This is a genomic window from Desulfobulbaceae bacterium DB1, from assembly GCA_001914235.1.
GTDB lineage: Bacteria > Desulfobacterota > Desulfobulbia > Desulfobulbales > SURF-16 > DB1.
In genome coordinates, this window is record MQUF01000003.1 from 286944 (window position 1) to 344614 (window position 57671).

52 protein-coding genes and 1 riboswitch (2 of these 53 cut by a window edge) are annotated in these 57671 nt (G+C 57.7%); of the genes, 46 read left to right on the forward strand and 6 right to left on the reverse strand.

Features of this window, described 5'->3' with window-relative positions:
• The 20 genes from BM485_03715 to BM485_03810 all read left to right on the forward strand — a co-directional run.
• Positions 1-46: the 3' portion of a type VI secretion system-associated protein gene (locus BM485_03715; protein ID OKY76356.1), read on the forward strand. Its footprint begins 1343 nt before the window's first position; only the last 46 of its 1389 coding nucleotides appear in the window; its start codon lies off the left edge, out of view; the stop codon is at positions 44-46.
• Positions 46-714 (forward strand): hypothetical protein, encoded by a 669-nt coding sequence (locus tag BM485_03720; GenBank protein ID OKY76357.1) that lies wholly within the window; start codon positions 46-48, stop codon positions 712-714. Before BM485_03715 ends, BM485_03720 begins: the two co-directional genes overlap by 1 nt.
• A 55-nt stretch (positions 715-769) precedes the next feature.
• Complete coding sequence (locus BM485_03725; GenBank protein ID OKY76358.1) at positions 770-5047, forward strand: hypothetical protein; 4278 nt, start codon at positions 770-772, stop codon at positions 5045-5047.
• Between the two features lie 31 nt (positions 5048-5078).
• The gene (locus BM485_03730) at positions 5079-5693 is read left to right on the forward strand and encodes a hypothetical protein (GenBank protein OKY76359.1); all 615 of its coding nucleotides are present in this window, start codon (positions 5079-5081) and stop codon (positions 5691-5693) included.
• A 166-nt stretch (positions 5694-5859) separates the two neighbouring features.
• A complete protein-coding gene (locus tag BM485_03735; GenBank protein ID OKY76360.1) occupies positions 5860-6669 on the forward strand; it encodes a hypothetical protein in 810 nt (269 codons plus the stop codon).
• Positions 6666-8036, forward strand: a complete 1371-nt coding sequence (locus BM485_03740) for a hypothetical protein (protein ID OKY76361.1) — start codon at positions 6666-6668, stop codon at positions 8034-8036. The genes BM485_03735 and BM485_03740 overlap by 4 nt, the downstream gene beginning before the upstream one ends.
• A gap of 118 nt (positions 8037-8154) precedes the next feature.
• Complete coding sequence (locus BM485_03745; protein ID OKY76362.1) at positions 8155-8679, forward strand: type VI secretion system-associated protein; 525 nt, start codon at positions 8155-8157, stop codon at positions 8677-8679.
• 15 nt (positions 8680-8694) lie between these two features.
• Positions 8695-10182 carry an EvpB family type VI secretion protein gene (locus tag BM485_03750; protein ID OKY76363.1) on the forward strand — a complete coding sequence of 496 codons (1488 nt, stop codon included), beginning with the start codon at positions 8695-8697 and terminating at the stop codon, positions 10180-10182.
• 68 nt (positions 10183-10250) lie between these two features.
• Complete coding sequence (locus BM485_03755; GenBank protein ID OKY76364.1) at positions 10251-10781, forward strand: hypothetical protein; 531 nt, start codon at positions 10251-10253, stop codon at positions 10779-10781.
• 54 nt (positions 10782-10835) lie between these two features.
• On the forward strand, positions 10836-11315 hold the full coding sequence (locus BM485_03760; protein ID OKY76365.1) for a hypothetical protein: 480 nt from the start codon (positions 10836-10838) through the stop codon (positions 11313-11315).
• Positions 11316-11341: 26 nt separating this feature from the next.
• Complete coding sequence (locus tag BM485_03765; protein ID OKY76366.1) at positions 11342-13147, forward strand: type VI secretion system protein ImpG; 1806 nt, start codon at positions 11342-11344, stop codon at positions 13145-13147.
• 8 nt (positions 13148-13155) lie between these two features.
• Complete coding sequence (locus BM485_03770) at positions 13156-14148, forward strand: hypothetical protein (GenBank protein ID OKY76616.1); 993 nt, start codon at positions 13156-13158, stop codon at positions 14146-14148.
• Between the two features lie 11 nt (positions 14149-14159).
• On the forward strand, positions 14160-16805 hold the full coding sequence (locus BM485_03775) for a ClpV1 family T6SS ATPase (GenBank protein OKY76367.1): 2646 nt from the start codon (positions 14160-14162) through the stop codon (positions 16803-16805).
• A gap of 111 nt (positions 16806-16916) precedes the next feature.
• A complete protein-coding gene (locus BM485_03780; protein OKY76368.1) occupies positions 16917-17333 on the forward strand; it encodes a hypothetical protein in 417 nt (138 codons plus the stop codon).
• A 26-nt stretch (positions 17334-17359) separates the two neighbouring features.
• Positions 17360-18151: a hypothetical protein gene (locus tag BM485_03785; GenBank protein OKY76369.1), complete on the forward strand. Its 792-nt coding sequence runs from the start codon at positions 17360-17362 to the stop codon at positions 18149-18151.
• A 164-nt stretch (positions 18152-18315) separates the two neighbouring features.
• Positions 18316-19854 carry a hypothetical protein gene (locus BM485_03790; GenBank protein OKY76370.1) on the forward strand — a complete coding sequence of 513 codons (1539 nt, stop codon included), beginning with the start codon at positions 18316-18318 and terminating at the stop codon, positions 19852-19854.
• Between the two features lie 127 nt (positions 19855-19981).
• Positions 19982-22060, forward strand: a complete 2079-nt coding sequence (locus tag BM485_03795; GenBank protein OKY76371.1) for a hypothetical protein — start codon at positions 19982-19984, stop codon at positions 22058-22060.
• Between the two features lie 49 nt (positions 22061-22109).
• Entirely contained in the window at positions 22110-22499 is a 390-nt protein-coding gene (locus BM485_03800) for a hypothetical protein (protein OKY76372.1), read from the forward strand.
• A gap of 167 nt (positions 22500-22666) precedes the next feature.
• Positions 22667-25225 (forward strand): hypothetical protein, encoded by a 2559-nt coding sequence (locus BM485_03805; GenBank protein ID OKY76373.1) that lies wholly within the window; start codon positions 22667-22669, stop codon positions 25223-25225.
• A gap of 4 nt (positions 25226-25229) precedes the next feature.
• Positions 25230-27839: a hypothetical protein gene (locus BM485_03810; GenBank protein OKY76374.1), complete on the forward strand. Its 2610-nt coding sequence runs from the start codon at positions 25230-25232 to the stop codon at positions 27837-27839.
• On the opposite strand, the gene BM485_03815 is transcribed toward BM485_03810, so the two are convergent.
• The gene (locus BM485_03815; protein OKY76375.1) at positions 27830-28492 is read right to left on the reverse strand and encodes a hypothetical protein; all 663 of its coding nucleotides are present in this window, start codon (positions 28490-28492) and stop codon (positions 27830-27832) included. The two genes, BM485_03810 and BM485_03815, sit on opposite strands and share 10 nt — an antisense overlap.
• 578 nt (positions 28493-29070) lie before the next feature.
• Between BM485_03815 and BM485_03820 the strand changes: the two genes are divergently transcribed.
• The 8 genes from BM485_03820 (at position 29071) to BM485_03855 (ending at position 35021) form a co-directional block, all read left to right on the forward strand.
• Positions 29071-29331: an AbrB family transcriptional regulator gene (locus tag BM485_03820; GenBank protein OKY76376.1), complete on the forward strand. Its 261-nt coding sequence runs from the start codon at positions 29071-29073 to the stop codon at positions 29329-29331.
• On the forward strand, positions 29331-29678 hold the full coding sequence (locus tag BM485_03825) for an mRNA-degrading endonuclease (GenBank protein ID OKY76377.1): 348 nt from the start codon (positions 29331-29333) through the stop codon (positions 29676-29678). Before BM485_03820 ends, BM485_03825 begins: the two co-directional genes overlap by 1 nt.
• Before the next feature lie 354 nt (positions 29679-30032).
• Complete coding sequence (locus BM485_03830) at positions 30033-31136, forward strand: cell filamentation protein Fic (protein OKY76378.1); 1104 nt, start codon at positions 30033-30035, stop codon at positions 31134-31136.
• Between the two features lie 315 nt (positions 31137-31451).
• The gene (locus tag BM485_03835) at positions 31452-31730 is read left to right on the forward strand and encodes a hypothetical protein (GenBank protein OKY76379.1); all 279 of its coding nucleotides are present in this window, start codon (positions 31452-31454) and stop codon (positions 31728-31730) included.
• A complete protein-coding gene (locus tag BM485_03840) occupies positions 31718-32236 on the forward strand; it encodes a GNAT family N-acetyltransferase (GenBank protein ID OKY76380.1) in 519 nt (172 codons plus the stop codon). The genes BM485_03835 and BM485_03840 overlap by 13 nt, the downstream gene beginning before the upstream one ends.
• Positions 32237-32743: 507 nt before the next feature.
• Positions 32744-33169, forward strand: coding sequence for a very short patch repair endonuclease (locus tag BM485_03845; GenBank protein ID OKY76381.1), 426 nt, complete (start codon positions 32744-32746; stop codon positions 33167-33169).
• Positions 33166-34380, forward strand: coding sequence for a DNA (cytosine-5-)-methyltransferase (locus BM485_03850; GenBank protein ID OKY76382.1), 1215 nt, complete (start codon positions 33166-33168; stop codon positions 34378-34380). Before BM485_03845 ends, BM485_03850 begins: the two co-directional genes overlap by 4 nt.
• Positions 34377-35021: a restriction endonuclease gene (locus BM485_03855; GenBank protein OKY76383.1), complete on the forward strand. Its 645-nt coding sequence runs from the start codon at positions 34377-34379 to the stop codon at positions 35019-35021. The genes BM485_03850 and BM485_03855 overlap by 4 nt, the downstream gene beginning before the upstream one ends.
• A gap of 161 nt (positions 35022-35182) precedes the next feature.
• Here BM485_03855 and BM485_03860 read toward each other — a convergent pair whose 3' ends face one another.
• Positions 35183-35479 (reverse strand): hypothetical protein, encoded by a 297-nt coding sequence (locus tag BM485_03860; protein ID OKY76384.1) that lies wholly within the window; start codon positions 35477-35479, stop codon positions 35183-35185.
• Positions 35480-35489: 10 nt separating this feature from the next.
• Positions 35490-35846, reverse strand: coding sequence for a hypothetical protein (locus BM485_03865; GenBank protein OKY76385.1), 357 nt, complete (start codon positions 35844-35846; stop codon positions 35490-35492).
• Positions 35847-36112: 266 nt separating this feature from the next.
• Between BM485_03865 and BM485_03870 the strand changes: the two genes are divergently transcribed.
• The gene (locus tag BM485_03870) at positions 36113-37336 is read left to right on the forward strand and encodes a hypothetical protein (GenBank protein OKY76386.1); all 1224 of its coding nucleotides are present in this window, start codon (positions 36113-36115) and stop codon (positions 37334-37336) included.
• A 274-nt stretch (positions 37337-37610) separates the two neighbouring features.
• Positions 37611-38837: a hypothetical protein gene (locus BM485_03875; GenBank protein ID OKY76387.1), complete on the forward strand. Its 1227-nt coding sequence runs from the start codon at positions 37611-37613 to the stop codon at positions 38835-38837.
• Positions 38838-38920: 83 nt separating this feature from the next.
• On the opposite strand, the gene BM485_03880 is transcribed toward BM485_03875, so the two are convergent.
• On the reverse strand, positions 38921-40369 hold the full coding sequence (locus BM485_03880; protein ID OKY76617.1) for a hypothetical protein: 1449 nt from the start codon (positions 40367-40369) through the stop codon (positions 38921-38923).
• Positions 40370-40659: 290 nt separating this feature from the next.
• Positions 40660-40846: riboswitch (cobalamin riboswitch) on the forward strand.
• A gap of 120 nt (positions 40847-40966) precedes the next feature.
• On the opposite strand from BM485_03880, the gene BM485_03885 reads away from it, so the two are divergent.
• The 15 genes from BM485_03885 to BM485_03955 all read left to right on the forward strand — a co-directional run bounded on the left by BM485_03885 (position 40967) and on the right by BM485_03955 (position 55614).
• On the forward strand, positions 40967-41932 hold the full coding sequence (locus tag BM485_03885) for a hypothetical protein (protein OKY76618.1): 966 nt from the start codon (positions 40967-40969) through the stop codon (positions 41930-41932).
• Positions 41933-41970: 38 nt separating this feature from the next.
• On the forward strand, positions 41971-42957 hold the full coding sequence (locus BM485_03890) for a hypothetical protein (GenBank protein ID OKY76619.1): 987 nt from the start codon (positions 41971-41973) through the stop codon (positions 42955-42957).
• 84 nt (positions 42958-43041) lie between these two features.
• Positions 43042-44082: an iron ABC transporter permease gene (locus tag BM485_03895; protein OKY76388.1), complete on the forward strand. Its 1041-nt coding sequence runs from the start codon at positions 43042-43044 to the stop codon at positions 44080-44082.
• Positions 44075-44872, forward strand: coding sequence for an iron ABC transporter (locus BM485_03900; protein ID OKY76389.1), 798 nt, complete (start codon positions 44075-44077; stop codon positions 44870-44872). Before BM485_03895 ends, BM485_03900 begins: the two co-directional genes overlap by 8 nt.
• A gap of 186 nt (positions 44873-45058) precedes the next feature.
• Positions 45059-45991 (forward strand): peptide ABC transporter substrate-binding protein, encoded by a 933-nt coding sequence (locus tag BM485_03905; GenBank protein OKY76620.1) that lies wholly within the window; start codon positions 45059-45061, stop codon positions 45989-45991.
• Positions 45981-47363: a cobyrinic acid a,c-diamide synthase gene (locus BM485_03910; protein ID OKY76390.1), complete on the forward strand. Its 1383-nt coding sequence runs from the start codon at positions 45981-45983 to the stop codon at positions 47361-47363. The genes BM485_03905 and BM485_03910 overlap by 11 nt, the downstream gene beginning before the upstream one ends.
• 10 nt (positions 47364-47373) lie before the next feature.
• The gene (locus BM485_03915; protein OKY76391.1) at positions 47374-48015 is read left to right on the forward strand and encodes a precorrin-8X methylmutase; all 642 of its coding nucleotides are present in this window, start codon (positions 47374-47376) and stop codon (positions 48013-48015) included.
• Between the two features lies 1 nt (position 48016).
• A complete protein-coding gene (locus tag BM485_03920) occupies positions 48017-49114 on the forward strand; it encodes a cobalamin biosynthesis protein CbiD (GenBank protein ID OKY76392.1) in 1098 nt (365 codons plus the stop codon).
• Positions 49107-50327 (forward strand): hypothetical protein, encoded by a 1221-nt coding sequence (locus BM485_03925; GenBank protein OKY76393.1) that lies wholly within the window; start codon positions 49107-49109, stop codon positions 50325-50327. The genes BM485_03920 and BM485_03925 overlap by 8 nt, the downstream gene beginning before the upstream one ends.
• Positions 50324-51055 carry a precorrin-2 C(20)-methyltransferase gene (locus tag BM485_03930; GenBank protein ID OKY76394.1) on the forward strand — a complete coding sequence of 244 codons (732 nt, stop codon included), beginning with the start codon at positions 50324-50326 and terminating at the stop codon, positions 51053-51055. Before BM485_03925 ends, BM485_03930 begins: the two co-directional genes overlap by 4 nt.
• Entirely contained in the window at positions 51045-51815 is a 771-nt protein-coding gene (locus tag BM485_03935; GenBank protein ID OKY76395.1) for a precorrin-4 C(11)-methyltransferase, read from the forward strand. Before BM485_03930 ends, BM485_03935 begins: the two co-directional genes overlap by 11 nt.
• The gene (locus BM485_03940) at positions 51802-52797 is read left to right on the forward strand and encodes a hypothetical protein (GenBank protein OKY76396.1); all 996 of its coding nucleotides are present in this window, start codon (positions 51802-51804) and stop codon (positions 52795-52797) included. Before BM485_03935 ends, BM485_03940 begins: the two co-directional genes overlap by 14 nt.
• The gene (locus BM485_03945; protein ID OKY76397.1) at positions 52788-53543 is read left to right on the forward strand and encodes a precorrin-3B C(17)-methyltransferase; all 756 of its coding nucleotides are present in this window, start codon (positions 52788-52790) and stop codon (positions 53541-53543) included. Before BM485_03940 ends, BM485_03945 begins: the two co-directional genes overlap by 10 nt.
• 12 nt (positions 53544-53555) lie before the next feature.
• A complete protein-coding gene (locus tag BM485_03950) occupies positions 53556-54860 on the forward strand; it encodes a hypothetical protein (GenBank protein OKY76398.1) in 1305 nt (434 codons plus the stop codon).
• Positions 54861-54918: 58 nt separating this feature from the next.
• Entirely contained in the window at positions 54919-55614 is a 696-nt protein-coding gene (locus tag BM485_03955; protein OKY76399.1) for a cytochrome B, read from the forward strand.
• A gap of 12 nt (positions 55615-55626) precedes the next feature.
• Here the strand turns inward: BM485_03955 and BM485_03960 are convergent, their stop codons facing one another.
• Together BM485_03960 and BM485_03965 are read right to left on the reverse strand one after the other, a co-directional pair.
• On the reverse strand, positions 55627-56283 hold the full coding sequence (locus tag BM485_03960) for a protein-L-isoaspartate O-methyltransferase (protein ID OKY76400.1): 657 nt from the start codon (positions 56281-56283) through the stop codon (positions 55627-55629).
• Positions 56264-56653, reverse strand: a complete 390-nt coding sequence (locus BM485_03965) for a hypothetical protein (protein OKY76401.1) — start codon at positions 56651-56653, stop codon at positions 56264-56266. Before BM485_03965 ends, BM485_03960 begins: the two co-directional genes overlap by 20 nt.
• A 350-nt stretch (positions 56654-57003) precedes the next feature.
• On the opposite strand from BM485_03965, the gene BM485_03970 reads away from it, so the two are divergent.
• Positions 57004-57671 carry the 5' portion of a hypothetical protein gene (locus BM485_03970; GenBank protein OKY76402.1) on the forward strand. It continues 328 nt past the right edge of the window, so only the first 668 of its 996 coding nucleotides appear in the window; it begins with the start codon at positions 57004-57006; its stop codon lies beyond the right edge, outside the window.

Consider the following 57671-nt stretch of genomic DNA (forward strand, 5'->3'; position numbering starts at 1 on the left):
CTCGGACATCAGTCTTTACGTGCACATCGAGCAGGGAGAAAAATAATGGACAACAGAATAATGAACGCCGCCCGACCGGTGATTGATTATCTCCTCGGTTTCCGCTACCGGCTTGAAGCCGGTGAACAAGTCGATTCCCATTCCCTGCGCGCCGACATCGTCACCCGCCTGGCCGGCATGGAGGCCTCCCTGCAGACCGTCGCCGCGCTGCAGCCGAAGCTTCCGACCATCAAATACATCATGACCGGCTTTGCCGACGAGGTCATTCTCTCCTCCGCATGGAACCGGGCCAAGGAATGGCATGAACGGCTGCTTGAAATGGAATTCTTCCGAACCAGCGTGGTGGGCGAACGATTTTACGATCTGCTGGAAAACGAAGGCTACCGGGACCCGGAACTGGCCGAGCTGTTCTACACCATTCTGGCCTTGGGTTTCCGGGGCAGATACCGCAACCAGCCGGAAAAGGTGACCGGGCTGAAACTGCGAACCTATGCGCTGCTGCCGAACCGCTTGCCCGACGACGAGCGCCGCCTTACTCCGGGCGCCGAACACGTCATTGCCGGAGACACCAGATATTTGCCGAAACTGTTCGGTTTGTCGGCCATCATTGCCGTGCTGCTGGTTTCCTTTCTCATTTACTTTATCACCAGCCAATGGATGTGGAACGATATTGCCGGGGTGATCAACGATGTCAGTCGGTCGCTCATCGAGTAACCTGCATGGCTGGACCGGAATGGTCAGCCACAACGAAACATGAAAATCAACCACGGTGCACAGCGAACACGCAGAGAAAAAAACAAAATCCTCCGTGTTCTCCGTGGTGAAAAAAAAGTTTTCGGATAAAAAAGCCATGTCAAAACTACTTTCCCTGTTGCGTTCGCCCCTTTCCGCCCTTGCCGGCATCATGGTCATCATCGGCATCCTCGGCTACTACCTCACCCGGCTCGGCCTGAAACTGGGATCAAAATATCTGCTGCTGGGGCTGGGCGGCATCCTGCTCACCGTCCTGCTCATTGTCGGCATCTATTTCCTTTGGCGCCTGTTTGAAAAACGACGCGGGAAAAAAATGGGAGACGAACTTGACCGGCAGCAGCAGGCCGAGGACCAGCAGCGTCAGCAGTCGAAACTCGCGGTCCAGGATATCAAGGGCCGCTGGGCCGACGCCATGGCGACGCTCAAGGCAAGCAAGGTCAAGATTTACGACCTGCCGTGGTTTCTGCTCATCGGCGAGCCCCAATCGGGAAAAACCACCACCCTGCGCGAATCAGGCCTTGACTTCCCGCTGGGCAAGGATGCGCTGACCGGCGCGGGCGGCACCGTCAACTGCGACTGGTGGTTCACCAACGACGCGGTCATCATCGACACCGCCGGCCGTTTCACCATGCCCGTTGACACCGCCCCTGACCGCCGGGAGTGGCGTGCCTTTCTCAAACTGCTCGGCCGCTACCGCAGCCGCTGTCCGATAAACGGGGTCATCGTCACCATTCCGGCCACCTCCCTGCTGCAGGATTCGCCGGACACCATCAGGAACAAGTCCCGAAACATCCAGGAAAAACTGCACGAGCTGGTCGCGGTGCTGGGTATCGAGTTTCCCGTGTACATCATGGTGTCGAAACTTGACCTGGTTTACGGTTTCGCCGAATTCTGCGCCTCGCTTTCCGCCCAGGAACGTACCCAGGCAGTGGGCTGGAATCGACGCGACATCGCCTCCAAGGGGTTCAACCCGGAGGAATTCAACCACTTCTTTGAACTCCTGCACGGCAGACTGCACGGCTGGTCCATGCGCCGGCTGCGGGACATCACCCCCGGCCCGGAGGCGGACCGGGTCTATGCCTTTCCCGGTGAATTCAGCCGGGTGAAGGATACCCTGCGGGAATACCTTGGCTTCATCTTCAGCGGCGACCGCTTTCACTCACCTCTGCTGCTGCGCGGCTGCTATTTCAGCAGCGGCCTCCAGGAAGGCCGCTCCATCGCCAGGGCACTGCTGTCCGGGGCAAAGGCGGAGGATAAGGGAATCATGGCGGAATTCGCCAAATCCTTTGTCCAGTCCCGGGCCTATTTCATCAACATATTCTACCGGAAAGTCTTCCGGGAACAGGGACTGGTCAACCGCGCCGGCAGAATGGCCAAGCAGGAGATCACCTTCCGTATCGCGGCAGGCGTCACGGCGACAGTCATCCTGGTGGTCACCGCCTGGCTGCTGATCAGCGGCTACAACCGATTGCTCAATCTGGTGCAGCCCCTCGAGCTTCATGCCCGCAAGGCACAGACCATGCTGCTCGGCAAAGGACAGCCCGCGCAGCCCGTTGATTTCAATGAAGTCGTCACAGTGATTGACACACTTGACCGTGGCCGCTTGCAGCTCATGGAACAGGGCGTCCGCCGCTTTTTCAAATCAAAGGAACACGGCATCGTCCGAAAGATCGGCCGCATTGAAGACGCGCTGCTGGAACAGATGGTGCTCCACCCGATGCTGCTTGCCGCCGGGGAGAATTTCGCCGCCATGGAAAGGCTGGCCGATCCGGCTGAAAAGGCCCGGTTTCTCAAACTGCTCCTGCTGTATCTTGACACCAAGGCGGGAAAAGCCATTTCCGGCAACGATATCATGGCCGGCTTTGACTTTGTTCCCTGGCAGTCCCCTGCCATGCGGGCCATCAATCGCCTTGAGGTGGAACGGCTGGTCAAGGGCTACCCTTACGGCGACATGCCGAATTTCACCTTTGCCAAGTTTCGCGGCACCATGTTCCAGGCACGGGACGGCATGGGGCGGCTCCAGGAATTCTGGGCCACCTATTATCCCGAGCTGTGGAAGAAAATCCAGGACGCCATCACCATGATCAACGCCTCATACGGCAACCTGAACGTCATGCCGATGCGACCCGGCGATGACAACGATTTTGCATCCTTCAGCGCCGAGGCCAAGCGTTTCCTGGAGGGGATCGACTTCCTCTCCGCCATCGGCCGCGACGATCTTGTCTGGACCGCGGCGATAAAGGCTTCCTGTCAGGAGGATTATCTTCTCCTGGGAAAAGCCCTGACCGACCAGCCCCCGGGAGATATCAATTCCCTGACTTCCACCGCCACCCGTCATTCCCAAATCTGCCAGGATACCGAGCAGAACATCGGCTCGCAGTGGGCCGCCTTCATCCGCCGGAACAGTCATGTGGTCCACGACGACGGTCAACTTGACCCGGACATGCCGGCGGTCAAAAAAGCGGTACGGGTCGCCCTTGACTTCGGTCCGCTTTTTACCCCCGAGGAAAGCAAACGCCTCCAGGAACCAGGCACCGATCCCCTTGCGGTGCTCGGGTTCTGGAACCAGGCATGGCAAAAGGAAAGAGAAACGAAATCAGGGGAAATACAGGCACTTATCGCCGGTCTGCAGGGGGAGAAATGGAAAAAACCGGAACTGCAGGCCGCCCTTGATTCCTTTATGCGCCATATCGTCTGGCTGTCGGAACGAGACGCCACCATTGCCGCCATCAAGGCGGTAAGCTCCCAGGACGCCATCACGGCGGACAGCCTCAGTCCCGGTCTTGATCCGCCCCGCATGGCCAGGGCATCCTGGCTGACGACCCAGTACACGACACTGAGCAACATCCATGAAAGCCTGCGCCAGAAATACCCGGCCGCCACGGTCGGCCTGAAGCCCGTCCACGCGGCCATGACCGAGGTGATGCTGGAAAGCTGGCAGCGGTGCCTGCAATTCTGGCACAATACCATCCGGGATGTTGATCCGGCCGCCCGCATCCTCTCCACCAAGTCATGGCAGGCCTTCCGCCAGGAGGTCATGAACCAGCAGGGCATCTTCCTCGACATCAGTGTCTGGCCCATGGACGCCTTTCTCGACGCCATGCCGTTGAAAGATATCCAGGGAGTCAAAGAGGTGCTGTGGAACGCGGTGAACAAGGCACTTGCCTCGTCATCCTTGCGGTCCCTGGAGCAAAAGGTGGAAAAAACGGCCTACGTCTACAGCGGCAACCGCTACATGAGCATGCTTGACGAGTCGCAAAACGACTTCTACAACGCCGTCAAGGAACTCAGCGACGACGCCACCCAGTCCTGGCAGGCGCTCAGCGCCAAACCGGAAACAGGGGCCGCCCCCATGGACGCCTTTTCCGCGCTCCGCATCTTTGCCAACAAGGTTGAACGGGACGCCTTAAGCCGCGGCGAACCCCTGGCCTTGCGACTCGCCGCCATAGAGAGCCACGGCATTTCGCTGCTCAAGGGCAAAGTCGCCTCCGGAGTCAGCACCTCCTTTGCCTCCTTTATCGGCGAATGGCAGAAAAAAATAGGCGACACCTTCCCCTTCGGCAACCCTGAGCGCTGGATCATCGAGGACAACATTGAAGGCAACCTGCGCACCCTGACCATCCAGGTCGGCAGTGCCGCCGTGCTCAACGACTTCTTCTTTTCGGCCGATAACGGCTTCGAAGTCTTTGTCAAAAAATACGGCCTGCTGCAGGCAAAACCCGCCGCCGACTCCTCTGCCGCCATTCTCAACGAAGCCCAGAAGCGCTTTCTGAAAGAGTGCCAGCAGTGGCGGGAATTTCTTTTTGATGAAGGCGGGCGCCCCAAGAGCCATCGCGTGGAAGTGATGATCGATGATGCCGGAGACCAGGCCGACCAGGCGGCAGCGCGATTCACCCAGCTGCTCTTCAATGGCCTGGAGGACGACAAGCGCAAAGCACTCAGGCTGCGCTTCAGCGGCAACCGCTACAAACGGGGCGAAGCCCTGTGGGATCTCCACGCAGCCCCTGCCGTCACCATTGAGGCGATAAACGAGGAAACCGGCATGAAGACCTCGCTGCGGGTTACCGGCGGCAGCATTGCGTTTCCCGCCTACCTCATCAGCAGCGGCACCAGGCTCGAAAGCACCCGGCTGTCCGAATGGCGCGTCTCCCTGCAATTGCCGGAAAGCCTGATCGTTACCCCGGCCAAGGACGGGGAACCCGCCGTGGTGCGCACCCAGCCGGGTTTTGCCCTTGTGCCGCTCAAGGTTGGTTTTGACCAGCTGCTGCCCGGCCCGGTGAGCTGGCCGCGCTGATACCTGGTTCACACCCGCGGGTTCGAACTCGATGAGCATACTTCAAAACTTATTCGGCAGCAGGAAAACCGCCGCACTGGAGGTTTACGGCAAACTGCCTTTTTACCAGGATTACATCGCCGTGCTCAGCACCGCGGATGGTGTGGCCTGGAAATCCTGGCTGCTCGGCTTTGCCGGTCGGCAGGGCGTGCGCCTGCCGCCGGGAAGATGGTTGTTTCTCTTCCGCCGGACACGAAAATCGCCGCTGACGGCGGGAATCATCGAACCGAGCAGCGACGGCATCCGCGAATTCCCTTTTTCGCTTTTTGTCAGCCTTGACGGCATCAAGACACGACTGCTGCCCGCGGCCGCTTTGACCACATGGCGGTTGCTGCTGAAAGAACGTGGGGCGCTTGACGGCGTGAGCTCCATTGACCAGTGCTATCAACAGATCCGCGGCAGGCAGCTCCTCCTTGAGCCGGCAAAGGAAGAGCAAAACCCGCAACTCGCCGCGGCGCTCGGCGCGACTCCGGACGGCAACCGCCCGCTGTTTCTGATCTGTGCGCCGAACCGGTCCGGCCCGATACAGCCCCTGGTCTGGCAAGGCTCGGAGTCGGTGTTCATGGCGAAGTGGTCGGCACTGCCCGGAGCAGAGACGCCGGACTGACTGCCGCTCCCCGCGCATCGCTCGCCGGGGATGTTGCCGAACGGTCCGGCCCGGAAAAACTTTTTCCCAATGCACCAGATACTTTGACTTATCCGGGGAAATTACTATAAAATAACACTACCGGTGCAAATGAGAAAATTCTTTAAATGACAAAAGGATACACCAAGTGAACATCACCGATCTCATCAAATCAGGTCAGCTTGCCCAGGCCCGCACGGAACTGGTGGAACAGCTCAGGTCGGCTCCGGCAGACACCATTGCCCGCACCCTGCTTTTCCAGGTTCTCCTGTTCTGCGGCGAATGGGAAAAGGCCTTGCGCCACCTTGAGGCACTGGCAAGCATGGACAAACAGGCCAACCCGGCCTTTGTCCATTACGCCGGCATCATTTCCGGAGAACAGGAACGTCTCCGCGTCATCCGCGGGGAAACGCTGCCCTCATTCCTGCCCAAGACCCCGCCCTTTTTCGACATCTATTTTCAGGCGTGCGCCAAGCTGAGAGAGCACGACATCGCCGGCGCCTCCGAACTTTTCAGCCAGGCGGAAGGCCGGGTGGCGACAATCTCCGGCACGGTCAACGGCAAACAATTCACGGGACTGCGCAACACCGACACCACCCTGGCCTGGTTTCTCGAAACCTTCGCCCATGGCCGCTATGTCTGGGTGCCATTCGCGGCCATCCGCGAACTCACCATTTCTCCTCCGGCAACACTTCTGGATCTCATCTGGGCCACCGCCGGCCTCACCACCTGGGAAGGTCTCACCTTAAACTGCACCCTGCCCGTGCTCTACCCGGAATCCTGCCGACATGAAAATGATCTGGTCAAAATGGGCAAGAGAACGGAATGGCTGCCCCTGGGCGGATCGTTCTGCCAAGGAAGCGGGCAACAGGTTTTTACCGTCGGCGAAGAAGACCTCGCCATCCTGGAAATCAGCGAAATGCAATTCCACTACAACGAATCAGGCGGGAACGCATGAAACACGCACTGGACATTGACGCACTTCTGGCCCCGCTTACCGGCGACAACCCCGCCGGCGATGATCTTCGCTACAGCCCGGTTTACGACGCCATCAAGGAAGCACGGCGCGCCGATGACACCCTGGACCGGGGCGACTGGCAGCGGGAGTTGAAATCATCGGACTGGGAAGCGGTGATCAAACTTTCCCTTACCGCTCTCGCCACCCAGACCAAGGATCTGCAGATTGCGGTGTGGCTGACCGAGGCCCTGACCAAAACCGACGGATTCTCCGGATTTGCCGGCGGAACCAGGATTATTACCGGATTGCTGAAAAATTTCTGGGAGACGCTCTATCCTGCGATCGATGATGGCGATCTTGACTACCGGTGCGGCCCCCTGGAATTCGCCAATGACAAAATAAGCCTTTCGCTGCGGGATATCCCATTGACCGATCCCGGCGTTTCCGAAGGCTACACCCTGGTGTCCTGGAAGGAAGCCCAGCAGGTGAGCCAGGCATCTTCCCAGGCGCGGGAGGCCCTGATCTCCGAAGGCAAGACGACGATGGAACAGTTCGAGGCGGCTGTGCGCAAATCGTCCGTTCTCTTTTACGAAAACCTCCATGCGACCATTCAGGATTGCCTGCTGGCCTTCAAGGAATTAGACGAAACGGTTGACGCCGCCTTCGGCAGGGAAGCACCCAGACTTTCGGAAATTTCATCGGTCCTTGAAGAAACCGCCAATCATGTTGCCCGTTTTGTCAAGGACAAAGGGGGCAATCTCTCCGGCTCGAAAAAAGCCGAGGAAGCGCAGCCGTCGGGGGAAACGCCCGCCGCTCCGGTTGCGGAGCCGGATTCGGCAGCTTTGGCGCGGGAAACACGGTCGGGCGATGCCTCTCCCGCAGCCGGTCGTCCGGTGGCCGCCGCTCAGACGATATCCCGCCGGATGACGGCCGATTTCGCCCCGGACGCCTATCAGGTCCTGCGTTTTCTCGGTTCGGGCGGCAAGCAAGACCTGCTCTGGCAGGAAGCCCTTGAGCGGCTGCAAGGGGAAGGACTCGAGTCAGCCCTAGAAATGCTGCTCGGCGCGACCCGCAGCGCCCAATCCAACCGGGATGAAACCAACTGCCGCCTGCTCATGGTGAAAATCTGCCTTCGCGCCGGACGAAGCGATCTCGCCTGGCCCATAGCCGAGGAACTGTACAAACTCGTCACCGATCTGCAGCTCGAACGATGGGAGTCGCCGGTGTGGATTGCCGAAATCTACGGCAGCCTGTATGAATGTTTAAGCGGCGAGGACGCCGCCGAGGAGGACAAAAACAGGGCCAACCAGCTGCTGGTCAAAATCTGCACCCTGGACATTACCCTGGCGATGAAATATGCAGGTTGAAAAAGCGGAAGGAGTCTGAAGCCGGAAGAACAAAAAAAAATTCCGACGCCCCAACAAGAAAAATTTCTGGTGCAAAATATCAGCAGTAGAATCTGTGGCAATGAAAAGGAGGTTGACCATGGCAAAAGAAAGTCTGCAGCATACCCTGGACAGGGTCAGGGCCCCGCGGGTCCAGATTACATACGACGTGGAAATCGGGGGTGCCATTGAAAAAAAAGAAATACCCTTTGTAGTGGGAGTGCTGAGCGATCTGTCCGGCAAACCCGATGAGCCGCTGCCCAAGCTCAAGGACAGAAAGTTTGTCGAAATCGATCGGGACAATTTCAACACGGTTCTGGAAGGAATGAAACCGCGACTGGCCTATCGGGTTGACAACAAACTGACCGGCGATGATTCCAAAATGGCGGTGGAACTCCGCTTCAAGTCGCTCGATGATTTCCATCCGGAACGGGTGGCGGAGCAGGTTACCCCGGTCCGCAAACTGGTCGAGGCACGCAAGAAATTGTCCGACCTGCTGGCGAAACTTGACGGCAATGACCGCCTGGACGAACTGCTGCAGAATGTCCTGGCAAACTCGGACTCCATCGAGGCACTGGGAAAATCAGCCGGCGTCGAGAAAAAAGAACCGGAAAGCAAGGAATAAAGGAGGTGACTACCAATGGCTGAACAGCAACAACAGGTCCAGGCCGAAGCCGCGGCGACAACGGCGGAAAAAAGCCTGCTGGACCAGATTATCGATGAAGGACGGCTGGCCCGGGACGAGAGCCAGAAGAGTTACGCCAAGGATCTTCTCGGCGAGTTTGTCAGCCAGGTCATGGAAGGAACCATGACCATTTCCAAGGATACCGAGGCCATGATCAACGCCCGGATCGCGGCCATCGACAAACTCATCTCCGATCAGCTGAACGAAGTGATGCACCACGAGGATTTCAAGAAGCTGGAAGCGTCCTGGCGGGGCCTCCAGTATCTGGTGGATAAAACGGAAACCGGTGATCGATTGAAGATCCGGGTCATGAATGTTTCGAAAAAGGATCTGCTGAAAGACATGGAAAAGGCCAGCGAATTTGACCAGTCCTCCATGTTCAAGAAGGTTTATGAAGAAGAATACGGCATGTTCGGCGGCGCCGCCTATGGCGTCATGGTCGGTGACTATGAGTTCTCCAACCACCCCCAGGACATCGCCCTGCTGGAAAAGATTGCCGGAGTGGCTTCCGCAGCCCATGCCCCTTTCCTGTCCGCCGCCGGAGCCGGGATGCTCAATCTGGACAGCTACACGGAACTGGGCCAGCCCAGGGATCTCGCCAAAATCTTCCAGTCCGCCGAGTATGCCAAATGGCGCTCCTTCCGGGAGTCGGAGGATGCGCGCTACGTGGCGCTCGCCCTTCCCCATATCCTGATGCGCCAGCCCTACGGCAGAAACACCGTCCCGGTTGAAACATTCGATTTCGAGGAAAAGGTCGACGGCACCGATCACGGCAAGTATCTGTGGGGTAATGCGGCCTATGCCCTGGCCACCCGCATGACCGAGGCCTTTGCCAAATTTTCATGGTGCGCCGCCATTCGCGGCGTTGAAGGCGGCGGCCTGGTTGAGGGATTGCCGGTGCACACCTTCAAGACCGATGAGGGAGATGTGGCCCTCAAATGCCCCACCGAAATCGCCATCACCGATCGCCGGGAAAAAGAACTGGCCGACCTGGGATTTATTCCCCTGGTGCACTGCAAGGGCACGGATTACGCCGCCTTTTTCAGCACCCAGACGGTCAACAAGGCCAAGGTCTACGATACCGCCTCCGCCACCGCCAACGCGCGGCTGTCGTCCCAACTGCAGTACATCATGGCCACCGCCCGCTTCGCCCATTATCTGAAATCGATGATGCGCGACAAGATCGGCAGTTTCATGAGCCGCAGCCAGGCCCAGGACTTTCTCAACCGCTGGATTTCCAATTACGTCCTGCTCGACGACAATGCCTCCCAGGAGGCCAAATCAAAATTCCCCCTGCGCGAAGCACGCATCGACGTAACGGAAATACCCGGAAAACCGGGGGCTTACCGGGCGGTAGCTTTTTTAAAACCCCATTTTCAGCTTGATGAGCTCAATGTTTCACTCCGGCTGGTAGCCGACCTGCCGCCCCCGGCGGGAGGATGATACCAGATGATTTCACATGGCGAACAAAATGACGGATACTACTACTCATTGAAAAGGAGGCACAAATCATGGCGATCGTAAAACCTTCGGGAAGCAGTAAAATGGCAGAGGCGGATGTCAAATTCACCGGATACATGAAGATATCCGACATCAACGGCGAAAGCACCACCAAGGGCTTCGAGGATTGGATATCCCTGGAAAGCCTGAGTTACGCGGTGGCCCAGGCCACCACCCACCGCCACACCAGCGGCGCCGTGGTAACCGGCCGGGCCAATATCGGCGATGTCGTCATCACCAAACAGATCGATATCGCCTCCCCCAAACTGTATGAATCCGTTCTCACGGCCAAGCAGCATGACGAGGCGGAAATCCAGCTCACCCGGACCGTGGCCGGCAAAAACGAAACATACCTGACCATCAAGCTGACAAGTGTCTATGTCACGGAAGTCGGGGTTGTCGGCGGCTCCAAGGAGGGATCCAATATTCCTCTTGAAGAGGTCCATCTCAATTTCGGACAAATAACCTACACCTACACCCAGACCGCAGTAAGAGGCGGCGGCGCGGTCGAAGTCAGCTGGGATGCGGCAACCCATGCCTGATGACGCATGCGAGGGAGCGGAGGCTGAATCCGCTCCCTTTCTGAAACGGCAGCCATGAACCGGCAATTGCAGGACAACCTGCACGCATCCATCCTGGACAGGCTTATCGATCACGAACCGGAACTTTCCTCCGAGACGGCCCAATCGCGTTCGACGGGTTTCCGGGAAATACGGGAAGCGGTGATCAGGGATATCGAGAACCTGCTCAACACCAAAAGGAGCATCCTGCCGGTATCCGCGGCCTTCCCGGAAGTGGAAAAATCTCTTTTCACCTTCGGAGTCGCCGATTATTCGGCGGACAGCCCCAACAGTTCCTATTTCAGAAAAAAACTGCTGAAAGACCTGCGGAACACCCTGGCACGATTTGAGCCGCGGCTCCGCAACGTCACCGTGCGGGTTGATCCGTCCTCGGACAATGCCCAGGGACTGGGGTTCAGGATTTCCGGGGTGCTGGTTGTCGACCCCATAGCCGAACCTGTTATTTTCGACACCTACTTTGATCCGAAAAAGGATCGCTACGTCATTGAACGCTGACGGACCACAACAAAGATTGAGCGGAAATGGACGACACCTTTCTTTCCTATTACGAGCAGGAGCTGACCTACATTCGGGAAATGGGGGCGGAATTCGCCAAAAAATACCCGAAGATCGCCGGCCGCCTGCTGCTGGAACCGGACAAGTCCGAAGATCCGCACACGGAAAGGCTCATCGAGGCCTTTGCCTTTATCTGCGGCCGTATCCACCAGAAAATCGACAATGATTTCCCCCAGATCACCGAATCCCTGCTGGGCATCATCTACCCCCACTATGTCAATCCCATTCCCTCCATGACGGTGGTGCAGTTCCAGCCGGTGATGCCGAACATTACGGAAACGGGCTATGAAATTCCCAAGAAGATCAAGCTGCTGTCAAAACCGGTGAAAGGGGTTCCCTGTCATTTCATCACCGGCATGCCGGTCACCATCTGGCCGGTTGAAATAACGGCGGCAGGTTTCAAGGACCCGGTGGAATTGAAAAACGAGGCCCAGCAGGCCATCCGCATTGAACTGAAGATTACCAACGGCTTTTCCCTGGCCGAACTCGAATGGCAGAGTCTGCGCTTCTTTCTCAACGGCCAGTCGCACCATATTTATCACCTCTATGAACTGCTGTTAAACAACGTCTGCCATGTGGAATGCGAGATACCGCTTGCTCCGGGAAAATCCGAGTTCGTCACCCTTTCCCCGCGCGACATCACCCCGGTCGGTTTTTCCGAGGACGAAGCGCTGGTCCCCTTCACCAGCCGCTCGTTCCAGGGATACCGGTTGCTGTTCGAGTATTTCAGCTTTCCGGAGAAATTCCTTTTCATCGATATCGCAGGCATCGGCAAGCTGAAACGGTTCGAGGAAAAGGACACCTGCATCCTCTGGATTCACCTGGACCGTGCCGCCAAAAAAAATATGGTGGTGGATCGCGACACCTTCTGCCTGAACTGCACGACCACCATCAACCTTTTCAGCAAAATCGCCGAACCGGTGCGGGTGGAGCATCAGCGCACCGAATACATGGTCATTCCCGACATCCGCAGGCAGAAGGCCCATGAAGTCCATTCCATTGACCGGGTCACCGCATCCCTCGGCGGCGTGTCGGGCAAGGAAGTCGAATTCAAGCCGTTCTACTCCATCCGGCACCATCTGGGCGAAGGGGAGGACATGAGCCGCCGGGCCCACTGGCACATGCAGCGGCGCTGGTCCGGACGGCACGACGATCAGGGCACCGATGTCTTTCTTTCCTTTGTTGATCTCGACTTCAAGCCCACTGACCCGGAAAGCCTGGTGCTCACCGTGCACACCACCTGCACCAACCGGGATATGCCGGCCCTGTTGCCGTTCGGCGATCAGGGCGGTGATTTTGATCTGGAAACCGCGGCCCCGGTTCTCATGACCCGCTGCCTGCTCAAACCGACTCCGGTGCGCCGCCCCAGCCTGGGAGGCGCCATGCAGTGGCGGCTTATTTCCCACTTCGCCTTGAACTACCTGTCCCTGGTGGCGGGCGGTGTTGAGGCGCTGCGCGAAATCCTCACCCTGTACGATTATGACAATTCAGCGGCAACAAGGCAGCAGATCAAGGGCATCATGTCAATCCGCTCGGAACATGTCACCCGTCGCCTCGGCCCGTCGCTGTGCCGCGGCATCAGGGTGACCCTGGAACTTGACGAGGATAAATTCGTCGGCGCCGGTATCTATCTGTTCGCCAGTGTGCTGGACCGGCTGCTCGGCCAATATGTGTCGGTCAACTCGTTCAGCCAGCTGGCCGTGACCACCACCAAACGCAAGGAGATATTAAAAGAGTGGCCCCCGCGAAGCGGCAACCGAATTCTTCTGTAAGCGACACCCTGTTTGAGGAATGGTACAACTTTTCCTTCTTTCAGGCCGTGCATCTGCTGGAGACGTTTTTCCCCGAGAAAAAAAAACTGGGGGAAACCCTTGATCCCGGCAGCGAAGCGGTGCGTTTCAGCGTCAGGCCGAGCCTCACCTTTCCGGCGAGCGACATAGTCAAACTTGATCCGCCCGAAGAAGAAGGCGGCCCGGCCCGGATGGAAATCGCCTTCATGGGCCTCATCGGCCCGGCCGGTGTCCTGCCCCACTGGTACAATGAACTGGCCCTGGAGCGGCTCGGCAAAAAAGATCACGCACTGGTGGCCTTTCTCAACCTCTTTCACCACCGGCTGGTCAGCCTCTTTTATCTCGGTTGGAAAAAACACCGGTTTCCGGTCAATTATCTCCTGGGCGCCCGGGATGACCTTTCCGGCTATCTGCTCAGTCTCTGCGGACTGGGCACCAGGGGATTGACCGGCCGCATCGGCTTTGCCGAGGAATCGCTTTCCTATTATTGCGGCCTGTTGTCCCGGCAGATCCCTTCCGGCGAATCGATCCGTTCCACGGTGGAGCATTTTTCCGGCACCAGAACCGAGATCGAGGAATTCATCCACCGCCTCATCCCGCTTGACGTCAAGGACATGACGAGACTCGGCGCCGCCAATGCCATTCTCGGGGTCGATGCCCTGTGCGGCACCAGCATCTGGGAATGTCAGACCAAGTTCATGCTGATTCTCGGCGCCATGCATTTTGTTGATTTTATCCGCTTCCTGCCGTCCGGCGACATGCACGGCCCCACCTTTTCCCTGATTCGCTACATGGTGGGCGTGGAGTATGAATTTGACGTCAAAATCATCCTCAGGCGCGAAGAGGTGCCGCCCATCATCCTTGGCCGGAAAGGAAAAACCGCCTCCCGCCTTGGCTGGACGAGCTGGATCAAGACGCCGGACATCGCATTCGGCCATGACCCGTCAATCACTTTTCACGAAAGAGATTTCATTGAAACATAAAGGAGAACCCCATGAGCGGATCCAACCTCAAAACCCTGATCGGGAAACTCAACAGCGCCTGTCGCAAGTCCATGGAGTCCGCCGCCGGGCTCTGCCTTTCCCACACCCATTACGATGTGGAGCTGGAGCATTTCCTGATCAAGCTGCTCGACATCCAGGACACCGATTTCCAGAAAATTCTCCGGTACTTTGAAATCAATGAATCCCATCTGATCGGCGATCTGACCCGAACCATCGAGGAATTCAAGACCGGCAACGCCAGGACGCCGGCGCTCTCCCCGCGCATCCCGAAAATGATCACCGAGGCCTGGCTGGTGGCATCCCTGGATTTTCAGGCTCCGACTATCCGCTCGGGCCACATCCTGATCGCCCTGCTTTCCGGCGATGAAAGCGCCCGGTCACTGTATGCCGGATCGGCCCTGTTTCAGAAAATAGCGCCGGCGACCCTGAAGGAATCATTTGTCGATATCACCGCGGGCTCGGCGGAGGAAAGCGAGGAAACGGCCCAGGCAGCCCGCACGCCGTCCGGGGCGGGTCCCGGCGTCGGAGTCGGCGTGGGCAAGGGTCAGGCCCTGGCTCAGTACACCGTCAATCTGACCGACAAGGCCAAAAGAGGCGAGATCGATCCGGTGCTCGGCCGGGACGTCGAGATCCGGCAGATGGTGGATATCCTCATCCGCCGGCGGCAGAACAACCCCATCCTCACCGGCGAGGCCGGTGTCGGCAAGACGGCGGTGGTGGAAGGATTCGCCCTGCGTATCGTGGAGGGCGACATCCCGCCGCCGCTGCGCAATGTCGCCATCCACACCCTGGATCTCGGTTTGCTGCAGGCCGGTGCCGGCATCAAGGGCGAATTCGAGGAACGATTGAAACAGGTGATCAACGAGGTCAAGGCCTCGCCGGTGCCGATCATCCTCTTTATTGACGAGGCCCACACCCTGATCGGCGCGGGCGGCACCCAGGGCGGCGATGCGGCCAATCTCCTCAAGCCGGCGCTGGCCAGGGGCGAACTGCGCACCATTGCCGCCACCACCTGGGCGGAATACAAAAAATACTTTGAAAAAGACGCGGCCCTGGCCCGCCGTTTTCAAGTGGTCAAGATCGAGGAACCGGACGAGGCAACCGCCCTGGTCATGATGCGCGCCATTGCTCCCTTCGTGGAAAAACACCATAAGGTGATGATCACCGACCAGGCCCTGCGCGAGTCGGTCCGCCTCTCCCATCGCTACATCTCCGGCCGCCAGTTGCCTGACAAATCGGTCAGCGTGCTTGACACCGCCTGCGCCAGGGTGGCCATCGGGCTTACCACCAGCCCTGCCTCCGTCGAGGCGGCAAGCCGCAAAATCGGCCAGATCGAACGGGAAAAAAAGATCCTCGACAAGGAATCCCTGGTGGGCATTGACCACGGTGCCCGCCTGGCGGAACTGGAGGAGGAGAAAACAACGACCCAGGCCGAGCTTGTGGCGCTGCAGGCCAGATGGGGGAAGGAAAAAGAGATCGCCGACCAGATTCTTGCCCTGCGCAAGGAACTGCAGGATATTTTTGCCCAGGACCCGACCGACGCGCAAATCAGCGATAAACAGCGCGCCCTGAAGGAGTGCGAGGCACGCCTGAAGGAGGCCCAGCAGGAAGAGCCGCTGGTGCAGATCTCGGTGGATGCCAATACCATCTCCGAGGTCATCTCCGGCTGGACCGGCATTCCCACCGGTCGCATGCTGGCCGATGAAATCACCACGGTGATGAGTCTTGACGCCCTGCTCGGCGAACGGGTCATCGGCCAGAAACACGGCCTTGCCGCCATCGCCCAGGTCATCCAGACCGCCCATGCCGGCATCGAGGACCCGTCCAAGCCCACCGGGGTGTTCATGCTGGTGGGACCGAGCGGCGTCGGCAAGACGGAGACCGCCCTGGCGCTGGCCGATCTGCTCTATGGCGGGGAGGAAAACATCATCACCATCAATATGTCCGAATACCAGGAGGCCCATACGGTCTCCAGCCTCAAGGGTTCGCCTCCCGGTTATGTGGGCTACGGCGAGGGCGGCGTGCTGACCGAGGCGGTGCGCCGCAAACCATACAGCGTCGTGCTGCTGGACGAGGTGGAAAAGGCCCATTCCGATGTCATGGAGCTCTTCTACCAGGTATTTGACAAGGGAACCCTGGAGGACGGCGAAGGTCGTCGCATCGACTTCAAGAACACCCTGATCATCCTCACCTCCAATCTCGGCACCGACACCATCATGAAACTCTGCGCCGACGAGGAAACCTGCCCCACCCCCGAAGGGCTGGCGGAAACCCTGCGGCCGGAATTGCAGAATCACTTTAAACCCGCCTTTCTCGGGCGCTTGAAGGTCATCCCCTATTACCCCCTCACCGATGCCAACCTGCGCCTTATCGTCCGGCTGAAACTCAACAAGGTGGCAAAACGAATGCTGGAAAACCGGGAAACAACCTTCATCTACAGCGACGAGGTGATTGAAGCCATCGCCGGCCGCTGCACCGAGGTGGACAGCGGTGCCCGCAATATCGACCATATCCTCAACAACACCCTGCTGCCGGAACTGTCCAGGGAACTGCTGTCCCGCATGGCGGCGGCGGAACAGTTCAGCCGGGTCAGCGTCTCGGTGGGCGAGGGCGGTTTTGTTTTTGCGGTGGAGTAAGGGCAAGGCTCATGGCTGAAGGCTGAAGGCTGAAGGCTGAAGAATGCTAATCGTTACACAGGAAGTTTGATGAAGAAATTACACACAACCACTGGAATATTACTACTGGCAATGCTGCTGACCGCATGCGCCCAGGTGCAGGCCCCGAAGAGCACTGCGGCAGGCACAGACAGCGCGCCTGCCGCTGGTATGGTGCAGGGCCAGGTGATCATCGGCGCGGATGCCGAGATAACCGTGATCAATAGGGCCATCGGTGGCGCGCTTGGCTCCATTCTCACCCAATCCATGAAAAGCGTTGACCGGGAAAAACTGGTCAATGTCTATGAATACAACCCGGACAATCATACCTCCAAATGGATCAATGATGAGTCCGGCAATGAATTTTCCGCCACTCCGGAACTGACCTATGTTGATGAAAAGTCGGGCCTGGGGTGCCGGGAAGTTGCGATTATCTCCATTGTCAACGGCATGTTTGAAAAAGCGCGGTCCACCGCCTGCAGGAAAGACGGGCAGTGGTATTTTCGATAAAGCACTGTTAGGCAATAGAATACATAATGTATAAAACTATTTCGTTAGGTTTTTCCTCAGCCCTAATACTACTTGCATTTGCAGACTTTCTTCTTCCGTCCAATTCTTGGATAAAAGACTATGTAAGAGGTACATTCACGGAAACTGTTGGTATTATAGCCACTCTCCTTTTTGTTAATTATCTATTTGATAAGAACGAGATGAACGAAAAAGAAAAATTTAAAAAACTATTTTTCAAACACCTAAGAAGTCACTTGGTAAAACACCTTACTCTTTTGTTTCAAATGCATCAAAGTGTTGAGGAAACAGCATACAAACCTCAAAAAACAAAGGACTATATTAGCGAAAAATTTCTTTCTGATTTGGAACGTTTTGATTTTTCAAAACAATCGCCATCTTACCCTGTTTCATTTTGGTACCAATATATCGTTACTGAAACAAATAAGTTCAGGTCTTCTCTTAACTCTTTGCTCGATCGATATATTATTTATTTAGATAACGAAATGATAGAAATGATAGAAAGACTAACAAATTCCAATTACTACTATTTCTTAGAATCTCTACCAAAAGTATTCCAGGCTTATCAAAACAACAAAGAGCATTGGGAAAAAATGGGTATCAAGCCTAGTTTTAATTTTTTTGGCGATAATGGACTATTTGGCACAAAAGAAATACATCAACAAAATTTAGAATTAACAAAACATCTGACAGACTTTATATATCTAGTTGAATTAACCAATAATACCCTTTCAGAAAAAAACCGAATACAAGGCCCACAAAACGAACCAATATTAGAGAAAGGGATTCTTCATTTATGAATTAATTTTTCCTACCCAGCGCATAAAGAGGGACCGGCGAGCACCGGATTTTTTCCGAACAAAGCCAGTTTTTATTCTGTTCCCGCCGGGAACAAGTAGTCAAGGCTAGGCTGACCCCTTATGCGAAGCGATGGGCGCCCTGGAAAACTCAACAAGGTGGCACAATGACAGACCCCATTTCCTTTGATGAACTCGGCATGGAAATCGTGACCGGCCTTGAAAAAGGCCGGGAAGAACCGGCTGCGGGAATGCCTTTCAAGATCGCCCTGCTGGGTGACTTCAGCGGCAGGGCGGGCCGGGGACTGCACGATCCATCCGCATCCGCAAGGCGTCCGCTTGCCGTTGACCGGGATACCATCGATGAACTCATCGCACGTCTCAAGGTTGAAGTGCATCTCAGCCTGGAAACGGCAGGGAAGTCCCTGGCCATCACCTTTGCCGAACTCGATGATTTCCACCCGGACCGGCTTTTTCAGCGGCTCGCCGTCTTTCAACCGCTGCGGAAACTGCGCACGGCCCTGTGCGACCCGAAAACATTTCAAGAGGCGGCGGCAATCGCCGGGAGCATGTTTGCGGCGCCTGCCGGGGAAAAGCCCGTGGCTGAAAAAAAGCCCCCGCCGCCCCAAGGGCCGCAAAGCGGCAGCCTGCTTGACCAGGTGATCGCCGAAACAACCGGGCAGCCGGTTGACCCGCTTCCGGCTTCCGCCGGGAAAGACGAATTAGCCGGCTTTGTCCGCGCAATCGTCGCGCCGCATCTGGTGCCGGAGCTGTCAGGTCAGGCGGAACTCATCAATGCCGTGGATCAGGCTGTTGCCGAACTGATGCGGGCCATTCTCCATCATCCCCAGTTTCAGGAAATTGAAGCGGCCTGGCGCGCCGTTGATTTCCTGGTCCGCCGAGTCGACACCGGCGAGGAGCTGTCGATCCATCTCGTTGACCTGACCAGGGAGGAGTTTCAACACGACCTGAGCGCCGCCGACCGGCGCGGCACCGGCCTGTACCGTTCTTTTGTCGAACAGGCGACGGAACAGTTCGGCGGTGCACCCTGGTCCGCGCTCATCGGCCTTTACGAATTCAGCCCGACGATCATCGACATCGCGCTGCTGGGCCGCATGGCAACACTTGCCGGTCTTGCCGGGGCACCGTTCATAACCGCGGCACGGGACAGTTTCCTCGGCACGGACAGTCTTGCCGCCACCCCTGATCCTTCCTCCTGGCGGGAATTGCCGGACGAAGAAACCGCCCTCTGGCGGAAACTGCGTTCCTCACCCCAGGCGTCCTGGCTCGGTCTCTGCCTGCCCCGTTTTCTCCTGCGCCTGCCCTTTGGCGAAAAAACAGAGCCGACCGAGTCCTTTGCCTTTGAAGAATTTCCCGGACCGCCGGTGCCGCATGACTACCTGTGGGGCAACCCCGCCGTGGCCTGCGCCATGCTGCTCGGCCGCTCCCATGGCGGAAACGGCCGGCAGATGCGGGCAACCCTTGCCCAGGATGTGGAAAACCTGCCCCTGCATATTTACACGGACAGGGGCGAGACATGCGTCACCCCATGCGCCGAGGTGCTGCTCACCGAACGGGCCGCATCACGCATCATGGAAAAAGGTTTCATGCCGCTTCTTTCCTTTGCCGGCCAGGACAGGGCGAGGCTCGGCCGTTTTCAGTCGATAAGCAGCACGGCTCCCCGTCTTGACGGCCGATGGAACTGAATGGTAAACATTAGCATTCGATGATTACAAGCATAATGACCGGAGAGGCTTTTACGGCTTGAAACCTCTAAAACTCCAGGCATTTTAGGCACTCGAAGTACTTCAGGCACTCAAAAGGCGGCTGATCATGGACATCACCCAGAAAAACAGATTTCTGCAGATAAAGACGGCACTGGACGAAAATGTGCTGCTGATCACCGGACTGCATGGCACGGAAGGAATTTCCATGCCGTTTCGCTTTGATCTCGACCTGGTCTCGCCGGTCAATCACAGCATCAACTTTGACGATGTCATCGCGCAAAACGTCACCGTCACCATGAAGCTGGCCGACGGCGAAAAGCGTTTCTTCAACGGCTTTATTTCAAGCTTCACCCAAAGCCGCGCCAGCGGCGAGGAAGAGGAAGGCAAACTGCTGTTTTCCCACTACCACGCCACCGTGGTCCCCTGGCTGTGGTTTTTGACAACGACTACCAATATACGGATATTCCAGAACAAATCTGTGCCGGATATCGTCGAGAAGATATTTAAGGACCATGGATTAAATGACTTTGAGCTCGACATAAACGGCACCCACAACCCCAGGGTCTACTGCGTTCAGTACCGGGAAACGGATTTCAACTTTGTTTGTCGTCTGCTTGAAGAAGAAGGCATTTTCTACTTTTTCAAACATGAAAACGGCAAGCATACCCTGGTGCTGTCCGACCATGTCAACGGCCATCCCGACCTCGATCACCAGAAGGAAGTCAGCTTCCTGCTCGACAGCGGCGGCGTGCTGGACGAGGATGTCATTTCCGAGATCGAGATTTCCCAAAGCATCAAACCGGCGAAATACATCCTCAATGACTATAATTTTGAGACGCCCACCGCCAATCTGCTGGCCGAAACCGAAAGCAAGCACAAACTCTCCCCCATCGCCGGGGGCATTTATGATTATCCGGGCGAATACAGTGAATATGCAAACGGCATGGAATTTTCCAAGTACCGCATGCAGGAGCTTGAAGCCCAGATGACCCTGCTTTCCGGCACCAGCGTGGTGCGGGCCTTTACCAGCGGCTACAAGTTCACCCTGGAGGACTTTCCCCGGGCCGACATGAACGGCAAACCCTATGTCCTGACCGGCATAACCCACCATGCCACCCAGACCGGCTATCGCTCCTCCGGTTCCCAGGAAGAACAAGGCGACTCCTATTCCAACACCTTTACCTGCATTCCCCACGCGACCCCCTTCCGCCCCCTGCGCCTCACCCCCAAACCGCTGGTCGAAGGGGTGCAGACGGCAACCGTTGTCGGCAAGGCGGGCGAGGAAATTGAAACCGACAAGTACGGTCGGGTGAAGGTGCAGTTTCACTGGGACCGGGAAAGCAAGGCGGACGAGAATTCATCCTGCTGGATCAGGGTGAGCCAGCCGGTGGCCGGGGTCAACTGGGGAGCGATGTTCATCCCTCGCATCGGCCACGAGGTGATTGTCTCCTTCCTGGAGGGCGACCCTGACCAGCCGATCATCACCGGCCGGGTTTACCACGCCAACAACATGCCGCCCTACGAACTGCCCGGCGAAAAGACCAAGAGCACCATCAAGACCAACAGCTCCAAGGGCGGCGATGGTTTCAACGAAATCCGCTTCGAGGACAAGAAGGGCGAGGAGCAGCTCTTTGTCCATGCGGAAAAGAACATGGACATCCGGGTCAAAAACGACCGCTTCGAGACCATCGGCCATGACCGGCACCTTCATGTCACCAATGACAAACGGGAAAAGGTGGACAATAACCGGAACGAGAAAATCGCCAAGGACCACATGGAGGAAATCGGCAAGGACCGCCATCTGAAAGTGGTGGGCAAGGAGGCCGTCGAGATCGGCGGCAGCCATTCCTTGACCGTCACCGGCGATGTCATCGAGGTGTTCAAGGCCAACCACTCGGAGCAGACCACCGGCGACTACTACCTGAAAGCCGATAACATCGTCATTGAGGGCATGACCAACGTGACGGTGAAAGTTGGGCAATCCTTTATTGCCATCGAGGCGAGCGGCATCAAAATCGGCACCACCGGCCAGATTGTCCTGGAAGCCATGAACACGCTCTCCGTCAAAGGCACTGCCGGAGTCACCATCGAATCCCCGGCCACCGCCACGCTCAAATCCACCAGTACCACGGTCAAGGGTGATGCCATGACCACCATCAGCGGCGGCATGGTGAAGATCAATTAACAAATCGCGGAGCTCGCTCGGACTCTCCGGGTGAAAGAAGGAGACAGGTATGAATCCGAAAAGCGGCAAGGCCGGGGCGGCAGTCACCCCAACCGCGCCTGATGTGGCGGAAGACGCCGATATCGCCGATCCAGGCAAGGTGGCGAAAACCAAGGAAAAACAGCTGGAAACCAAATCCGGCAAGTACGGCAGCGAAACGCTGGAACCCCACAAGCCGACGGAAGAGGAAAAAGAAGAAAAAAGCTGGATCGAGATCGAACTGGTGGACGAAGAAGACAATCCGATACCGGGCGAAAAATACAAGATCACCCTGCCCGACGGCAAGGTGGCCCAAGGCACCCTGGATGAAAAGGGCTTCGCCCGGGTGGAGGGAATTGAACCCGGCACCTGCCGAATTACCTTTCCCCGACTTGACAAGGATGCCTGGGAAAAAGCCTGATTTTCCCTTGAACGAATCTCACAATGGGAATATAGCATTATGCAATAAAGAAAGGGCGGACTGTTTCCGGCAAAGACGGATCTGCCTTCCCTTTTTCCGCCGGAGTCACCGGCTTCTTCAATCTTTTTTTCACGCAGTTTTATCTGCATTCGCACTAAGGACAGGCAATGAGCCCTTTGTGGCCTTTTGGCGCGACCGACAACCGGGGGACAGGGGCAGACGACTTTGCCGCCCTTTTCAGTCATTTCCGGCGTATCGTCACGACCAACAACCAGATTCTTGAGATAATCGCCGACCTGGAACGGTTACTGGGTGGGGACTACGTCTACGACCGCTCTTCCCTGCAGGCCTCGGTGGCCGACATCGTTGCCAAGGGACGCCAGGTCATTTATCACGTAAACGGCATGGCCGGCGACCGCTACCAGCAGCTCTATGAACGGTTCACCATCACTGCCGACTATCTGGACGACATTCTGACCGGCGGACCCGGCCCCTATGGACCGCTGCTGGTGTTGAGCTGGGAATTGCTGCACCGGGACATGCGTCCACTGGCCGGCGGCAAGGGGGCAAGCCTCGGCGAGGTGGTGAACACCCTCAAACTGCCGGCGCCTGTCGGGTTTGTGGTGAGCACCACCGGTTACCGCCGCTTCATGGAAGCGAACAATCTCTTTGCCGGCTGCAATCGTATCCTGCGGGAATATACCGATCCCGCTGAGCGCGCCGCCGGGATCGGTGCCTTGTTTGCAAAAGCGACACTACCTGCCGACCTGGCCCGAGCGATCAGCAGCGAACTGAAAAAAATACGCCGGATTCCTGACCGGCCGGAGAGCTTTGCGGTACGCAGCAGCGGGGAGGAAGAAGACGGAGAGCGCAGCTTTGCCGGCCAGTTTCAATCCTTCCTTAACGTCCCAACCGGAGAGGTGGCGGCAGCCTGCGTCAAGGTCATGGCTTCCCGCTTTTCCGAAAGGCTGTTCCGCTATCTTGACCCGGCGACACCCGCCGAGGATGCGCCCATGGCGGTGCTGGTGCAGCCCATGGTGAACCCGCAGGCAAGCGGTGTTCTTTACACCCGCGATCCAAACAATCCGGGCGCCGAGGTCATGGTGATCTCCGTGGTGGCCGGTCTGGGCGATCACCTGGTTTCCGGTCAGGACAGCGGCGACCGCTTTATCCTGCGCCGCAGTCACCCCTTTAATCTGCTGGCCAGCAACATTTCAGGAAAGACCTCAGCCGCCGGACCGGATGAGGAAAGCCCGACCACGCCCATGGCGGATGGCCTGCGACGCGGTTCGGCTCTCGTCAGACTCTCCCTGCTCAGAAAACTGGCCGAGCACGGCATCATGCTGGAAAAACATTTCGAGTGCCCGCAGGATATCGAATGGAGCCTCGACACCGCAGGCCGCCTGTGGATTCTCCAGTCCCGCCCCCTCCGCCTGCAGCGCCCGCCGGATGGCCGCCGCCCGCTCGCCCGACTGAACGAGGAACTGGCTTCCCTGCCGCTCCTCATGTCCGGCCGTGGCTATGTCTGTCAATTGGGCCTGGCCTGCGGCGTGGTGGTCCAGGTGACGGAAGACACCCCGCCTGAGCATTTCCCGGTGGGCGCTGTGGCCGTCAGCCACTTTGCCGGTCCGGGGCTGGCCGAAATCGTCCGGCGCGCGGCGGCGATCATCACCGATATCGGCAGTCCCACCGGACACCTGGCCACCATTGCCAGGGAATACAGAACGCCGGCCCTGTTCTGTACCGAAAAAGCCACCACCCTGCTGACCGACGGCATGCAGGTTGTGATTGACGTGGAGGAACGAACCGTCTACGCCGGCCGCGTTGATCTGCCGGCCGACCTGCCCCAGTCCGAGGAAATCGCATGCCTGCCGGACAATCATGAGGCCCGGTTGCTGCGCAGGCTGCTGCGCCTCATTGCCCCCCTCAACCTGACTGATTCGGCATCACCGCACTTCAGCATGGAAAACTGCCGCACCATCCACGATTTTCTTCGCTTCTGTCATGAACGGGCGGTCGCCGAACTCATCGACTTCCATATTTCCGGCCGCACGGCGGCGGGCGCCGCGGCGCCGCTTCTGGAAGCGGACATCCCCATCAAGATCCGCATTCTTGATGTCGGCGGCGGTCTTCCCGCCTCCCACGGCGAAAAGGTGCCGGTGGAACAGGTGACCAGCCTGCCGTTCCGCTATCTGCTGCGTGGTCTGCTGGACAAGCGGGCCTGGGATCAGCAACCTGCCGCGTTCGGTTTGCGGGATTTCCTTTCCGGCCTGAGCCACCCGCTCTCCATGCTGACCAACGCGCCGCTATACAGCGGAGAAAACCTGGCCATCATCGCCGACAATTACTGCAACCTCAGCCTGCGGCTGGGCTATCATTTCAATATCATCGACTGCTATCTCTCCGGGGAGGCGGAGGACAATTATGCCTACTTCCGATTCGTCGGCGGCTTTGCCGAGGCCGGCAAACGCAAGCGGCGGGCCCGCTTGATCGGTCAGGTGCTGGCCGGCATGCATTTCAAGGTGGAACAGAAAGGCGATCTGGTCCAAGGCAAGGCCAAGATGATGGAACAATCCCACCTGGAAACCACTCTTGTGCATCTCGGCGAGCTGGTTGCCTTCACCCGGCAGCTTGACGTAAAAATGACGGACGATGAAACGGTTGACCGTTTTTTCGACGAGTTTCTGGCCCGCATCCGCAGCGAGCAAAATCGGTCCGGGAGTTGACCCCATGCTGCGGGACTGGCTTTTACATCCGCTGGGCACCTTCCGGCAACGCAAGCAACAGCAGCGCACATCCCAACTTTCCCGGTTGCGCGCCCGGTATCAGATTTTCCGAACCCTGCTTGACGACAACCACCGTTCCGTGGAACTCATCACGGAACTGGCCGCGGCCCTGCGCTCGCCGGTCTTCTGGCCCGGGGCATTGAAAAGCGATGCCGAGGAACTGTTGACAATCACCGCCGATCTGGCGCAAAAACTGGATCACCTCACCAATGGCGGTTCCGCCGGTTTGACCCTGCGGCAGGCGGGCCTGGCCGCGGCAATCCGGCGGGATCTGGCCCGGCTGCCCCGGGATGAGCAACGGCACTACTGCCTTTCCCTTGATGAGGTGACGCCGGACATGCTGCGCACCGTGGGCGGCAAGGCCGCAAATCTGGCCCGGCTGCGGCGGGTTGCCATGTTTTCGGTGCCGACAGGTTTTGTTGTGCCGGTTTCCGTTTGTCGACTCTTTCTCGATCAGCAGGATCTTTATTTGCGTATTGTCGCCCGGCTGCGCTGCGGAGAAAAAAACGAGAACGGGCTGCCTGACCGGGAAACCGTGGAATCCGTCAAAAAAATGATCATGGCAACGCCGCTGCCCGCCGGGCTGACTGACGCCCTGCAACGTGCCGCGGCTCCCCTCTTCCGGACCGGAAAAGGTCTGGCGGTGCGCAGCAGCGCCCTGGGTGAAGACACACGCTCCCACTCCTTTGCCGGGCAGTACCTCTCGGTTCTCAATGTTGTCAACCAGACGCAGCTTGAAGCGGCCTTCAAACAGGTGACGGCAAGCGCCTTCAATCTCCGCAACCTGGCCTACCGCCGCCATGCCGGGCTTGCACCCTATGAATTTGATCTTGCCATTCTTTGCCTTGAGATGGTGGACGTTCGCTCCGCCGGTATTCTTTTCACCAGGGATCCCAATGCAGCCGCCGACGGAACAATGTTGATCAGCGCCGTCCATGGACTGGGAGAACTTGCGGTGAGCGGCAGCGAGGCCGCCGATGTTTACCGGCCACCCCGTAATGGCGACGGTCCAGGGGAATGCCGGGTGGCGGATAAAACCCGCCGTCTGGTCAACGCCGGCAACGGCGGCGTGACGGAGGAAAAACTTGACGCTGCGACGGCCGGTGCAAAGGTTCTGTCCGTGGAGGAAATCATGAGCCTGACCCGCATTGGCCTGGCAGTGGAAGAACGACTGGGCGGGCCCCAGGATATTGAATGGGCGGTGGATAATCAGGGCCGGGTGGTGCTCCTCCAGTCCCGCCCCTTGAAGGTGGTTGCCGGCGGTTTGCCGACAAAAAACAACGCCTCCGCCAGACCACCCATTCTCAACGGCGGCCAGGCAGCCTCACCGGGCCGGGCAGCCGGTCGCGTCCGCATCGTCAACAGCCGACAGGATCTGGAAGGACTCACTGATCCACCTTACGTGCTGGTCATGCACCAGAGCATGGTGGATGCGGTGGGCTCCTTGCGCCAGGCCGGTGCCCTGCTGGTTGACCTGGGAAACCCGGCCGATCATCTCTCCTGCGTGGCACGGGAATACGAGATCCCCATGCTGACCGGCCTCGGCAAGGCCTGCGCCATACTCCACAACAACGACACGGTGATGGTGGATGGTGAGCGCGGCATGGTGTTCGCCGCCGAAAAGGAGGAAATGACTCGACACCTGAAGCGTTACCGCGAAAAAATCGCCACCTGGAAGGAACGGGTGGCCAAGCCGACCGATCCACTGGCTGCCGCCATTTACGAGCAGATTGTCCCTCTCAACCTTACCGATGCCTACGGGCCGACTTTTTCCATTGCCGAATGCCGCACCATCCATGACATGGTGCGCTACGCCCATGAAAAGGCGGTGCTGGCCATGTTCGCTGCCGGAGACGAGACGGTTGAACAGTCCTACGGGGTTATTTATCATCTCGACAGCGAAGTCCCGTTTTTCGTTTCCCTCATCGACCTTGGCGGCGGACTGCTGACCGGCGGCAGCCGCCGGATTCCGCCTGAAAAAGTGCTGTCACGCCCCTTTACCGCTCTCTGGCAGGGAGTGACAACCCCGGGAATCAACTGGGGGCCGGCCGGCGGCGCCGCGGTCGGATCCGTGGTGTCTCGTTTTCTCACCGATCACCGTTCGGCACGGCCCATCGGCCTGCCCAACTATGCCCTGGTGACCCGTGATTTTTTGAATCTCAATGCCCGGATGGATTTCCACTTTACCATGGTGGATGCCATCTGCGGCCTTGACCCGCGCCTCAATTACATCAAATTCCGCTTCAAGGGGGGCGGCACCAGCCTGGAACAACGCTGCCGCCGAGTGCGTTGCCTGGCGGAAATCCTCGGCGTCTCGGGCTTCTACTGCGACCAGCGGGACGATCTGCTCACCGCCTCCATCCAGGGCGGCTCAGCCGAGGTGCTGGAGGAAAAACTGCGGGTCATCGGCAGGCTGCTGGGATTTTCCCGTTTGCTGGACGCGGTCATGCGGCGGGATGATATGATCTCCAAGGTGGCCCAGGCCTTTCTCCGGCAAGACTATCTGCTGGAAGGCCTGCAGGAGGAAGGCATCAAGGCGCCGGATCAGGCGTGATAAAAATTCTCCCCCGGAAGTTCAATGGCGGTCAGCAGGTTGCCATAGGCCGCGCCGGTATCAATACCGATCTTGGTGGGAGTGACCAGCGGCAGTTCGAAAGGGGTGTGGCCGAAGATAACCTTCCGGCCGAAATCATGCGCGGAAGAAAGGAAGATGTCCCGCACCTCGCACAGGGATGACGGATCATTGTCGGCCAACGGAATGTCCGGCTCAAGCCCGGCGTGGACAAATATGTAGTCCTCCGTTTCCCAGTACGGCAAAAGGGACTGCAAAAACAGCAGATGTTCACGGGGCAGAAAACCAAGGGACCGCAGATTGACGGAGCCGGTGGAACCGTAACTGGCCACGGTTGCGTCAAGCCCCATGGCCCGCAGGTAAGGAAGCAGGGCGGTATCGCCGCTGCGGTGATACTCCATGAGCAGATATTCATGATTGCCGAGCAAGGCGACAAGACCGGGATCCCGCTGCCGCAGATCACAAAGCAGATCCAGCACCCCGGCCGAGTCCGGACCACGGTTGACATAATCCCCCAGAAAAACCAGACGATCCCGGCCCGGAGTGTAGGGCAGACGATCAAGCAGGTCGCGCAGCTTGGCATGGCACCCGTGTATGTCGCCAATCGCAAATATCTTGCCGTTTTCAGATAGCATGAGCAAGCACCACCATGGGATTAAATTATTGATGAGTGGTCAACCTGAAAGAATTCTAAGCTATGATCAATATATTTTTAAAAAATTTCAGCTGACAGAATGCGATTTTCAATCTTCTTCGGTTGAAAGGCCCAATAGGTGTTCTCCAAAAGCTTCGAAGATATCACGCCTGTGACCTATCGCCCACACAATAATTTTTCAAACAACCCTTTCTCCTGAGATGTTACGTATATTCAGGAATAATTTTAAATTTTGATTTTGCTGAAACGATTAGTGTTGCCGATGGGAACATTTCAATTCGAGGCAATGGGATCGCAATTACAAAATTTTGTCTTCAAAGTCGTCAGATTGCTATCGAAACTCGATTGCAGATAACCAGGCAAACTGCCGTTTGATTGCATGATTGTTCTTGCCTGTCCTTTCTGGCTGTCTCTGCGCCTTTTGGAAGTTTACCCTCAAATGGGTTCACAAGTCTGTTCACGTCAAAAATGTTTAAACAATGTTGAAATGTTGTTTTCAAGGTGTTACATTTAAAAGTGTAGACAATGTTTAAACTTCAGATGGATGAGAGGTGAATTATGCTCATGACAATTAAAAAATGGGGTAACAGTTTGGCAACGAGGATCCCGAAAGCCGTCGTTGAATCCGTCGACCTTCGTCTTGACCAGGAAGTTGATGTTGAGGCCGTTAACGGAAAAATCATTATCACGCCAATTACGAAAAAAAAGGAATATAAACTCGAAGAACTGCTTGGACAGTGTAAACCGAGCTCAATGAAACTCTCCAAAGAGGATCAGGAATGGCTGAAAACTGAACCTGTTGGTAGGGAAATCTGGTAATGGTTAAGAAAAAGTATATTCCGGAACGTGGCGATGTTGTATGGACAAATTTTGATCCTGCGGCCGGGCATGAGCAATTGGGCAAAAGGCCTGCTCTTGTACTTTCTCCAAGTCCTTTCAATAAAAAAATCATGCTGGCTTTGGTTGCACCGATTACAAGCAGGGTTAGAGGCCATGGTTTTGAGGTTTCCCTTAATGGCAAGAAGGTCCAAGGCGTTGTGTTATGTCAACAAGTGAAAATGATCGATTTTACAGAAAGAGGGGTTCAGTTTGCCGAAAAAGCCCCGCAACATGTAATTAGCGACGCGTTGGCAAGAGTCAGGGCGATTGTTAGCGAAGATGTTTAGTATGAGAGCAAATTTCGGGAGATGCAGCCTTGCTTTCCATCTTCCACAATATTCTGAAAGTGCGCATGGAATTTTACGAAGCAAAAAAAGTCCTCAGCTCAGAGCGTCCTGACCAGGAAGTGTTAACTTGGCCAATTGATCTCCCCCTTAACATTGGCAACACGAACCTTCAGTCTCCGGATACACGATATGGCGAGGTATCAACCATTGCGCCTTAAAGCGCTGCCAGAGGATGGTAAACGAGACTGGTTTCCCCGCTCGATCAGAAGAAATTAGCAAAAATTCAAAAACGTCCCCTTGTTCTTCGGAATGGAGAGCATTTGCGGCGATTAAGGCTGCTATTCACCGCATGATATGCGGTTTTCCATAGCCATTGCGTCATTACTCGCCGAGGCTCGTCACCGGCAGGGGCGCTTACTGGGTAAGATGGAGGCGTTAGGCTTCCAGATCCGGCAGGAGGCCAGCCTGAATATCCTCACAACTGATGTTGTGAACTCGTCGGCCATAGAGGGCGAAAGACTTGATACTGATGAAGTCCGATCTTCTATTGCTCGAAGATTAGGTATTCCTCTACAAAACGACAAGCCTGTTGGTCGCGATGTTGAAGGCATTGTTGAGATGATGCTGGATGCGACACAAAACTTCGATCAGGCTTTGACTGCGGAACGCTTGTTCGACTGGCATGCAGCTTTGTTTCCGACAGGTCGAAGCGGTATGCACCGCATTACCGTAGGTGCTTGGCGACCAGCAGAAGCAGGCCCGATGCAGGTTGTGTCTGGTCCAATAGGGCATGAAACGGTGCATTATGAGGCGCCGGAAGCATCCAGGATTAATGCGGAAATGACGAAGCTTCTCTCATGGTTTGAAACTGACCTGAAGCTTGACCCTGTGCTTAAAGCGGGTATTGCCCATTTATGGTTTGTCACTATTCACCCATTTGAAGACGGCAATGGGCGGATTGCGCGTGCAATTGCGGATATGGCTCTGGCAAGGGCAGATGGGACGTCCAGCCGCTTCTATTCCATGTCCGGACAAATTGAGCTGGAACGCAAAGCATATTACACACAGCTTGAGAGACAGCAAAAAAACAGTGTCAATATTACATCTTGGTTGTCCTGGTTTTTAAATTGCTTTTTGCGCGCTGTTGTTAATGCTGCAGATACACTGTCCTCGGTTCTCTTTAAGGCGGAACTGTGGAACCGGATTAATCCTGATCCGGTGAATGAACGACAGCGCCTTATTATTAATCGCATGCTCGACAATTTTAGGGGACACATGACCACATCGAAATATGCCGAGTGTGCCAAATGCTCCTCCGACACCGCACTTAGGGATATGCGGGAACTCGTCGCCCGCAGCATTCTGATTCAAAATCCGGGCGGGGGACGAAGTACAAGTTACCGCCTGATCACGGCAGAAGAACTGGAGCAATCTGGTGATGGGGTGACAAGAAAGTAATAAAAGTAATCGGGACACCATGATTTAGAGCACTCATAATGTCCGTAATTTAGCTTACTGGTTAATAGAGATTCCTGCGGTTCGGGCACCCACATGGTCAGGAAGTCTCAAGTATCAAGCCTTCGTCCCGGCTTGAGAGCGCCAGGGGATATCTTTTCTTGCCGAAATCCCGGCTTCTTTTAAAATGCAGGAACCGGACAGTGTCCATAGTTGGCGGGATGGATTCCATTATCCCTCGCTGTCACCAAACTGTCATGTGTTGACAATGAATATACACAGATGTATAGTAATTGCATACACAAGTGAGGTGATATTATGCAACACACGGAAACTCGAGAGGCCTCGATTAATATTCGTGCCTTGCGTGCACAGAGGGATCTGATTGACAAGGCTGCGGCAGTGCGAAATAAAACCCGCTCGGACTTCATGCTTGAAGCTGCTTGCCAAGAGGCGGAAAATGTTTTGTTGGATCGCAGATTATTCCATCTCAAAGATGAAGAGTATGAAGCTTTTGAATCGACACTGAAAGCTCCTGTTGGCGACAATCCCGCCCTTCACAAGCTGTTGGCCCAAAAACCTCCATGGGAAAGCTGACACCGCCGGCACCAATCAATATGGTGCATATTACTGACAATTTTGATTGCGGAGTTTCCTCTCTTGATCAATGGCTCCGAAGACAGGCCTTGAAGAATGAGGCGTCAGGTGCTTCCCGGACTTTTGTTGTTTGCCTTGGGAAAGAGGTTGTCGGCTACTACGCTTTGGCTACCGGAAGTGTTTTGCGCCAGCAGGCCCCGGGAAAAATCAAACGTAAAATGCCTGAGCCTATTCCAGTAATGGTGCTTGGCCGTCTGGCTGTTGATCGTAAATGGCAGGGATCCGGCCTTGGCAGCAGTTTGTTGCGAGATGCATTGTTACGAACCTATAATGTTTCTACGCAAGCGGGTATTCGGGCTCTGCTGGTCCATGCGTTATCAGAAAATGCCAAAGCATTTTACCTTCGACATGGCTTCTTGCAATCCCCCATAGATCCAATGACGCTGATGCTGAATTTGCAGGATGTACAGCATTGTCTTGAAAAAGCAGGAAACATCCTTAGATAAAATTTTCTCAGTTCGAGTTGTTTTCCTGCCAATTTCTTTTCAATCAACAACATAACGCGGGCGAGGAGTTTTCCCCTGCCCTGGTCTGGAATAAGGTCAACTTGTTTCAACTTGTTTAGGGGGAGGGAATGGGGAGGGAATGGGGAGGGAATGGGGTCGGGCCACGCCATTTCACATCTCAATTATATTCTTTAGTGATTCAAAAAATACGCGTCATATTTTCCTTGCAAAGTATTGCACCTAATAGAATAATGGCATTGTTTGGTTTGGAAGTATTGACTTTTATGTGCGGGTAAAAGCCAAAAGCGGGCTTGACCACTTTTTTCAGTTTTGCCGACTTCAAATACCGGTATGCATTTTGCTTTTATCGCTAACACCACAAATATGGCTATTGAGAGGACGAATTCCGTCCAGCTAATAACTTGTTGCCTTATGAAACGCCGTGCCACGGTTCTGGATAAAGTTGCGGCACTATGACTCCAATGGCCGGATTCAGAGAGTAAAAAATTGACGGATACGCTTTCTCGAATAGAACGAAGCGAACGAATGTCCCTGATTCGAGACAAGGGCTCGACGCCGGAAATGAAACTACGCCGTCTGATTTATGGAATGGGTTTTCGCTACCGCTTACATGTCAAGGAGTTACCGGGCAAGCCAGATTTAGTTTTCCCATCCCGGCGAGCCGTCATCTTCATGCATGGATGTTTTTGGCACCGCCACGAGGGATGCAAACTCGCAAGGCTTCCAAAATCCAAACTGGATTTTTGGAAGCCAAAGCTGGAAGCAAACAAGGAACGGGACTTACTCCATCAGCGACAGCTTCGAGATTTGGGGTGGCGCGTTCTGGTTGTGTGGGAATGTGAAATGGTTTATACAGAGCGTGTATCGGCAGTCGTCAGAAATTTTCTGTGCGAAAAGGAAGGTGAAAAATGAAATCAGTGGAACTTTTCGCGGGCGCGGGAGGGCTTGCCATGGGGGTTTCATTGGCGGGCTTCGAGTCGCTGGCCGTGGTGGAGTGGGACAAATGGGCCTGTGACACCGTCAGGGAAAACCAAAGGCGGGGATATCCATTAATCCAGGATTGGCCACTTTGGGAAGGTGATGTGAGGGATTTTGACTGGTCTTCAATTCCCGAGGGGATTGACCTGATTGCGGGAGGGCCACCATGCCAACCATTCTCGATGGGGGGCAAGCACAAGGCATATGGAGACAGGAGGGATATGTTCCCCCCCACTGTGGAACTTGTCCGCAAGCTAAAGCCAAAGTCCTTCATAATTGAAAATGTAAAAGGACTTACCCGGTCCAGCTTCGCGAACTATTACCAGTACATCCTGCTTCAGTTGGAATTTCCAGAAGTTACGAGACGTCAACATGAAACTTGGATGGATCACTTGCGCAGGCTTCAAGAGGAAAAGACCTCCGGTGCCCTTCATGTGAGCGGACTTACCTATAATGTTGCCCCCACGCTTGCCAACGCCGCGGATTATGGCATTCCCCAAAAGCGTGAACGGGTATTTATTGTAGGCTTTCGTTCCGATCTTGGCATTGAATGGTCTTTCCCTCGCCCAACTCATTCATGCGATGCGCTTTTGCATTCGCAATGGGTTACGGGGCGGTATTGGGAAAATCACCAAATTCCGCGTGCGAAGCGCCCCGTGGTTCCTGAAAAAATTAAAGACCGGATCAAAAAACTAAGCGGGTCGCTTTTTCCCGTGGATGGGAGCGCTTGGAGAACTGTCCGGGATGCCTTGATGGATGTTCCAGACCCTCGCAATGGGGCGGCTGCGGCATTCTACAATCACAACTTTCAGGATGGCGCCAGAATATATAAGGGTCACACGGGAAGTCCGCTTGATTTGCCCGCGAAAACGCTCAAGGCGGGAGACCACGGCGTGCCCGGCGGGGAAAACATGTTGGTGTTGGATGATGGGAACGTTCGCTATTTCAGCGTAAGGGAATCCGCTCGCCTCCAAACCTTCCCCGATGGTTATGTGTTTCATGGATCATGGACAGAGGCCATGCGGCAACTAGGTAACGCCGTTCCCGTTGCCATGGCTCGTCGCGTCGCCGCATCCGTGGCTGAGCGTCTAGCGGAAGCGGAAATACGTAAAATATGCTCCGCTAGGGGAAGGAACGTTGCATGAGGCATGGCAATATCATTCCTTTTAACCCTCTGGATAAACGGCATTTGGGGGAAAGCGTTGGCCAGGCCATGCTGCGACAACCCGCCACTCCCTTGGGCAACTTGGAAGTCTTCGATGGCGCGGGAATTTATGCTATTTATTATACGGGTGACTTTCAGGGCTACGAGGCAATAGTCAAACGCAACGTGAAGAAACGGTTTAACGCTCCTATTTATGTTGGCAAAGCCGTACCAAAGGGGGCTAGAAAGGGGGGGGATCTGGAAGCACCCCCCGGAAAGGACCTCTATTTCAGACTCAATCAACACGCAAAGAGCATCGAGCAAGCATCCAACCTAAATATAGTTGATTTCCATTGCCGCTATTTAATCGTGGACGACATCTGGATTCCACTCGGTGAATCACTGCTTATCGCAAAGTTTGATCCACTATGGAACAAGCTCATAGACGGATTCGGCAACCATGATCCTGGTAAAAGACGCTATGACGGTCTACGTCCACGCTGGGATGTTGTCCATCCTGGACGTTCATGGGCGGAGAAGTGTCAACCTCGTGAAGAATCCGCGGAACAGATCATCCGGGAAGCACGGGATTATCTCCGAAACAACCCTCCCCCGGATGACATTTCCATGATAACGGTTTGATCCCCTTGTCTTATTCACTCTGGTTGAGAAAATTAGCCGACGAGAAAAAGCGAGAAAAAGGGGACAGATTTATTTTACATTGCCACATCGAACATCTCAAAAAGTCAAACTCACCTCTGGAAAAGGTGCCTACTGTTCGTCATCGTTCTTATGAAACAACTTCAGGCGACAAGCTCTTCCACTCCATCTTGAAAAACGGCCCGCACTTCGAGATGACCACCAAGGGCCTCAACATAGCGCTGCAGCACGCTCAACGTTATATTAGGGCGCCGTTCAAGCTCAGAAAGAGCTGATTGTGACAGTCCCATTGAAGCGGCAAGCTCTTTCTGGGTGATATTATGGGCTTTACGTACCTGCTGCAGGCGGAGCGCGGCAACTTTTTCCTGTGCCTTCCGGCGTACTTTATCCCTTTGTTCTGGAGAAAATTTTTCCTGCATGATTTGGTCGAGCGTTTTCATGACGACCTCCTTATTTTTTCTCAATACTCTGAAGATACTCCGCAAAAAGCTCATCAGCTTCAGCGACTAACCGTTTGTAAAATCTTGCTTGATCCTTCCCTTTTTTGTCGCCACCATTGAGGATCACGGCCTGGCGATGGATGTCGAAGACAAAAAGGCTCCTGTAGACATGGCCGGAGACTTTGGTTCGCAATTCCTTCATATTGGAAAACCGTGACCCTTTCACCTGATCAACATAGGGACGGCCAAGTGATGGACCCATTTGGGCCAATACTTGAAGATCCGTAGCGATGGCTATTTTCTCCTTTTCAAGAAGGTGATCAAACCAGGCTTCATACGCATCAGTGAAAATAATGGTCCATTCCATGTATAAAATATAACTTATATACGATATTCAGGCAAGCCAGGAAACTACATCAAAGAAAAATCGGCTTCTGACAAGATAAAAAACTTCATTTCAAGAATGAGGGGTCGGATGGGGGCAAGTCTGCTCTTGGCTCTTACCTGCGGAGTTGAGCGGTAAATCCGCCTCCCGCCCAACTCGCGGCCGGCATTTGGTTCCGCTTAAGTTTTTTCCTCCCTGTACAAAGTTGCCGGAAAAATGATACGCTGGTGCAAAAGGAGGGTTCCATTATGAGATGCCGACAAAAATTCCGTTATTCCGTTATTCTGTTTGTTTGCACGTTTTTTTCTTTTTCCGCCGCTGCCCACGGTGAGCCGATCAACATGCTGTCCCTGCAGGAAGGGGCGCTGCCGGTAGCGGTTCCTCCCACCTACGGCGGCTGGAACGCCCAGAATCTGCTCGATGACAGCCCCCGGTCTGGCTGGGCCTGCGAGACCGGCAACATTGCCGACAACGTCTTTGTCTTTGAGCTGGTGGAACCGGCCGTCCTTGAGCGTTTTGAGTTCGATAACACCGCGGTGGATGCGGAAGGGGCAGGAGCCAGGGATATCCTGGTGGAGGTCTCCGCCGTTTCGGCAAGCGACGGCTTTACGCCCGTGCTTGCGGCCGGGCTGGCCGACAGAACGGATAACCAGAGCTTTCCCGCGTCCGTCAAGAAAGCGGCGCGCTGGGTGCGGCTCACCATCAAAAACAACCAGGGCAGCCCCGAATGGACCGAACTTTTTTCCTTCAGGGGATTTGCTGAAAAACCTGCCATGACAACGCCGGGCAATATCTCCGGCACCTATGAAACAAGCTACTCCCTTTTTCATGTCCGGCAGCAGGGAACCGCTTTGGTCGGCTGCTACGAGTACAATGAAGGACTGCTGAGCGGCGCCGTCGAGGGCCGGGTCATGAAGATCACCTGGCAGGAGGCGGGAGAGGACAACCTCGGCCCGGCGGTGATGGTTTTTGCCCCTGACGGGAAATCATTCCGGGGCTTCTGGTGGCGGCAGGGCGCGGGTTCGGGCGAACCGGACGGGGAATGGGACGGCAAAAAAATCGGCGCGGCGGTGGGCGGTTGCCCGCACTGGACCGGCTCGGTGGGCGGAGAGCTGAAAAAACACCTCGATTCCGCCAAACGAGCCAGGCTCTACGGCATTCTCTTTGATTTCAACTCCGCCGCCATCCGCCCCGAATCAAAACCCGTGCTGGACGAGGTGCTTGCCCTGCTGCGCAGTGAACCGGACTGGCAGTTGACCATCGAGGGGCACACCGACGCCGTTGGTTCCGATGAGCGCAACCTGACCCTTTCCCAGCAACGGGCGGATGCGGTGAAAGCCTGGCTGGTGACGGGCGGTGTCGACGCCGCCCGGCTTGCGACAGCGGGATTGGGTGAATCGCACCCCGTGGCCGACAATGCCACGGAGCTGGGCCGGGCTCGGAATCGGCGGGTGGAGCTGGTTCGCCGATAGTGGTTGGTGAAAAATCGTGATCCTTGAAAATCGTTGACAAGTGTTTGGCGCATTGTTATGTAGGAGTGAAGTGCTGGGTGAAATAGCCCAATCCGTTGCGTTTGTTGACCCTGTTTCAGGATGGGGCGGCATTTCAAAATCGTTACCGCAGCCCGCCGGCACGGCATTCCGGGCAGTTTGGCGATTGCCATAAAATTTCTTTGTCTTTGCTCCGGTGCGGATTTTTCAAGGAAACGTTGCTGCGGCAAATTGTCGCACCTGTAAGGGGGGTGGGATGAATCTGAACGAAACGTCATTTGTCGTGCATCAAAAAAGCCTGTCCTTGCGCAACCGTCTTTCTCCCGCAAAAACCCTTCTTGTTTTCAGCGTATTTCACTGTTGCCTGTTCGGCGGCGCCGGAACACTCAATGCCTTGATTACCGGGCCCTGCTCCAACTGTCATACCATGCACAACAGCCAGGACGGCGAGGCGATGGCCACCCTGGGCGGCGAGTCCGGCGCCAGTCCCAACCCCTACCTGACCCGGGCCAGCTGTACCGGCTGTCACGCCATGGGTGAAAACAGCAAGATTAAGTCCATCGGCACCACGATGATTCCCCAGGTGATGCATACCGACAACACCGGCGACCTGGCCGGCGGTAATTTTGCCTACATGCTGGGCATGAAAGGCAGCGGCGCCTCGGATGCCAAAGGGCATAACGTCATCGATTTCGCCGGCGAAGACGACGGGCAGCTGTATGGACCACCGGGCGGCATCGTTCAGTTTTTTCACAATGACGGCGGCACCGTCAACGACACCAATCTGACCTGTGCCGGCACCAACGGCTGCCACGGATACCGGTATAACGGCGCTTCCCCCAGCGGCATCACCGCCCTGGGTGGCGCGCACCACGCCAATGTCGACGGCAAATGCGATGTTGCCGATACCCCGGCCAACAGTTACCGTTTTCTCTTCAGTGTTCGGGGTCTGGAAAATCAGAATCCCACCGGCAAATGGCAGAATGTCTCGGCATCCAACCATAATGAATATTACGGCCAGGCAATGCCGAAAAAGCTCGGGTGCGCCGACGGCATAAGCTGCCACATCGTCGGCGGAGTCGGGCCGCCGAATCATACCATCAGCGAGTTCTGTGCCACCTGCCACGGCAACTTTCACACCCTGACCACGACAAGTTCCAGCGGCATCGGCACCGGCACCAAACCGTTTATCCGTCACCCCACCGACCTTGCCTTGCCGAACAGCGGTGAATACGCCGACTATAACGGCGACAACAGTTACAGCATCGAGGCCCCGATTGCCCGGGCCGGAGTGGTGCCGGATGCCGTCAGTGCCTCGGTGGACCCTGCTTCCGGAACGGATGTGGTGATGTGCCTTTCCTGTCACGGCGTGCATGCAACGGATTACGATGATTTGCTGCGCTGGGATTACAGTGAAATGGTCGCGGCCGGCGGTGCAAGTAATTCGGGCTGCTTTGTCTGTCACACCACCAAGGATGAGTAACCGGCTGCAGCCGGCCGCCCCATGTCGAAAAGTGCGGGTCAGGGGTGGCGCATGCGGCTCCACCCCTGAAGACCGAAGAGCTGTTACCGGTCGATAACACCGTCGCAGTCATTGTCGACCCCGTCCCTGCCCCAGCGCCCGGATGTGTCGGTGCGTCCCGGATTGATGAAGCGGTTCGCGTCGTCGCAGTCGTTGTCACAGGTGGTCCAGCCGTCTCCGTCGTTATCAAAACACACCTCGCACCCTTCGTTGATCACCCCGTCGCAGTTGTTGTCAATGGTGTCATCGCAGATCTCCGCGGCGCCCGGATTGACGGCAGGGTCGGCATCATTGCAGTCGCTCTCGCAGGTGGTCCAGCCGTCTCCGTCCCGGTCAAGGCAATTATCATAAGGATTAAGCGCCGCATAGGTTTGCAGCAGGCCGTAGCCGTAATCGCTGTCCCATCCGCCGATGCCGCCGTCAAGCGCGGTTGAGGTGAGAGCCGCGCGTACTTCCTCCGGGGTGATGGCGGGATTGCGGGCGTAGAGCAGGGCCGCGGCTGCCGTCACATGGGGGGTGGCCATGGAGGTGCCCGTGTAGTAGAAATAATGCCAGCCGCTGTCGTCGAATGTTTCCTGCAGGATTGCGTCTCCGCTGACCGATCCGCCGCCGCCCGGGGCCACCAGGTCAAGACCGGTGCCGCCGTTGGAATAGGAGGCGACGGTGCCGTTGATGTCAACCGCGCCCACCGCGATGGTGTATGGTGAAATGGCGGGATAGCTGACATTCTTGCGATAGGAGTCGTTGCCCGAGGCGCAGACAATGGTCACCCCGGCTGCGTGGGCCGCGGCAAGCCGGGGGTCGAGAATCGGGTCCGAGGTGACATTGAGCTGCGCTTTCCAGCCCAGGCTCATGTTGATCACCGAAGCGCCGTTGGCCACGGCATAGGCGACGCCATCGGCCAGATCGGCCGAGGTGCCGGAGCCGCTGTCGTCAAGCACCTTGACCGGCATGACGCAGGCATCATGGGCCAGGCCCGCGACGCCGGTGCCGTTGTCGGTGTTCTGCGCCACGGTGCCGGAAACATGGGTGCCGTGTCCGTCGCCGTCAACCGGATCGCTGTCGTTGTTGACCACATCCCATCCCTGCGAAACGCAGCCGATGCCGTCCGGCGCGCCGCCTGTTTTCAACCCGGTGTCAAGCACCGCCACAATGACGCCTGAACCGGCAGTGATGTCCCAGGCCTGTTCACTTTGCACCATGGGCAGATTCCACTGGAAGGAATAATATGGATCGTTTGGCTGGAAAAAGGCATGATATTTCAGGTTCAGGCCGCATTTTTTCCCTTTGGCGGCAAGTTTGCCCAGATGCTGTTGTTCCTTGCCCTTTTCCACTGTCAGGACAACAAGTCCCGCGTTCGGCAGCACTTTTTTCACCCGATAACCGGCCGGTACCTGGTCGACGCTGCCGGCCATGACAACCTCGCCCGGCCGGTACATCTCGGCGGCAAGGGGCTGAGTCGCGGCGCCGCCGGTTCCCCCGGCCGCGAACATCACGCCGCCGACTGTCGCCATTACCAAACATTTTGCTCCTGTTTTTTTCATGCCGTTTCACCTCTGCTTTTTTTGTTGGTGTCTTTCAATGCGGTACTCCTGTGCAATCGGGATTGATCACACCGCATCTGCCCCTCAATACATCATGTATACAACATGGCACGGCAAAAGAAACAGCAAAAATCCTGCCATGACTTTCCGTTTGTGAACGCACGGTTTCCGGCCCGCAGGCGGCTCGGAGCCGGACGGCAACTTTCAACATGGAGCCTTGAATTTTCGGAAAAAGTAGGGTAATGTCTTTTTTTTCAGGTGCTCCACGGAGCATAAAAGGGAACCCTGTGAAAATCAGGGACGGGCCCGCCGCTGTGATCGGTGACGACTCTCAGGTGAAAGCCACTGTCCGGAAATCAGGATGGGAAGGCGCGAGAGAAGGATGATCCGAGAGTCAGAAGACCTACCTGGAAAACGCTGACTCTTCGTGGACGGAAGTTTCAGCATTATGGTCTAGAGGATACTTATGGGAAATCCCCCGGATCGAGTTTTAACTCGAGCCGGGGGATTTTTTTTTAATGAATGTCTGTTGCGATGGACGCGCCCATGGAAGCACATTTGCCGGCCGGCTTATGGTCCGACCTGATCTGGCCCTTGCTGCGGATTATCTTCCAGGTCTCCGTCGGGCTGGTGATTGCAAATTTTATCGAGGCGCTGAACTGGGCGGAGCATCTGGCCGCGCTTGCCCGCCCCCTCATCCGCTTCGGCCGATTTTCCGCTATCACCGGCGCAAGTTTTGCCGTTGGTTTTTTTTCCGGTGTGTCGGCCAATACCATGCTGGCCGAGGCCTTTGACAAGGGGCAGATGACGAAAACGGAGCTGGTGCTTTCCAATCTGCTCAACAGTCTGCCCCGCTTTTTTCTTCATCTGCCCACGGTTTTTTTTCTGACCGTGCCCTTGATCAAGGGCGCGGCCGTTCTTTACGTGGCCATCACCTTTGCCGCCTCCCTGCTGCTGACGCTGCTGGTGGTGATAGGGGGCAGGGTGCTGCTGCAATCGCGGCCTCCGCAGGAAGAGATGCCGCCTTTTCGTTTTGCCGGGACAACCTTCCGCGGTGCGCTGGAAAAGAGCATCACCCGGTTTCGCAAACGAATAAAACGTATTCTGCTGTTCATGGTGCCGGTTTACGTGCTTTTTTTTCTTCTCGGCCGCTTGGGATTTTTTGCCCGGCTGGAGGAACTGGTTGCCGAAAAGGCCTGGTTTCTGAGTTGGCTCAACCCGAAAAGCGTCAGCATCGTCGTTCTGCACGTGACCGCCGAATTTTCCGCAGGCCTTGCCGCCGCCGGGGCCCTGCTGGCCGATAACAGCCTTACCTCCCGGGAGGTGGTGACGGCGCTGCTGGTCGGCAATATTCTTGCCGCGCCCATCCGGGCGGCGCGGCACCAGTTCCCCTATTACGTGGGGATTTTTTCGCCCCGGCTGGCCCTGGAGCTGGTGGGGGTGAGCCAGGCGGCACGAATCATCTGTATCGTCATTGTCGGACTCGGCTACTATTTTGCCGCCGGCAACTGAAGAGTTACAAAAATATGAAATGGAAAGAGGTGAAAACCATGCGATTTCGAGCGAAAAGAGAAATTGCCCTGCTGTTTGTCTGTTGCCTTGCCGTCCTGCTCGGTGCTGGTTCCGTTCATGCCGCGCCGTCTGAAAAAAAGGCGGTGGTGCTGGCGGTGTTCGGCACCAGCCATGAGGACGCCCTGCCCGGTATTCTCAATATCCGCCGGCGGATCGAACAGTCCCTGCCGCAGGATGTGCCGGTGCGCCTTGCCTTTACCTCGAATATCATCCGGAAGATATGGCAGGAGCGACGGGCTGATCCGGGGTACGCGACGAGCCACCCCGATGTGCCGGCCGAAATCCTGCATGTCAAGGGGCCGCTGGCCGCCATCGCCGATCTGCAGGACGAAGGGTATGGCGTCATCATTGTGCAGCCCACCCATATCTCAAGCAGTGAGGAATTCAGCGACCTGGCTGCCTATGTTGCCGGGCTGAACTCCATCCGGACGATCAAAGCCCGTAACATGCCGTTTCAGCAAATCATCCTGGGGCGTCCCGCTCTCGGTACCGCAGGCATCGAGCATGAGTACCGGCATGACATCGAGCAGGTGGCGGCGATTCTTGCCCCGGATGTCGAGCGGGCCGCAAAGGAGGGCCGGGCGGTGGTTTATTTCGCCCACGGCAACGAACATTATTCCACCGGCGCCTACATGGAATTTGAGCATGTCATGCGCACCCGCTACCCGGAGGTCATGACCTATGTCACCATGGTGGAGGGGTTTCCCGGCGCTGATGTGCTGCTGGAAAAACTCAAACGCGATGGAACGAAAAAGGTGCTGGTCAAGCCGTTCATGACCGTGGCCGGCGACCATGCCAAGAACGACATGGCCGGACCCGAACCTGATTCGCTGAAAAGCGTGCTGGCGGCACACGGCATTGACGTGGCGGTGGTCCTGGAGGGGCTTGGCGAAAAGAGTGATTTTGCCCTGCTTTTTGCCCAGCATATCAAGGATGCGGCAACGGATGCCGGGGTGCCTTTCTGAAAGAGGAGAGGCGATTGATGGGCCGAAGCGCGCAATTTTTTTTCGGTGCGCTCTGTGGTCTCGGGGGTGAAAGGGTTGCCGGCGATGAAAAAAACGGACAACAAAAAATTCTGGCTGCTGCTCCCGACTCTGGCCGCGGCCACTGTCTGCTGCATCCTTTTTTCCACCGGCCTCGGCTATGTCGAGGTGGGCTGGAGGGATATCGTCCGCATCGTGCTGGCCGGGATAACGGGTGACGCCGCCCTGGCGGCCGGCATCGATCAGGTGGCGCCCTTTGTCGTCATGGATGTGCGGCTGCCCCGCATTCTCACCGCCACCCTGGTGGGGGCGGGACTGTCCATGAGCGGCGTGATCTATCAGGGTATTCTGCTGAATCCCCTGGCCGATCCCTATACCCTGGGCATATCGTCCGGCGCGGCATTCGGCGCGGCCGTGGCCCTGGTTGCCAACCTGGCCCTGCTCGGACAATTTTCGGTGCCGCTTTTCGCCTTTGTCGGCGCCATGGCGACACTGGCCATTGTTTTGTCGCTTTCCACCTTTCACGGGCAGATGTCGGCGAACACCCTGATTCTTTCCGGCGTCATCGTCGGGGCGATTCTTGCCGCGGGCATCAGTTTTCTCAAATACCTGGCCGATGAACAGGTGGGGGTTATCATTTTCTGGCTGATGGGCAGCTTCGCCTCCCGCACCTGGACTGATGTGGTGAGTGTGGGAGCGGCTGTCTGTCTGGGCCTTGTTGTTGCCCTGTTTTATGCCCGGGATCTCAACATCATGAGTCTCGGCGCCAGGGCGTCCGGGTCGCTCGGCGTGGAAAACGGGCGGGTGCGCAGGGTGTTGCTGCTGTCCGCCTCGCTGGTCACCGCGGTCTGCGTCTCGGTTTCCGGTATCATCGGCTTTATCGGCCTGATCGTGCCGCACCTGATGCGCTATTTCGTCGGCCCGGACAACCGCAAGCTGCTGCCGGTCTCGGCCCTGGCCGGCGCCATCCTGCTGCTGCTGGCTGATACCGTCACCCGGGCGGTTCTGCCGGCCGAGGTGCCCATCGGCGTGTTGACCGCGCTGATCGGCGGCCCCTTTTTCTGCCTTATTTTCCGCAGCAGACAGCGGAGGGCCAGATATGAATGAGGCCGAGATATTTGCCCTTGCCGGAGCAGGCTTTGCCTATGACAGCGCCCTGGTGCTGGCGGGGCTTGATTTTTCCCTCCGGCCGGGCCTGTTTTACGGGGTGGTGGGGCCAAACGGCAGCGGCAAGACCACCCTGCTCGACCTGCTGGCCGGTTGCAAACGCCCCTCTGCCGGGCAGGTCTCCTACCTGGGACAGCCGGTGGCTGCATATCGGCGCCGGGAGCTGGCCCGGCAGATTGCCCTGGTGCCGCAGGATTTTGCCGTTGATTTTGCCTTTACCGTGGAAGAGGTGGTGATGATGGGCCGTCATCCCCATATCCGGCGCTTTGCCGGTCCGACGGCACAGGACTGGCGGCTGGTGGACGAGGCGATGCAAACCATCGGCATCGATCATTGCCGGTATCGGCAGGTCAACGAGCTTTCCGGCGGGGAGAAACAGCGGGTGGTGCTGGCCCGCGCCCTGGCCCAGGATACGCCGGTGCTGCTGCTGGACGAAGCCACCTCCAGTCTTGACGTGCAGCATACCCTGCAGATTTTTAATGTGGCTCGCCTGCTGGTGCGACGGGAGCAGCGTACCGTCATTGCCGTCATCCATAATCTCAATCTGGCGGCGGCATACTGTGATGAGATCCTGTTCATGAAGGATGGTCGGATGGTGCACAGCGGCGCAACGGAGCGGATCATGGAACCCGGCATCATCAAAGAGGTCTTCGGGGTGGAAAGCGAGGTGCGGCTTGATCCCTTTAATAACGTCCGGCAGGTGTCGTACCGCTATTGGAGTGAGGGGTGAGGAGTGAGGGGAATGAAGGGTTTTATCTGCCATAAGCTTTTGGGGCTTGTTTTTTGTAACTATCCAGCTTGGGATGAAAAACGTCCGATTCGCCCCGGTGCTGTAACTATTCAGCAGTGCCGCAGATGCGCGAAAGAGGCCTGGCCGCTATACATGGGGTATGCGGCCAAGCCGATGACAAAGCAGATGCGGTGCTGCTGGATAGTTACTGTTTTTTTTGTGTCGCTGCTGCTGTCCGTTGCCGCCAAGGCCGCGACCGTGGTGGACAGCGCCGGGCAAAAGGTCGAGGTAACGCGCCCCTTTGAGCGTATTATCTCCCTGTATGCGGCGCACACGGAAAATCTCGCCGCCCTCGGCCTTGACCGTGAACTGATCGGCATTGGCGACAGCGATGATTATCCGTCTCGGGTGCTGGGGAAAAAACGGTTCAGCTACAAGGAGGATCCGGAGAAGTTTATTGCCGCCCGGCCCGATCTGGTGCTGGTTCGCCCCATGATCGAGCGCTCCTATCCGCAGCTCATTGACAAACTGCGGCAGAGCGGTATTACCGTGGTTTCCCTGCAACCCAACACGGTGGGGGAGATCGCCGACTACTGGCGCGCCCTGGGGGGACTCACCGGCAGAAACGGGGCCGCGGAAAAAATGGTGGCCGATTTTCAGCAGGGCATGGCAACGATTAAAGCCAGGGTTGAAGCCATCCCCCGGGAGGCGCGGGTGCGGGTTTATTTTGAGGCGATTCATAAAAAAATGAAAACCTTTGCCCCGCAGAGCATTGCTATTTATGCCCTGGAGCAGGCGGGCGGGGTGAACGTTGCTGCGGATGCATTCCAGGTGCGGGAAACCAATATTGCCGATTACGGCAAGGAGCGTATTCTGGCAAAGGCGGAGACGATCGAGGTCTTTCTCGCCCAGCAGGGGCGGATGAACCCGGTCAGCCGGGAAACGATCATGCAGGAGCCAGGTTTTCAGGCATTGAAGGCAGTGCGGCAGGGCAAGGTGTATGTCGTGGATGAGCGGCTTGTTTCCCGCCCCACCATGCGCATCCTTGACGGGGTGCGGCAGATCAACGCCATTCTCTATCCCGGCCTTGGGCTGCGGGGAGAGGACCGTGAGCGCTGAAGGCAGCCCGGCTTTTCTGGTGGCAGGCACCCACAGCGGCTGCGGCAAGACCACGGTTGCCCTGGGGTTGATGGCGGCCCTGGCGCGCAAGGGACTTGCGGTGCAACCCTTCAAGTGCGGGCCGGATTTTATCGATCCGACCCTGCACCAATTGGCCGGCGGGCGGATTTCCAGAAATCTTGACCTGTGGATGGCGGGCGAATCCTTCACCCGGCAGACCTTCCGGCGCCGCATGGAGGGAGCGGACATCGGCGTTATTGAAGGGGTGATGGGCATGTTTGACGGGGGCCTTTCCTCTTCCGCCGCCCTGGCGCGAACCCTTGGGGTGCCGGTCGTGCTGGTGCTGGATGTCCGTTCCGCTGCCGAGAGCGCGGCCGCAATGGTCAAGGGCTTTGAGACGCTTGATCCGGCAGCGGCCCCCCGCGCGGTGATTTTAAACAGAATCGGCAGCGAGCGCCATCTTGCCCTGGTGCGTGGGGCCATCGCGCAGCATTGCCGGGCCGAGGTGATCGGTTTTCTGCCCCGCTCCCTTGACTTTGCCATGCCCTCCCGTCATCTGGGGCTGCACATGGGGAACGAGGCCCTTGCGCCGATGGCGCTGGCCGCGCTTGCCCGCACCGTGACCGGGCACATTGATCTTGACCGGCTGCTTTTTCTTGCCGGTGAAGGGGCGGGGTGCGACCCGGCACCGGGGGGCGAAAAACCACTTGCCGCGAGCCGGGCGCGGATTGCGGTGGCGCGGGACCGGGCCTTTTGTTTTTACTATGAGGACAACCTCGATCTGTTGCGGGCGGCCGGGGCGGAACTGGTTTTTTTCAGCCCCATGGCGGACAGCGAACTGCCGGAAGACATCGGCGGCATTTATCTGGGCGGCGGCTACCCGGAGCTCTTTGCCGCCGAGCTTGCCGCCAACGGCCCCATGCGGCGGGCGATACGGAGCTGGGCCGAGGCGGGACGCCCCATCTACGCCGAATGCGGCGGCTTCATGTACCTGTGCCGGAGCATTACCACGGACAGCGGCGAGAAAAAGGAAATGGTCGGCGTTTTTCCGGTTGCGTCCCGCATGCGCGGCCAACGCGCCGCCCTGGGCTATCGCGAGATCAGGCTGGTGCGGGACACCCTGCTGGGACCGGCCGGCACCATTCTGCGCGGCCATGAGTTTCATTATTCCGAGATCGAGGAAATGCCCGGAGAAATTTTCCGTTGTTATGCGGTGGAGAACTGTGCCGGCGAGGGATACGGCTATAAAAATGTGCTGGGCGGCTACATGCACCTGCACTTTGGCTTTTGTCCGCAGGCGGCTGCGTCCTTTGTCGCCGCCTGCGCAGGGGGAGCAAAGAAGTCGGAAGTCAGGGGACAGGAGTCATTATGAGGGAAATAACATGAAAACGCTGATCCGGGACATTGCGCCGGAGGAAATCGAGGCGGAAAGCTTTCGCATCATTGCCGAGGAGCTTGGCCCCACCAGCTTTGATCCGGCTACCTTCACGGTGGTGCGGCGGGTGATCCATGCCACCGGCGATTTTTCCTTTGCCGACAATATGCGTTTTCATCCCCGGGCAATCAGCGCGGGAATTGCCGCCATCCGGGAAGGCCGTAATATTCTCACCGATGTCACCATGGCGGCGGCCGGGGTGAGCCGGGGCTTGGCGGCACAATGGGGGGGACAGGTGATTTGCCGGGTGGGGGAAGCGGAAGTTGCCGCCCGGTCCAAGGCAATAGGGGCAACCCGCTCCGGAGTGGCCATGGAGATGGGGCTTCTTGACGGCAATATCGGCATCGTGGCGGTGGGTAATGCGCCAACCGCCCTGGTCAAGGTCATGGAACTCATGGGGCAGATGGCGGAAAACGCCCGACCGGCGCTGGTCATCGGCGTACCGGTGGGCTTTGTCAATGCCGTCGAATCCAAGCAACTGCTGGCTGAAAAGGATTACCCCTTTATCACCAGTCTGGGGCGCAAAGGCGGCAGCCCGGTGGCGGCGGCCATTGTCAACGCCCTGATCCGCCTTGCCCGGGAGGATTAGCATGGCGCGGCGATTGCGCAGCGGCTATACCACCGGGGCCTGCGCGGCGGCGGCGGCCAAGGCGGCGTGCCTGCTGCTGGTGGAAAAAACCGCGCCACGGTCCGTTGATATCCCTTTTCCCGACGGCAGCAGGCATGGGTTTGTGGTGCATCGCTGCGAGGAGGACCAGGACGGTTTTTGTGCCGCTTCGGTGGTCAAGGATGCCGGTGATGATCCGGATGTGACAAACGGCGCCGAGATCGTTGCCATGGTTCGCTTTTTTGCCGAGACGCAGGGTGCCGACAACTGTGTCATCCTGGAGCAGGGCGCCATGCTGCTCTGCGGCGGGGAAGGGGTGGGCCGGGCCACCAAGCCGGGGCTTGCCGTGCGGGTCGGCGAGCCCGCCATCAATCCGGTGCCCAGGCAGATGATCGGTGCGGCGGTGCTGGAGGGACTGGGGCAGGCGACGGCGCAAAAGGTGCAGGTCATCATCAGCGTGCCCAGGGGCCGCGAGCTTGCGGTCAAGACCCTCAACCGGCGTCTGGGCATTGTCGACGGCCTGTCCATCCTCGGCACCACCGGTATTGTCCGGCCGGTATCGGCCGATGCCTGGACCGCCACCATCAAGGCCTCTCTTGATGTGGCCCGGGAAGCCGGATTGACAGACGTGGTGCTTTCCACCGGCCGTACCTCGGAAAAGGGGGCGCAGGAACTGCTCGGCCTGCCGGAAGAGGCCTGTGCCATGATGGGGGATTATCTGGAATTTTCCCTGCGTGAGGCGAGCGGCCGGGGTTTTGCCCGCATCCATCTTGCCGGCATGTGGGCCAAGATCATGAAGGCCGCCCTTGAAATTCCCCAGACCCATGTGCGGCACGGGGCGCTGGAGGTGGCTGACGGCGCCGCGCTGCTGGGCCGTCTTGGGGCCGAGCCGGGGCTGGTGGCGCGATTGCGCGGGGCCAACACGGCGCGGGAGATGTATGAGGTGCTGGCCGGGGAGGGACGGGGCGACCTGATCCGGGCGGTGTGCGTGGCGGCGCGTCGCTACGGCGAAAAGGTGACGGGCCGCGCGGTCAGTGTGTATCTGGTGGACAGCCGGGCGAGGGTGGTGGAACATGTCTGAAATTTTTTTGCTGGGGGTGGGGAGTCACGGGCTGACCGCCGAGCAGCGCTCCTGTTTGCCGGGCTGTGCCTTGATCGTCGGTTCGGAACGGCATCTGGAGTGTGTCGGGCAATGGCCGGCGGAAAAAATTGCCATCACCCCGTTGCCGGAGGTGCTGGCCGTCATCAAACGGCAACTGGCGGCAGGAGGCAAGGTGGCGGTGCTGGCCGGCGGTGACCCGCTTTTTTTCGGGATCGGCCGCCGACTGCTGGATGAATTCGGGCGGGAAAAGCTCACGGTGCTGCCCGCCCTTTCCTCCATGCAGGAGGCCTGCGCCCGTTTCAGGATTCCCTGGGATGATGCCTTTGTCGTCAGCCTGCATGGCCGCACGGCGCATCATCTGCCCGGTCTCTTGCTGCGCCGGGAAAAGACCTTTGTCTTTACCGACAAAAAAAACAGCCCGGATGTCATTGCCGACCAGCTCCTCGACTATCTCGGGGTGATTGAGGATGCGGGAACCCTGGCGGGTTGCCGGGTCTGGGTGGCGGAAAATCTGGGCATGGCGGATGAGAGGATCACGACGGGGAATCTGATGGAAACCGCTTCCCGCCGCTATCGCGAGTTTAACGTGCTGCTTCTGCAACGGCCGCGGGTGTCGCAGTCCCAGCCGCGATTCGGCCTGACCGAGGCGGCAATCAGCCACAGCCGCGGACTGATCACCAAGGACGAGGTGCGGGCCGTGACCCTGCACCGGCTTGCCCTGCCGGAACAGGGGGTGTTATGGGACATCGGCGCGGGCAGCGGTTCGGTATCCATCGAGGCGGCGCGAATCTGTCCGGGGCTCACCGTTTACGCGGTGGAAAAAAATGAAGGCGAGCTTGCCAATATCCGGGAAAATATCCGTTGTTACGGCTGTTGCAATGTCGTGCCGGTGGAGGGAGAGGCCCCGACGGCGCTGTTTGCCCTGCCCGACCCTGACCGGGTCTTTGTCGGCGGCAGCGGTGGGCAGCTTGCCTTGATTATCCGCGAAGCGGCGGCGCGCCTTGCCGCGGGCGGCAGGCTTGTGGTAAACGGCGTCACCCCGCAAACCGTCAGTCTTGCCCCGCAACTCATGGCGGAGTGCGGCCTGCGTGTCAGCATCAGCAGGATCACGTGTGAAAGAAGCGACTTGCCGGACACGGCGGAGTCGAGCAGGATTTTTAATCCAATATCCATTGCAACGGGAATAAAATGAACGGAACATTGTATGTGGTAGGCGTCGGGCCGGGGGATCCGGAGCTGATGACGCTCAAAGCCATGCGGCTGCTGGAACGATGCGGGGTGTGGTTTGCCCCGGCGGGCAGCCCGGATGGGGAAAGCGTGGCCTTGAATATCGCCGGCGCGGTGGTGGCGCGCACCGGCAAGGAAGTGATCACCCATTATTTCCCGATGAAGAAGATTCATCGCGGCAAAACACCGGACCAGGAGGTGCAAAAGGCCTGGGACGAGGCCTGCGCCCTGATTCTTGCGCGGCTGCGCGCCGGCCGGGACGTGGTTTTCCCCACCCTGGGCGACCCGGCCATCTACAGCACCGGGTTTTACATCTGCGAGACCCTGCTGGCGGCGGAGCCCCGGCTTGCCGTTGAGATCATCCCCGGGGTGTCCTCCATCGGCGCCTCGGCCGCGGCCGCCGGGCAGCCGCTTTGTCTGGGCGACGACCGGCTGGTGGTGCTGCCCGCCACCTTTGAAAACGGCGAGCTGCGGGAAACCCTGGAAAAATTCGATTCAGTGGTGCTGATGAAGGTGCATCGGGTGATGGATCGCATCGTGCCCCTGCTTGACGAGATGAAACTCCTTGACCGGGCCGTGCTGGTTGAACGGTCAAGCCAGCAGGGGCAGCGGATCAGCCGCGATCTGTATGGGGCGATGAAGGAGAAGCAGCATTATTTTTCCACCATTATTGTGAGAAAAAATGGGCGTTGAAAACATGATCCATTTCGTCGGCGCCGGTCCCGGCGATCCTGACCTGATAACGGTCAAGGGTCGCAGGCTGCTTGTCGAGGCCGATCTGGTCGTCTATGCGGGCAGCCTGGTGCCGCAGGCCCTGGTCGAGAACCTGCGGGCCGAGACGGTTAATTCCGCCTCCCTTGATCTGGCGGCCATCATCGACACCATGGCGTCAGCCTGGGAAAAAGGCGCCAAGGTGGTGCGCCTGCATACCGGCGACCCGTCCATTTACGGCGCGATCCGCGAGCAGATGGCGGAGCTGGACCGGCTGGCCATTCCCTACGCCGTCGTGCCGGGGGTCAGTTCGGCCTTTGCCGCCGCTGCCGCCCTGCAGGCGGAGTTGACCCTGCCCGAGGTCTCCCAGACCGTTATCATCACCCGCCGGGCGGGCCGCACCCCGGTGCCGGCCGGCCAGGAGCTGGCAAGTCTCGCCGCCCACCGGGCCACCATGCTGATTTTTCTCAGCGTGGCCATGATCGACGAGGTGGTGGAGGAACTTGTGAACGGCGGATACCCGCCCTCGACCCCGGCGGCGGTGGTGGAAAAGGCGAGTTGGCCGGAGCAGCGGATTATCCGCGCCACCCTGGTCGACATCGGCGACAAGGTGCGCGCAGCCGCGATCCGCAAAACCGCCATCATCTGCGTCGGCGAGGTCTTTGACCAAAATGGCCTGCGGGCGGTGTCAAGGCTCTATGACCCTGCTTTTACCCACGGGTGCCGTGATGGAGCAGGCTGAGTCCGCGACCAAGCGGGTTGCCGTCTGCGCCGTTACGGCGGGAGGCGGTCTCCTTGCCCGGGTTCTTGCCGGCAAACTGGCGGGGGCGGAGCTGCTCGACTGCCGGGGAGGCGTGGCCCAGGTCGTACAAAAGGCGTGGCCTGAATATGACGGCTTCATCTTTGTCATGGCCGCGGGCATCGTGGTCCGCACCATTGCCCCGCTCATGACCGACAAGCGCCGCGATCCCTGCGTGGTGGTCTGCGATGAGCTGGGCCGCTTTGCCGTCAGCCTCCTGTCCGGCCATCTGGGCGGCGGCAATGAACTGGCGCGCCGGGTGGCCGAGGTCACCGGCGGGCAACCGGTGATCACCACCGCCTCGGACACCCTGGGGCTTACCGCCCTGGATCTCTGGATGCGGGACAAGGGGCTTGCGGCGGAAAGGGATGCCGATGTCACGCGCTTGAGCGGTATCCTGGTCAACCGGGGCAGACTGCGCGTTTTTTCCGACACCGTTTTGCCGGAACTGCCGCCTGATCTTGAGCCGGTGGCGAATATGGCCGAGGCGGACTGCATCGTTTCCAGCCGCACGAACTGGAATCAGCCTGATGCGCTGTTTTTGCGGCCGAAAAACCTGGTCATCGGCATCGGCTGCAACCGGGGAACCGCGCGTGAACTGATTGAAGCGGCGGTTGTCTCGACCCTGGAAAGCAGCCATCTGTCGCTGCTTTCTCTGCACAGCCTGGCCAGCATTGATCTGAAGGCCGACGAGGAGGGGCTGCTGGCCTATGCCCGCCTGCGCGGACTTGCCATTTTGTTTTTCCCCAGTGAGGCGTTGAACAGGGTGGAGGGTATTACCCGTTCCGCCGCGGTTTTTCAGGCCACCGGCGCCCATGGCGTGGCCGAACCGGCCGCCCTGCTTGCCGCAAGGCGGGGTCGGCTGATCGTCCCCAAGATAAAATATCGTGATGTCACCATCGCAATAGTGGAGAAATATTTGTGAAAAAAGGAAAATTATATGTTGTCGGCACCGGCCCCGGCGGGGTTGCCCACATAACCCCGGCCGCCCGCGCGGCCATTGCCTGTTCGTCGCTTGTTGTCGGATACCGCACCTATCTTGATCTCATCCCGGAACTGCTGGCGGACAAGGAGGTGGTTTCCTCGGAGATGATGAAGGAGGTGGATCGCACCCGCCAGGCCCTGGAGCGGGCAGCGGCCGGGGAAGCGGTGGCCCTGGTCTGTGGCGGTGATCCCGGCATTTACGCCCTGGCCGGGCTTGCCTTTGAGGTCGCCCGGGAAAGGGAGATGGACATCGATATTGAGGTGGTGCCGGGCATCGCCGCCTTAAACAGTTGCGCCGCGCGGCTGGGTGCCCCTCTCATGCATGATTTTGCCGCGATCAGTTTGTCCGATCTGCTCACCCCCTGGCCGTTGATTGAAAAGCGGCTGGAGGCAGCGGCGTCCGCTGATTTCGTCATCGTCATCTATAATCCGAAATCGAAACGGCGGACCGCGCAGATTGTCCGGGCCCGCGAGATCATCGCCGCGCACCGCGCCCCGGCCACGCCGGTGGGTATCGTCACCGCCGCCACCCGGGACAACGAAACCGTGGTGCTCACCACGCTCTCGAAGATGCTGGAGCAGGACATCGGCATGCAGTCCACCGTCATCATCGGCAATTCCGCCACCGTCACCTGGCAGGAATGGATGATCACGCCGCGGGGCTACCACAACAAGTACGATTTATAAGCCGATTCCGCCATGACCGCCGACATCACCCTGATCAATGCCCTGCTTTTCACCCCGGAGACCCCCAGCGGCCTGACTCCGGACTGTTTTGTCGAAATCAGCGGCAAGCGGATCCGGGCCGTCGGCCCCATGGCTGCCTGGAATTCGTCCGCAACAGGACGGGTCATGGACGTGCGGGGAAATCTCGTCATGCCCGGCCTGGTCAACGGCCATAATCACGCGGCCATGACCCTGTTTCGCGGCCTGGCCGACGACCTGCCCCTCATGAGCTGGCTCACGCAGCATATCTTTCCGGCGGAATCCCGTTTCGTCAGCCCGGAGATGGTCTATTGGGCCACCAAGCTCGCCGCGGCCGAGATGATTCTCTCCGGCACCACCTGCGTGGCCGATGCCTATTTTTACGAGGACAAGGCGGCCGAGGCCCTTGCCGAGGCAGGCATGCGGGCGGTGGCGGCCCAGGGAGTGATCGATTATCCCGCGCCGGGGGTGGCCGATCCAACGGACAATGTGGCGGCCTGCGATGCGTTTATCCGCTCATGCCGAGGGCACGAGCGGGTGACGCCCGCGGTGTTCGCCCATTCCCCCTATACCTGTTCGGATGAAACGCTGATCGCGGCCAAGAAGCTGGCCCGGACTCATGACGTCCCCTTTTTCATTCACCTGGCCGAAACGCGGGGGGAAAGAGAAATGATCCGGGCAAAGTTTTTGGGTTCCCCCCTGGCCTATCTGCATTCCCTCCATCTGCTCGATGAAAAAACGGTCTGCGTCCATGCGGTGTGGCTCGACGAGAAGGATATTACCCTGCTTGCGGCGAGCGGCGCCTCGGTGGTGACCTGCCCGGAAAGCAATATGAAGCTCGCCTCGGGCATTGCACCCCTTCCTGCCCTGCGGGCGGCCGGGGTGCGGGTGGGTCTGGGCACGGACGGCTGCGCCGGCAACAATGATCTGGATCTTTTCGGCGAAATGGATGCCTGCGCCAAGCTGCACAAGGTGAGCGGCCGGGACGCCACCCTCTGCCCGGCCCGGGATATCCTGGCCATGGCCACTACCGAGGGCGCGCATGCGCTGGGTGCGGCCGACACCGGCCGGCTTGCCCCCGGCAGGGATGCCGATCTCATCGTGGTGGACATTCATCGGCCCAGTCTCACCCCGTTGTATTCGGTTGATACGCTGGTGTACGCAGCCCGGGGCGATGCGGTGCAAAGCGTTGTCATCAACGGTCGGCTGGTCATGGACGAAAGGAGAATCTTGACTTTTGACGTGGCCGAGGCTATGGAAAGGGTCAACAGGCTGGCAGGGGAAGTGAAAAAAAAATGAAGCGGACGGCGGAAAGATTTTTCAGGCGTTCGGCAAAATTCAGGAAACGGAATCATCCATGACAAAAGAACCGGCAATAAACGGCACCCTGCATGGCCCCCTGCATCGCAGGCTGTATGACTGGGTGCTGCACTGGGCCGACACCCCTTACGGGCTGCCCGCCCTGATGGCGATTTCCTTCGTGGAAAGCAGTTTTTTCCCCATCCCGCCGGATATTCTGCTTATTCCCCTGGTGATGGGCGCCTTGAGCCGCTGGTGGCGTTTTGCCCTCTGGTGTACCGTGGCCTCGGTGCTGGGCGGCATCTTCGGCTACGGTATCGGCGTATTTGCCTGGGAGACGGCGGGCCGCTGGATCGTGGAAAATATCGCCCACGTCCGGCTTGTGCCGGTGAACGGCCGGGCGGACATCGCCCTGCCCGCCTATATTGTCACTGCCTTTGGTCCGTCCTTGGGCGGGGATCATCTCTTTCAGGTGTATGACCGCTGGAATGCCTGGATCGTCTATATCTTCGGCCTCACGCCGCTGCCCTATAAACTGATCACCATAACCGCCGGGGTGGCCAAGATCAATTTCCCGATCTTTGTCCTCACCTCCATCGCCGCCAGGGCAACCCGTTTTTTCGTGGTGGCCTGGATGCTGAAGAAGTGGGGCACACCGGCCAAGGCATTTATCGACCGTTACTTCAACCTGCTTTGCGTTGCCTTTGTCCTGCTGCTCGTCGGCGGATTCGCCGTACTGAAGTTTGTTCTCTGATCGCCCGCGTAATTATTCGTTCCATCCCTGGCTGCCGATCAGGCTGACAAAGCGCACGCTTTCAATGCATTGCCGGGAGATGCTTCCCTCAACTTTGTCGACCACGATCAATTCCTGGCTCATCCGATCCCCCACCGGGATGATCAGCCGTCCCGGATCAGCCAGTTGGTCGAGCAGGGCCGGAGGGATGTGCGGTCCTGCGGCGGTGACCATGATGGCGTCATACGGGCCGTGTTCCGGCCAGCCCAGGGTGCCGTCATCGATTTTGCAGACAATGTTCAGCAGTGCCAGCCGGTCGAAAGTGCGGCGGGCCATGATGTGCAGGGATTTGATCCGTTCAACCGTATAAACCCGTTCGCACAGCCGGGCGAGAACGGCGGTCTGATAGCCGCAGCCGGTGCCGATTTCCAGCACTTTTTCATGGCCCCGGAGACGCAGGGCCTGGGTCATCAGCGCGACGATATAGGGTTGGGAGATCGTCTGCCCTTCGCCGATGGGCAGGGGAAAGTCGCCGTAGGCCTGACTCTGCAGGGCATCCTGGACAAAGAGGTTGCGCGGCACCGTGCCCATGGCGTCAAGGACGCGCTCATCGTGGATACCCCGGGGAACCAGTTGTTCCCGCACCATTCGTGCCCTGGCGAGCGCGTAATTATTCGGCGGGGAGCTCATCGTTCCGGGAAATTCCGCTTTTTTTGAACTCTTCCGGAGTCAAGGAGCGGTAAGCGCAGGTGGTCACTTTTTCTCCGGCAAAGCGGATGGTGACCACGTCAACATCTTCATTCCCCAGTTTTTCGCCGATATATGGCGTTTTCCGCAACAGGGTCTTGTTGACCTGATAGTAAATCCACATTTCACCATACTGATCGACCTGCTGGTCGTCCGGAGGGCCCATGTAGGTCAGCACCTCCTCGCGGGTTGTCCCCTGGGTCAGCAGGCAGACATCCGAGGCGAGATGACGCACCGGGCTACGAAAAAAACAGCCGGCAAGCAACTGCAGGCAGAGAAGACAGACAGCTGTGGTGAAGAGTTTCCGGATCATTTCTGTTTTTGAAATTTCTTTTTGAGGTTAAGGGGGGATTGCGATTTTCCGACAATCTTTAAAATTATCTATAAATATACCCTGGGATCGATTTTTGCAAGTTTTCCGCTGTTGTTTGACGGCAATCAGCTAAAAAAACTCGGAGAAATCAAGAAGGAGCACGGGAATGACTTGACCTTGCCCGGCGGATTGTACTAATTTATTATATATTTTTTTGAGAAATCAGCGGATTTTGCGGCAAACCTGAAGACAAAGCGGTCGGCAATTTTGAAAAACCGTTGATGTGCTTTATTTTGCCGGATATTTTTGGTTTTGTACGGGCTTAATAAATTTTATGAGGGACGATACGAATGCGCTGCCCAAAATGTGGATACATCTCTTTCGATCAACAACCATCCTGTAAAAAGTGTTCCGCCGATCTTACGGCGATTTCGGCTTCCCTGCCCGGCACCGGACTGAAGGCCCAGGAGATTTTTTTTCTCGCTTCCCTGCTGGAGGGAGCGGCAGAGGCGGAAGAACGGGAGTATGACCTCTCCGACATGGCGGTTGACGAGGAAGTTGAACTTCTCGGGCCGGAACCGGCGGAAAGCGAGGAGGTGCCGGTGGTGAACCTTGCCCCGTTTGCAGCGGCCGGGTCGGCCGGGGAGGAAGAGGAAGAAATCAGCTTGACCCTGCCGGGCGAAGACGAGGAAGAAGTCGAAGCCGCGGCGGAGGAAGAGGAAGATGTTTTGGGCGGGCAAGAAGAATCCGGCGGCATTGAGTTTTCCATGGGCGAAGAGGAAATGGCGGGGCTGAATGTCGATCTGCTCCTTGATCGCGACAAAACTCCGGCGGCAAAGACCGTTGCCCCCGAGTCGCCGTCCGGGGAGGAGTTGCAGGGCGGTATTGAATTTCAACTGGAAGAGGAGGAGCCGGTTGCAGAGGCTCAGGCGGCGGTTTCGTTTGCGGAAGAGGAAGAACCCGGCCGGGGGGAGCTGGATCTCGAAGAGGCGGAAGAGCAGGCGGGCGGCATTGACTT

Coding starts and splice junctions, on each gene's coding strand:
- BM485_03865 (OKY76385.1), bottom strand. CDS start 35,846: ATGGAATGGACCATTATTTTCACTGATGCGTATGAAGCCTGGTTTGAT.
- BM485_03920 (OKY76392.1), top strand. CDS start 48,017: ATGGCGCGGCGATTGCGCAGCGGCTATACCACCGGGGCCTGCGCGGCG.
- BM485_03730 (OKY76359.1), top strand. CDS start 5,079: ATGAGCATACTTCAAAACTTATTCGGCAGCAGGAAAACCGCCGCACTG.
- BM485_03805 (OKY76373.1), top strand. CDS start 22,667: ATGAGCCCTTTGTGGCCTTTTGGCGCGACCGACAACCGGGGGACAGGG.
- BM485_03930 (OKY76394.1), top strand. CDS start 50,324: ATGAACGGAACATTGTATGTGGTAGGCGTCGGGCCGGGGGATCCGGAG.
- BM485_03880 (OKY76617.1), bottom strand. CDS start 40,369: ATGTTCGCGGCCGGGGGAACCGGCGGCGCCGCGACTCAGCCCCTTGCC.
- BM485_03860 (OKY76384.1), bottom strand. CDS start 35,479: ATGAAAACGCTCGACCAAATCATGCAGGAAAAATTTTCTCCAGAACAA.
- BM485_03795 (OKY76371.1), top strand. CDS start 19,982: ATGGACATCACCCAGAAAAACAGATTTCTGCAGATAAAGACGGCACTG.
- BM485_03915 (OKY76391.1), top strand. CDS start 47,374: ATGAAAACGCTGATCCGGGACATTGCGCCGGAGGAAATCGAGGCGGAA.
- BM485_03875 (OKY76387.1), top strand. CDS start 37,611: ATGAATCTGAACGAAACGTCATTTGTCGTGCATCAAAAAAGCCTGTCC.
- BM485_03750 (OKY76363.1), top strand. CDS start 8,695: ATGGCTGAACAGCAACAACAGGTCCAGGCCGAAGCCGCGGCGACAACG.
- BM485_03760 (OKY76365.1), top strand. CDS start 10,836: ATGAACCGGCAATTGCAGGACAACCTGCACGCATCCATCCTGGACAGG.
- BM485_03745 (OKY76362.1), top strand. CDS start 8,155: ATGGCAAAAGAAAGTCTGCAGCATACCCTGGACAGGGTCAGGGCCCCG.
- BM485_03955 (OKY76399.1), top strand. CDS start 54,919: ATGACAAAAGAACCGGCAATAAACGGCACCCTGCATGGCCCCCTGCAT.
- BM485_03940 (OKY76396.1), top strand. CDS start 51,802: ATGGAGCAGGCTGAGTCCGCGACCAAGCGGGTTGCCGTCTGCGCCGTT.
- BM485_03765 (OKY76366.1), top strand. CDS start 11,342: ATGGACGACACCTTTCTTTCCTATTACGAGCAGGAGCTGACCTACATT.
- BM485_03790 (OKY76370.1), top strand. CDS start 18,316: ATGACAGACCCCATTTCCTTTGATGAACTCGGCATGGAAATCGTGACC.
- BM485_03965 (OKY76401.1), bottom strand. CDS start 56,653: ATGATCCGGAAACTCTTCACCACAGCTGTCTGTCTTCTCTGCCTGCAG.
- BM485_03885 (OKY76618.1), top strand. CDS start 40,967: ATGGAAGCACATTTGCCGGCCGGCTTATGGTCCGACCTGATCTGGCCC.
- BM485_03815 (OKY76375.1), bottom strand. CDS start 28,492: ATGCTATCTGAAAACGGCAAGATATTTGCGATTGGCGACATACACGGG.
- BM485_03840 (OKY76380.1), top strand. CDS start 31,718: ATGGGAAAGCTGACACCGCCGGCACCAATCAATATGGTGCATATTACT.
- BM485_03895 (OKY76388.1), top strand. CDS start 43,042: ATGAAAAAAACGGACAACAAAAAATTCTGGCTGCTGCTCCCGACTCTG.
- BM485_03890 (OKY76619.1), top strand. CDS start 41,971: ATGCGATTTCGAGCGAAAAGAGAAATTGCCCTGCTGTTTGTCTGTTGC.
- BM485_03900 (OKY76389.1), top strand. CDS start 44,075: ATGAATGAGGCCGAGATATTTGCCCTTGCCGGAGCAGGCTTTGCCTAT.
- BM485_03835 (OKY76379.1), top strand. CDS start 31,452: ATGCAACACACGGAAACTCGAGAGGCCTCGATTAATATTCGTGCCTTG.
- BM485_03785 (OKY76369.1), top strand. CDS start 17,360: ATGTATAAAACTATTTCGTTAGGTTTTTCCTCAGCCCTAATACTACTT.
- BM485_03780 (OKY76368.1), top strand. CDS start 16,917: ATGCTGCTGACCGCATGCGCCCAGGTGCAGGCCCCGAAGAGCACTGCG.
- BM485_03950 (OKY76398.1), top strand. CDS start 53,556: ATGACCGCCGACATCACCCTGATCAATGCCCTGCTTTTCACCCCGGAG.
- BM485_03720 (OKY76357.1), top strand. CDS start 46: ATGGACAACAGAATAATGAACGCCGCCCGACCGGTGATTGATTATCTC.
- BM485_03850 (OKY76382.1), top strand. CDS start 33,166: ATGAAATCAGTGGAACTTTTCGCGGGCGCGGGAGGGCTTGCCATGGGG.
- BM485_03855 (OKY76383.1), top strand. CDS start 34,377: ATGAGGCATGGCAATATCATTCCTTTTAACCCTCTGGATAAACGGCAT.
- BM485_03960 (OKY76400.1), bottom strand. CDS start 56,283: ATGAGCTCCCCGCCGAATAATTACGCGCTCGCCAGGGCACGAATGGTG.
- BM485_03800 (OKY76372.1), top strand. CDS start 22,110: ATGAATCCGAAAAGCGGCAAGGCCGGGGCGGCAGTCACCCCAACCGCG.
- BM485_03825 (OKY76377.1), top strand. CDS start 29,331: ATGGTTAAGAAAAAGTATATTCCGGAACGTGGCGATGTTGTATGGACA.
- BM485_03775 (OKY76367.1), top strand. CDS start 14,160: ATGAGCGGATCCAACCTCAAAACCCTGATCGGGAAACTCAACAGCGCC.
- BM485_03925 (OKY76393.1), top strand. CDS start 49,107: ATGTCTGAAATTTTTTTGCTGGGGGTGGGGAGTCACGGGCTGACCGCC.
- BM485_03870 (OKY76386.1), top strand. CDS start 36,113: ATGAGATGCCGACAAAAATTCCGTTATTCCGTTATTCTGTTTGTTTGC.
- BM485_03755 (OKY76364.1), top strand. CDS start 10,251: ATGGCGATCGTAAAACCTTCGGGAAGCAGTAAAATGGCAGAGGCGGAT.
- BM485_03820 (OKY76376.1), top strand. CDS start 29,071: ATGCTCATGACAATTAAAAAATGGGGTAACAGTTTGGCAACGAGGATC.
- BM485_03740 (OKY76361.1), top strand. CDS start 6,666: ATGAAACACGCACTGGACATTGACGCACTTCTGGCCCCGCTTACCGGC.
- BM485_03935 (OKY76395.1), top strand. CDS start 51,045: ATGGGCGTTGAAAACATGATCCATTTCGTCGGCGCCGGTCCCGGCGAT.
- BM485_03810 (OKY76374.1), top strand. CDS start 25,230: ATGCTGCGGGACTGGCTTTTACATCCGCTGGGCACCTTCCGGCAACGC.
- BM485_03830 (OKY76378.1), top strand. CDS start 30,033: ATGCGGTTTTCCATAGCCATTGCGTCATTACTCGCCGAGGCTCGTCAC.
- BM485_03905 (OKY76620.1), top strand. CDS start 45,059: ATGCGGTGCTGCTGGATAGTTACTGTTTTTTTTGTGTCGCTGCTGCTG.